Origin of the sequence: Kitasatospora sp. NPDC002551 (assembly GCF_040296005.1) — a bacterium.
Lineage (GTDB): Bacteria > Actinomycetota > Actinomycetes > Streptomycetales > Streptomycetaceae > Kitasatospora.
This window is the reverse complement of record NZ_JBEOWI010000020.1, coordinates 1-57,671: the sequence shown is the minus strand read 5'-3', so window position 1 is coordinate 57,671 and position 57,671 is coordinate 1. Positions and strand designations below refer to the sequence as shown.

The window sequence follows — 57,671 nt, the reverse complement described above, 5'->3', positions numbered from 1 at the left end:
CCTGCTGCACAACGTGACGGCCAACCGGCGGGTCTACGACGCGGCGGGGCCGTACCAGACGCTGCTCGCCTCCGACAAGGACTTCCTGGCCACCCGGGTCGCCTACAAGCTCGGCCTGACCGGCCCGGCGCTGACCGTGCAGACCGCCTGCTCGACCTCGCTGGCCGCCGTCCACCTGGCCTGCCAGAGCCTGCTCGACGGCGAGTGCGACCTCGCGCTGGCCGGCGGGGTGTCGATCGGCTCGCCCCTCGCGCAGGGCTACGCCTACGAGCCGGGCGGCATCCTCTCCCCCGACGGACACTGCCGGCCGTTCGACGCGGCGGCGGCCGGGACGGTGCCCGGCAACGGCGCCGGCGTCGTGGTGCTGCGCCGGCTGGCCGACGCCCGCCGCGACGGCGACACCGTGGACGCCGTGGTGCTCGGCTCGGCGGTCAACAACGACGGCTCGCTGAAGGCCGGGTACACCGCGCCGAGCGTCGACGGCCAGGCCGCGGTGGTCGCCGAGGCGCTGGCGGTGGCCGGGGTGGACGCCGGCTCCATCGGCTACCTGGAGGCCCACGGCACCGGCACCGCGCTCGGCGACCCGATCGAACTCGCCGCGCTCACCCGCGCCTTCCGGGAGACCACCGGGGCCACCGGCTTCTGCGCGATCGGCTCGGTGAAGGGCAACATCGGCCATCTGGACGCCGCCGCCGGGGTCGCGGCGCTGATCAAGACGGTGCTGGCGCTGCGCCGCGAGGCGATCCCGCCGACGCCGCACTTCACCAAGCCCCACCCCGAACTCGACCTGGAGACGGGCCCGTTCTTCGTCAACGACCGGCTGCGGCCGTGGCCCCGGGGCGGCTCGCCGCGCCGGGCGGGGGTCAGCTCCTTCGGCATCGGCGGCACCAATGTGCACCTGGTGCTGGAGGAGGGACCGCCGCCCGAGCCGCTGCCACCGGCGGCGACCGACGGGGACACCCCGGTCCTGCTGCCGCTGTCCGGGCGGACGGGCGAGGCCGTCGCCGAGAGCGCCCGGCGGCTGGCCGACCACCTGGAGGCCCACCCCGCAACGGAGTTGGCCGACCTCGCGCACACCCTGGCGCACCGCCGGCGCGCCTTCGCCCGGCGCCGCGCGGTGGTCGGCCGCGACCGCGCCGAGGTGCTCGCCGCGCTGCGCGCCGTGAGCGCCGCCGGCACCGCCGAGGCCGCCGAGCGGGCCCGGACCGCCTTCCTGTTCCCCGGCCAGGGCACCCAGTACACCGGCATGGCCCGCGGCCTGTACCGCCGCGAGCCGGTGTTCACCGCCGAACTCGACCGCGGCGCCGAGCTGTTCGCCGCCGAGCTGGGCGAGGACCTGCGCGCCCTGCTGTTCCCCGGCCCGGCCGGCGCCGAGGCCGCCGAGGAGCGGCTGACCCGCACCGAGTTCGCCCAGCCGGCCCTGTTCCTGGTCGAGTACGCGCTGGCCCGGCAGTGGGAGGCGCTCGGCGTGCGGCCCGGCGCCATGGCCGGGCACAGCGTCGGCGAGTACGTCGCGGCCTGCCTGGCGGGCGTGTTCCCCCTGGAGGACGCTGTGCGCCTGGTGGCGGCCCGGGGCCGACTGGTCCAGGCGATGCCCGCCGGGTCGATGCTCACCGTCTTCCTGGCCGAGCGGGACCTCGCGCCCTGGCTCGGCGAGGCCCCGGAGCTCGCCGTGGCGGCGGTCAACTCCAGCGAGCTGAGCGTGGTCTCCGGCCCGACCGGGGCGGTGGACGGCCTGGAGCGGCGGCTCAAGGCGGCGGGCCTCCCCTGCCGCCGGCTGCACACCTCGCACGCCTTCCACTCCGCCGCCGTGGACGGCGCCGTCGGCCCGCTGGTGGAGGCGGTCCGCGGGGTGCGGCTGAGCCCGCCGCGGATCCCGTTCTGCTCCGGCGTCACCGGCAGCTGGATCACCGACGAGGAGGCGACCGACCCGGAGTACTGGGGCCGCCACCTGCGCGCGCCCGTCCGGTTCGCCGACGCGGCCGCCCTGCTGCTGGCCGACCCGTCCTGGGTGCTGCTGGAGGTCGGCCCCGGGCACACCCTCGGCGACTTCGTCCGCCGCCACCACGCCTGGCGGGAGGGCCGCACGGTGGTCGGCTCGCTGCGCCACCCGCACGAGCGGGCGGACGACCGGGTCCGGCTGGCGCAGGCCGTGGGGGCGCTGTGGAGCGCCGGGGCGCCCGTCGACCCGGCCGCCCTCGGGCCCGCCGCCGGGCGGGTGCTGCGGCTGCCCGGCCACGCCTTCCAGCGCGAGCGCTTCTGGGTCGACCCCGACCCGGGCGCCACCGCCGCCGGGCCCGGGCGCCCGGCCGGCCCGGTGCCGGTCGAGGACTGGTTCCGCACGCCCGGCTGGCGGCGCCTGGCACCGGCCGCCGGCCGGCCGGGCCCCGACGGCGCGGCGCTGTGGGTGGTGCTCGGCGCGGACACCGGCCTCGGCGCCGCCCTCGCCGACCGGCTCGCCGGGCAGGGCGCCTCCGTCGTGCGGGTCGCCGCCGACGACGGCCCCGCGCGCACCGACGGGCTGCGCGTCCCCGGCCCGCGCGCCCTCGGCGAGCGCTCCTGGGCGCTGGAGCCGGCCGACCGCGCCCAGCTCGCCGGCCTGCTCGGCGCCCTGGACCTCCAGGACGCGGCCGCCCTGCGGCTGGTGCACGCGTTCACCCTGGCCGAGGAGCCGTCCGGCGCCCCCGCGCCGGACGAAGCCCGGCTGGCGGCGGCCCGCCGGCTCGGCCTGGACAGCCTGAGCGCCCTCGCCCAGGCCCTCGGGGACACCCGCCCCGCCGTCCCGGTCACCGTCGACGTGCTGTGCCGGGGCGTGCACGCCGTCACCGGCGACGAGCCGCTGCGCCCCGAGCAGGCCCTGCTGGCCGGCCCCTGCACCGTGCTTCCGCAGGAGCTGCCGGACGTCACCTGCCGCCTGCTGGACGTCACCGGCACCGACCCGCAGGCCCCGGCCGGGGAGTCGGTGCGCTCCGTGCACGCGCTGCTGCTGCGCGGGCCCGGCGAGCGCGACCTCGCGCTGCGCGGCCGGCACTGGTGGGTCCGCGACTTCGACGCCCTGCCGCTGCCCGCCGAGGACGCGCCGACGGACGGCCCGGTGGGCCCGCGCGACGGCGGCGTCTACCTGGTCACCGGCGGTCTCGGCGGCGTCGGCCTGGCCCTCGCCGAGCAGCTGGCGCAGGGAGCCGAGGCCCCCGCCCTCGGCCTGCTCGCCCGCTCCGACTTCCCCGCCGAGGAGGACTGGCCCGGCTGGCTCGCCGCGCACGGCGAGCACGACCCGACCGGCGTCCGGATCCGCCGGCTGATCCGGCTGCGCGAGCGCGGCGCCCGGATCGCGGTGCTGCGCGCCGACGTCACCGACGAGCCGCGACTGGCCGCCCGGATCGCCGAACTGCGCGCGCGGTTCGGCCCGTTGAACGGCGTCGTGCACGCCGCCGGGGCGCCGTCGGCCGGGATGCTGGCGCGCCGCACCCCGGCGGAGGCGGACGGCGTGCTGGCGGCGAAGACCCTGGGCACCCTGCTGCTGGAGCGGCTCACCGCGCACGATCCGCTGGACTTCCTCCTGCTCTGCTCCTCGGTCAGCGCCGTGCTCGGCGGGCCCGGCCAGAGCGACTACGCCGCCGCCAACGCCTTCCTGGACGCCTTCGCCCAGGAGCGGCGCCGGCGGGGCCGGCCGGTCACCTCGCTCGGCTGGGGCACCTGGGAGGGCGTCGGCATGGCCGCCGGGCTCACCGCCCGGCCCGGCGCCGCCGAGGGGGGCGGGCACCCGCTGCTGCGGCCGGTCCGCTCCGAGGGCACCACCCGCGTCTGGGCGACCGAGCTGTCCACCGCGGACAGCTGGATCGTCGACGACCACCGGCTGATGGGCCACGGCCTGGTGCCGGGCACCGCCTATCTGGAACTCGTCCGCGCCGCGCTGGCCGGGCAGGCGGGCGAGCGCGAGATCGAGCTGCACGACGTGCTGTTCATGACGCCGGTGATCGTCCCGGACGGGCAGCGCCGCACGGTGTACACCACGATCGAGGAACGCGACGGCCGGCCGCACTTCACGGTCCGCAGCCGCCCCGCCGAGGACGCGCCGTGGCGCGAGCACGCCGTCGGCTCGGCCTCGTTCCACGAGCGCGGCCCGGACACCGTGCGCGACCTCGCCGAGGTGGAGGCCCGCTGCGAGGTGACCGAGGTCCTGGAGACCGAGGAGGAGATCCGCCGCCGGCTCGGGGTGGAGCGCTTCGAGGAGGGCGGCGGGCCGCTGCGGTTCTGGTTCGGCCCGCGCTGGCAGGTGCTCAGGACCATCCGCACCGGCGGCCGGCGGATGCTCGCCACCCTCCGGCTGGACGACGCCTTCCTCGCCGACCTGGACGCCTACCCGCTGCACCCGGCGCTGCTCGACATGGCCAGCGGGGTCTTCCGGCTGCACGCCGAGGACCCGTACTACCTGCCGCTCACCTACCGGAGCCTGCGGATCCACCACCCGCTGACCGGCACCGTGCACGTGGCGGTGGAGATCGGGCACCCCGCCGGGTCGAGCGGCGAGACGCTCAGCTGCGACCTCGAACTCCTCGGCCCCGACGGCCGGCTGCTGGTCCGGGTGAGCGACTTCACGGTCAAGCGGATCAACGACGTCGACGCGCTGCTGGAACAGATCGGGCGGACCGTCGCGGAGGCCGAGTCGGCGGGCGGCGGCACCGGTGCGGGCGCGGCGCCCGCCGCCACCGGCGCCCTGGCGGCGCTCGGCCGGGGCTTCGGCGAGGCGGACGGCCGGGCCGCCTTCGCCCGGGTGCTGGCGCAGCCCGAACTTCCCGCCCATCTGGTGGTCACCCCGCAGGACTTCGGTGCGCAGCGCCGGCTGGCCCGCTCGATCACCCCCGCCCTGCTGGCCCGGGAGCTGGACCGGCCGGCGCCGGCCGGCGGCAGCCACCCGCGCCCCGCGCTGGCGACCCCGTTCGTGGCACCGGCCACCGAGCAGGAGGAGGCCGTCGCGGCGCTGTGGCGGGAGGTGCTGGGCGTCGAGGAGGTGGGCGTCGACGACGACTTCTTCGCGCTGGGCGGTCACTCGCTGGCCGCCGTGCGGCTCAACACCCGGATCCAGGGCCGTTTCGGCACCGAACTCGACCTGCGCGACTTCTTCCACTCCCCGACCGTCGCGCACACCGTCCGGCTGCTGGCCGGGGCCGGCGGCGGCGACACCGGGGAGGCCATCGAGGCGCTGAGCCGGGACGCGTCCGCCGAACTCCACGGCCCCGACGACCTCGGCGCCCTGTCCGATCTCGTCGGCCCGGACGACCTCGACGGCCTGTCCGACGCCGAGGTGGAGGCCCGGCTCCGGGCCCTGCTCGCCGAGGAGTCCACCGACCGGGGTGACCAGGAATGAGCGCCCGCGACACAGCCGAGGACGGACCCGCGATGACCACCCCCGACCCCGCCGCCCTGTCCGCCGCCGAGAGGCGCGCCCTGCTCGCCGAACGGCTGCGCCGCAGGCAGGCCGCCGGCCGGCCCCGCCGGCACCGGTTCCCGGCCTCCTTCCCGCAGCAGCGGATGTGGTTCCTGGACCAGTTGACGCCCGGTGACACCGCCTACAACGTCTGCGGCGCCACCCGGATCCACGGCCCGTTCGACCTGGAGCTGTGGCGCCGCGCCGTCTCCGCCATCGCCCGGCGCCACGAGGCGCTGCGCACCACCTTCCGCGAGGTGGACGGCGAACCGGTGCAGGTGGTCACCGAGGGCACCGAGCCGGAGTTCGCCGTCACCGCCTGCGAGCACCTGGCCGGCCCGGACGGCGAGGCGGGCGTACGGGCGCTGGCCCGCGAGGAGTTCGCCCGCCCCTTCGACCTGGCCACCGGCCCGCTGGTGCGGATGCGCTTCCTGCGGCTGGCCGCCGACGAGCACGTCCTGCTGCTGACCATCCACCACATCGCGGGCGACCTCTGGTCCACCTCGGTCTTCCTGGACGAGCTGGTGGCGCTCTACGGCGGCTACGCCACCGGCACCGACGCCGTGCTGCCCGAGCTGCCGATCCAGTACGCCGACTACGCGGTCTGGCAGCGCAAACGGCTGGAGGGCGACGGCGCGGCGGCCGACCTCGCGTACTGGACGCGGACGCTCGCCGGGGCCCCGGCCGCCCTGGAGCTGCCCGCCGACCGGCCCCGGCCCGCCGTACGGACCACCCGGGGCGGTTCGCGCCCCTTCGCACTCCCCACCGAACTGATGGAGCACGTCCGGGAGTTCAGCCGCGCCGAGGGCGTCACCCCGTTCATGACGCTGCTCGCGGCCTTCCAGGTGCTGCTGCACCGCTACACCCGGGAGGAGGACGTGGTGGTCGGCGTGCCGGTCGCCAACCGGGGCCGCCCCGAGGTCGAGCGGCTGATCGGCTACTTCGCCAACATGCTGGCGCTGCGCACCGACCTGTCCGGCGCGCCGTCCTTCCGGGAGCTGCTGGCCCGGGTGCGGCCGGTCTGCCTGGGCGCCTTCGCCCACCAGGAGCTGCCGTTCGAGCGGCTGGTGGAGGAGCTGCACCCGCGGCGCGACCTCTCCCGCACCCCGGTGTTCCAGGTCTCCTTCGTCTTCCAGAACATCGCGATGCCCTCCTTCGACGTGGCGGGGCTGCGGCTGGAGCCGATGGAGGTGGAGAGCGGCACCGCCCGCTTCGACCTGGAACTCCAGGTCTTCGACCGTCCCGAGGGCCTGAGCGGCCGCTTCGAGTACAACACCGACCTGTTCGACGCGGCCACCGTCGACCAGCTCGCCGGCCATCTGCGGCTGCTGGTGGAGCGGCTGCTCGCCGAGCCGGACCGCCCGGTCGGCGAGCTGCCGCTGCTCTCGGCCGAGGAGCAGCGGCGGCTGCGCGGGCAGGGGAACGACACCCGCCGCCCGTGGCCCGACCCGGGACTGGTCCACCACCGCTTCGCCGAGCAGGCCGCCCGCACCCCCGGCGCGGAGGCGGTGCGCTACGGCGCCGAGGCGCTGACCTACGCCGAACTGGACGGCCGCGCCGAACGGTTGGCCCGCCGGCTGCGGCGCCGCGGCGTCGGCCGGGACGTCCTGGTCGGCGTCTGCACCGAGCGCTCGGTCGACCTGGTGGTGGCGCTGCTGGCGGTGCTGAAGGCGGGCGGCGCGTTCGTCCCGCTGGACCCGCACTTCCCGCCGGAGCGGATCGCCTTCATGCTGGCCGACTCCGGGCTGCCGGTGCTGCTCACCCAGCGGGCGGTGGCCGGGCGGCTGCCGGCGTCCGGCGCGGAGGTGATCTGCCTGGACGAGCCGGACGCGGAGCCCGCCGCCGGACCGGCCGAGCCCGGACCGGCCGGCGGCCCCGGCGCGCCGGTGGACCCGGCGGACCTCGCGTACGTCATCTACACCTCGGGCTCGACCGGACGGCCGAAGGGCGTGCAGGTCCCGCACCGGGCGCTGGCCAACTTCCTGCGGGCGATGGGCGAGCGGCCGGGCCTGCGGGCGGACGACACCCTGCTGGCGGTCACCACGCACTCCTTCGACATCTCGCTGCTGGAGCTGCTGCTGCCGCTGGTGACGGGCGCCCGGGTGGTGGTCGCCGAGCGCGCCGCGGCGGCCGACGGCGAGCGGCTGGCACGGCTGCTGACCGCCTGCGGGGCGAGCGTCATGCAGGCCACCCCGTCCACCTGGCGGATGCTGCTGGACGCGGGCTGGCGCGGCGCGCCGGGCCTGCGGGCGCTGGCCGGCGGCGAGGCGCTGCCCGCCGGGCTGGCGCGGCGGCTGCGGGCGGGCGGCGTGGAGCTGTGGAACATGTACGGGCCGACCGAGACCACCATCTGGTCGGCGGTGGCCGAGGTGGGCGACGGCCCGATCTCGATCGGCGCGCCGATCGCCAACACCGAGCTGCACGTGCTCGACGAGCGGGGCCGGCTGGTACCGGCCGGGGTGCCCGGGGAGCTGGTGATCGGCGGCGCCGGGCTGGCCCGCGGCTACCTGGGCCGGCCGGAGCTGACGGCCGAGCGGTTCGTCCCGCACCCGTTCGACCCGGACCCGGCGGCCCGCCTCTACCGCACCGGGGACCTGGTGCGCCGGCGCCGGGACGGCGGCATCGAGTTCCTGGGGCGCCTGGACCACCAGGTGAAGCTGCGCGGCTTCCGGATCGAGCCGGGCGAGATCGAGAGCGAGCTGGCCGCCCGCCCGGAGGTCGGCCACGCGGTGGTGACGGTCCGCGAGGACGTCCCCGGTGACCAGCGGCTGGTGGCCTACGTGGTGCCGGCGGCCGAGGGCGGCGCGGGCCCGGCGCAGGAGTGGCCGGACCAGGTCGACGAGTGGCGCCGGATCTGGGACAGCGCCTACGACGGGCCGGACGACGGGCCCGGCGCTCCGGGGGCGGCGCCGGTCCCCGGCGAGGACCTGCGCGGCTGGAACAGCAGCTACACCGGGGAGCCGATCCCGGCCGCCGAGATGCGCGCCTGGGCCGACCGCACCGCCGAGCGGATCCTGGAGCTGCGCCCGCGCTCGGTCCTGGAGATCGGCTGCGGCACCGGCCTGATCCTCCGGCGGGTCGCCCCGCACACGAAGCGGTACTGGGGCACCGACATCTCCGAGGTCGCCCTCGACGGCCTGCGCACGGTGGTCGACGCCGCCGCCGGCGCCCTCGGCGAGGTCGCCCTGCACGCCTGCCCGGCCGACCGGCCGGAGCTCCTGCCCGAGCAGCTGTTCGACGTCGTCGTGCTCAACTCGGTGGTCCAGTACTTCCCCGACGAGCGCTACCTGCTGCGGGTCGTCGAGGGCGCGCTGGCCCGGCTGGCCCCGGGCGGCTCGCTGTTCCTCGGCGACATCCGCAGCCTGCCGCTGCTGACGGCGTTCCACCTCTCGGTCCAGCAGGCGCACGCCGAACCGGGGCTGCCCGCCGCCCAGCTGCTCGCCCGGGCGCGCCGCCGGGCGGAGGAGGACGAGGAACTGGTCCTCGACCCCGCCCTGTTCACCGCCCTGCCACGGCGCTTCCCGGCGATCGGCGAGGTCCGGGTGCTGCCCAAACGGGCCTCCGGCGCCGACGAGCTGACCCGCTTCCGCTACGACGTCCTGCTCACCACCGGCCGCCCCGCCGCCGCACCGGCCGGGGCCGCGTGGCTGGACTGGACGGCCGAGGGCCTGACCGTGGACGCCCTGCGCGAGCGGCTGACCACCGGGCGGCCCGACCTGCTGGCCGTCCGCGCGGTGCCCAACGCCCGGGTCCGGGAACTCGCCGACGCGCTCGGGCGGCCGGAGGAGAGCGGCCCGCCGCCCGCCGCCCGCCCCGGGGCGGTGGACCCCGAGGAGCTGTGGGCCCTCGCCGCCGCCACCGGCTACCGGATCGACCTCGACTGGTCCGGCCACGGCCCCGACGGCGCGCTCACCCTGGTGGCCCGCCGCCGCGGCGCCGACGGCACGCCCGTCCTCGGCCTGCCGCGCCCCGCCGAGCCGCCGCGACAGGAGCCGGACTGGGGCCGCCTGGTCAGCGGCACCCGCCGCCGGCTGGCCCGCCGCCTCGTCCCGGTGCTGCGCGCCGCGCTGGCCGAACGCCTGCCCGGCTACATGGTGCCCTCCGCCTACGTGCTGCTCGACGCCCTGCCGCTGACCCCCAACGGCAAGACCGACCGCGCCGCGCTGCCCGCCCCCGACGGCGGGCGCCGCGACCTCGCCTCGGCCTACCTCGCCCCGCGCGACGAGCGCGAGGAGGCGCTCTGCGCGCTGTTCGCCAAGGTGCTCGGGGTGCCCGCGGTCGGCGTCCACGACAGCTTCTTCGACCTGGGCGGCCACTCCCTGCTCGCCACCCGGCTGGTGTCCCGGATCCGGGCGGCGCTGGGCGCCGAGGTGCAGGTCCGGGCGCTGTTCGAGACCCCGACGGTGGCCGGCCTCGCCGAGCGGCTGGCCGGCCGGGGGCCCGACGGCGCCGGGGCCGCGCCGCCGCGCCCCGCCCTCGGGCCGGAGCCACGGCCCGCCGAACTGCCGCTCTCCTTCGCCCAGCGCCGGCTCTGGTTCCTGGACCGGCTGCACGGCCCCTCCGCCACCGACAACATCCCGATGGCCGTGCGCCTGGACGGCCCGCTGGACGCCGAGGCGCTGCGCGCCGCGCTCGCCGACGTCGTGCGGCGGCACGAGGCGCTGCGCACCGTCTTCCCCGACACCGCCGGCGTCCCGCGCCAGCACGTGCTGCGCCCCGACGCCGGGCGCACCGCGCTGACCGTCACCGAGGTGCCCGAGGCCGACGCCGCGCCCGCCGTCGAGGCCGCCGCCCGCCACCGCTTCGACCTGGCCGGCGAACCGCCGGTGCGCGCCGAGCTGCTGGTGCACGGCCCGCGGCGGCACACCCTGATCCTGGTGGTGCACCACATCGCCGCCGACGGCTGGTCCGTCGCCCTGCTCGGGCGCGACCTGGCCACCGCCTACACCGCCCGCGCGCAGGGCCGCCCGCCGCGCTGGGCACCGCTGCCGGTCCAGTACGCCGACTACACCCTGTGGCAGCGGCGGCTGCTCGGCGACCAGGACGACCCGGACAGCTCCTGGACCCGCGAACTCGCCCACTGGCGCCAGGCGCTGGACGGCCTGCCGGAACGGATCGCGCTGCCCACCGACCGGCCGCACCCGGCCGCGGCGTCCCGGCGCGGCGGCACCGTCGCCCTGCGGTGGGACGCCGGGCTGCACGCCGCCGTCGCCGGCCTCGCCCGGCGGCACGACGCCAGCGAGTTCATGGTCGTCCAGGCCGCGCTGGCCGCGCTGCTGCACCGGCTGGGCGCCGGGGACGACATCCCGGTCGGGGCGACCGTCGCCGGGCGCACCGACACCGCCACCGAGGAGCTGGTCGGCTTCTTCGTCAACACCCTGGTGCTGCGGGTCTCCACCGCCGGCCGGCCGACCTTCCGGCAGCTGCTGGCGCGGGTCCGCGAGCGCGCCCTGGACGCGTACGCCCACCAGGAGGTCCCGTTCGAGTTCCTGGTGGACGCGCTGCGCCCGGCCCGCTCCACCGCCCACCACCCGCTGTTCCAGGTGATGCTCGCCTGGCAGAACGTCCCGGACGCGGTGCTCGGCCTGCCGGGCCTGACCGAGGAGGTCGTGCCGGCGCACACCGGCGGCGCCCGGATGGACCTGGTGTTCTCGCTGACCGGCCGGCGCACCCCCGGTGACGGCGCGCCGGCCGGGGTGGACGGCGTCGTCGAGTACAACGCCGACGTCTTCGACGCGGCCACCGTGGAGCAGCTGGCCGCGCGGCTGGGCCGGCTGCTGGAGGCCGGCTGCGCCGCGCCGGACCGCCCCGTCGGCGAGGTCGACCTGCTGGCGCCCGAGGAGCGGCACCGGCTGCTGACCGTCTGGAACGCCGCGGCCCCGGCACCGCCGGCCGCCACCCTGCCGCAGCTGTTCGAGGCCCAGGCGGCCCGCACCCCCGACCGGCCCGCCGTGCTGGACGCCGCGCGGGAGCTGACGTACGCGCGGCTGGAGGAGGAGGCGAACCGGCTGGCCCGGCTGCTGATCGACCGAGGGGCGGGCCCCGAACGCCCGGTGGCGGTGGCGCTGGCCCGCACCGCCGCCTCGGTGGTGGCGATGCTGGCCGTGCTGAAGGCGGGCGCCGTCCACCTGCCCGTCGACCCGGACTACCCGGCGCAGCGGATCGGCCTGCTGCTCCGGGACGCCCGGCCGGTGCTGCTGCTGACCGACGCGGAGTCGGCCGGCGCGCTGCCGCCGACCGGCGTGCCGGTGCTGCGCCTGGACGACCCCGGCGTCGCGGCCGAGCTCGCCGCCCGCCCCGCCACCGCGCCGACGGACGCCGACCGCACCGGGCCGCTGACCCCGGCGAACGCGGCGTACGTCATCTACACCTCGGGGTCCACCGGTACGCCCAAGGGCGTGGTGGTCACCCACCGCGGCATCCCCGGCCTGGTCGCCGCGCAGGCCGGGGCCTTCGGCCTGGACGGCGACAGCCGGGTGCTGCAGTTCGCCTCGCCGGGCTTCGACGCCTCGGTGGCCGAGCGCTGCGACGCGCTGCTGACCGGGGCCGCGCTGGTCGTCGTCCCCAAGGAGGAGCTGCTCCCGGGCGAGCCGCTGGCCCGCACCTGCGAGCGGTTCGGGGTGACCAATGTGACGCTGCCGCCCAGCGTGCTGGCCGCCGTGCCGGAGGGCGGGCTGCCCGCCGGCCTGTCCCTGGTGGTCGCGGGCGAGGCCTGCCCGGCGGCGCTGGTCGACCGCTGGTCGGCCGGACGGCGGATGGTCAACGCCTACGGGCCGACCGAGACCACGGTGTGCGCCACCCTGACCGGGCCGCTGTCGCCCGGCGGCGGCGCCCCGCCGATCGGCCGGCCGGTCCCGGGCGCGCGGGTGTACGTGCTGGACGAGGGCCTGCGGCCGGTGCCGCCCGGGGTGCCGGGCGAGCTGTACGTGGCGGGAGCCGGGCTGGCCCGGGGCTACCTGGGACGCCCGGGCCTGACGGCGCGCCGCTTCCCGGCGGACCCGTTCGGCCCGCCCGGTGCGCGCATGTACCGCACCGGGGACCGGGTGCGGTGGCGCCCGGACGGGCAGCTGGAGTTCCTCGGCCGCACCGACCACCAGGTGAAGGTCCGGGGCTTCCGGATCGAGCTGGGCGAGGTCGAGTCGGCGCTGGCCGCGCTGCCGGAGGTGGCGCAGGCGGTGGCGGCGGTCCGGGAGGACCGGCCGGGCCGGCGGGCGCTGGCCGGCTACGTGGTCCCCCGGCCGGGGGCGGCGCCGGACCCGGCGGCGCTGCGGGCCGCGCTGGCCGCGCAGCTGCCGCCGTACCTGGTCCCGGCCGCGGTGGTGGTGCTGGGCGAGCTGCCGCTCACCGCCCACGGCAAGGTGGACCGGGAGCGGCTGCCCGCGCCCGAGTTCGCCGCCGCGGTGGGCTCCGGGCGCCCGCGCACCCCGGCCGAGGAGGCGCTGTGCGCGATCTACGCCGAGGTGCTGGGGCTGGCGGAGGTCGGCACCGGGGACGGCTTCTTCGACCTGGGCGGCGACAGCATCCAGGCGATCCAGGTGGTCTCCCAGGCCCGGGCGGCCGGGCTGGTGATCGGCGCGCGCGACGTCCTCGCCCACCAGTCGGTGGCCGCGCTCGCGGCCGTCGCCGTGCGCGCCGGGTCCGCGGCGGGCACCGGGTCCCCGGGAACCGGCGAGATCGCGCCCACCCCGATCACCGAGTGGCTGCGCGAACTGGACCTTCCGGACGGCGAGTTCGGTCGGTTCGCCCAGGAGGCGGCGGTCGCCGTCCCGCCGGCCGGGGAGCTGGACCTGCCGCGGCTGGCCGCCGTGCTGCAGGCCCTGGTCGACCACCACGACGTGCTGCGCTCCCGGCCGGCCGTCCGGGCGGACGGGCGCTGGGTGCTGCACGCCGCTCCGGCCGGCGCGGTGCGGGCCGCCGACCACCTGCGGCGGGTGGACGCCGCCGGCCTGGACGCGGACGGGCTGCGGGCGCTGACCGCCGCCGAGGCCGCCGCCGCCCGGCGCCGCCTGGACCCGTGGGCCGGGGTGGTGCTCCAGGCGGTCTGGCTGGACGCCGGGCCGCGCGCGGCCGGACGGCTGCTGCTGGTGCTGCACCACCTGGTGGTGGACGGGGTGTCCTGGCGGATCCTGCTGCCCGACCTGCGGGCCGCCGGTGAGGCGGTGCTCGCGGACCGGCCGGTGCCGCTCGCCCCGGTGGGCACCTCCGTGCGGCACTGGGCCGAGCTGCTGACCGAGGAGGCCACCGACCCCCGCCGGCTCGCCGAACTCCCCGCCTGGCAGCAACTGTTGAACGGCACACCACCGCTGCTCCCGCACGGCCCCGAGCCCGACCCGGCCGGGGGAACCGGCCGGCTGCTCCTCACCCTGCCGCCCGGGGCCACCGCCCCGCTGCTCGCCACCGCCCCCGCCGCCTTCCACACCGGCGTGCAGGACGTGCTGCTCGCCGCCTTCGGCATCGCCCTGGAGGAGTGGCGCCGCCGCCGCGCCCCGCACCGGCCGCCGGCCGGCGGGGTGCTGGTCGCCGTGGAGAACCACGGCCGCCAGGAGGAACTCGCCGAGGGGATCGACCTGTCCCGCACCGTGGGCTGGTTCACCGCCGTCCAGCCGGTGCGTCTGGCGGCCGGCCCGCTGGACTGGCCGCAGGTCGAGGCCGCCGGACCGGAGCTGGCCGCCGCCGTGGTCCGGATCAGGGAGCAGCTGGCCGCCCTGCCCGGGGACGGCCTGGGCCACGGCCTGCTGCGCCGGCTCAACCCGCGGACCGCCCCGGCGCTGGCCGAACTGCCCGCCCCGCAGGTGGCGTTCAACTACCTGGGACGCTTCGCCGACGCCGGCCCGGACACCCCCTGGGCGCCGGTCGCGGCCGACGCGGCGCTCGCCCTCGGCGACGCCGACGCCCCGGCCGGACCGCGCACCCACCCGGTGGAGCTCGACGCCGTCACCTACGACGGCCCCGACGGCCCGCGACTGGCGGCCGGCTGGACGTGGGCGCGCGGGCAACTGGACGAGGCCGCGGTGCGCGAGCTGGCCGAGACGTGGTTCGCCGCCCTGCGGGCCGTCGCCGTCTGCGCCGCCCTGCCCGGCGCCGGCGGTCCCCCGCCCGTCCGCCACCCGGCCCGCCCCGCTCGCCGTGCCCGCCCCGCGCGTCCCGGCGGCGCCGTGCCGCGGGCCGACCGCAGCGCGGGCGTGCCGCTCTCCTTCTCCCAGCTGGACATCATGCACCAGCCGGTCGACCCGGAGGCCGCCCACCACAACGTCATCACCGCGACGGTGCTGACCGGCCCGCTCGACCCCGAGGCGCTGCGGGAGAGCCTGGACGCGGTCGTGCGCCGCCACGAGGCCCTGCGGACCCGGATCGTCGAGGACGGCCCCGGCTCCTGGCGCCAGCTGGCCGACCCGGCCGGCCGCTGGCCGCTGGCCACCGTGGACGTGCGCGGCGAGCCCGCGGCCACCCGGCAGCAGGCGCTGCGCCGGCTGGTCGAGGCCGAGGTGGACCGCCCGTTCCGGCTCGCCGAGGGCCCGCTGGTGCGGGGCACCCTGGTCGCCACCGGCCCGGACGCCTGGGTGCTGGTGCTGGTGCTGCACCACATCGTGGTCGACCTGTGGTCCTACGCGCTGCTCGGCCGCGAGCTGCGCGAGCTGTACGCCGCCCGGGTGCTGGGCCGCGAGCCCCGGCTGCCCGAACCGGCGGTCCAGTACCAGGACTGGGCGGCCTGGCAGCGGCGCCGGCTGGCCGACGGCGAGCTCGCCCCGCACATCGCCCACTGGGAGCGGCTGCTGGCGGACCTCCCGGCACTGCCCCGGTTCGAGGCGCCCGAGCACCAGAAGACCGGCACCGTCGAGGGCTTCACCAGCGGCTTCGTCCTGGCACCGGAGGTCACCGCCGCACTGAAGGAGGCCGCGCACCGCGAGGGCGTGACCCTGTTCATGCTGCTGCTGTCCGCCTTCCACCTGCTGCTGCAGAGCTACGCCGACGGCGGCGCCGACCTCGCGGTGGGCTTCCCGCTGGCCGGGCGGGAGCACCCGCAGACCGAGCAGCTGATCGGCTTCTTCATCAACCCGGTGGTGGTCCGCCCCCGCCCCGCCGACGGCGCCACCGTCCGCGAGCTGCTCGCCGCCGTGCGCGCGGGCGTCCTGGACGCCCATCTGCACCAGGAGGTCCCGCTGCGGTGGCTGCGCCGCGACGCCGGGGAGGACCGCAACCCGCTGCGGCTGCTGTTCAACCTGCTCAACGTCGCCGGCGAGCCGCTGGACCTGCACGGCGTGAGCGCGGCGCCGCTGAACCTGAACGTCGGCGACGCCGAGGTGATCCCGGAGCTGATCACCGGGATGCGCCCGCACAACGCCGACCTCTACCTGATGATGCACGAGTCCGGCGCCGGGCTGCGCGGCCTGTGGCTCCACTCCCCGGAGCGGATCGACCCGCACTCGATGGCCGCCATGATGCGCCGGTGGCCGTTCGTGCTGGAGCAGCTGACCCGCCACCCGGACCTGCCGCTCGCCGAGCTGCGCCGCCGCGTGCGCCAGCACCCGGCGTCCTGACCCCTCCCCCTCCCGGAAGGCACGCCATGAACCGCACGACCACCCCCGTCGCGCTGATCACCGGCGGCACCCGCGGCATCGGCCGCGCCACCGCCCTGCGGCTGGCCGAGGACGGCTACGACGTCGCCCTGTGCTACAGCAACGACGCCGAGTCCGCCCGCACCCTGGAGAAGGAACTGCGCGACCTCGGCCGCGCCGCCTACGTGCGCCGCACCGACGTCGCCGACCCCGCCGCCGTCCGCGAGCTGGTCGACGGCGCCGAGGACGCCCTCGGCCCGGTCACCGCCCTGGTCGCCTCCGCGGCGATCCTGCGCGACACCCCGCTGCTGCTGATGGAGGACCAGGACTGGCAGGACGTCGTGCAGGTCAACCTGAGCGGCGTCTACCACGCCTGCCGGGCCGTCATCGACGGCATGGCGCTGCGCCGCCACGGCGCCATCGTCACCCTGTCCTCCGTCGCCGGGATCTGCGGCAACCCCGGCCAGACCAACTACGCGGCGACCAAGGCCGGCATCATCGGCTTCACCCGCTCGCTCGCCCAGGAGGTCGGCCGCCACGGCATCCGCGCCAACGTGGTCGCGCCCGGCTACATCGACACCGGCCTGGTCGCCGAGCTGCCGGAGGAGGCCGTCGAACGCTCCCTCGACCAGGTCGCCCTGCGCCGCCTCGGCCGCCCCGAGGAGGTCGCCGACCTGGTCGCCTTCCTGCTCTCCGACCGGGCCTCCTACCTCACCGGCGAGGTCGTCCGCATCGACGGCGGCTTCCGCTGACCCGCCCTCGCGACACCCGCCGGATGTCAAGCGGGCGCTCGCCGTCTCCGAGGGGTTCGGCGCGCGACCCGCTCGCTCGGCCGACGAGTGAGCGGTGATCGGCGGTAGAGTCCGGCTTCGAGGCCGGGGAGGAACGCATGACAGCCGAGGACGGGGACGGCAGCTCGGAGCAGGAGTCCCAGGACTTCCTCGCCGACCGGCGGGGGCGGTTCCTTCCCCGGCACCTCATCGCCAACTCCGACAGCTCCGACAACTCCGCGACGTGGGCGACGTACCCACGGCCCCTACCAGGACACGCTCCGGCGGTGCGCGAACCTCCGCCCGGACCGGGCGCGGACGCTCCCGGGCGCGAAGACCGCGTCCGGGACTCGGTGACCCTCTGGGACAGGCCGCTGGTCGACCCCCGGCACGTCTGGTGGAACCACAGGCTCGTGCTGGAGTGCCGACCGGACCTGCCGTCGCCGTCCCCGCTCGAACTCGTCTCCAGACGGTTCGAGCCCGGCCTGTGGAGGCTGGCGCGCCGCTACTGGGGGCTCTACTTCCTGCCCCGCACTCTCCCCGGGAAGTACCAGGAGCTCCTACGCCGCGCCCGGGCCGCGGCCCGGGCCGTCGAGGACGCACCCGCCGAGATCCGGGACGAACTCCTCTACCGACCGGAGCCGCTCTCCAGCAGCGAACTGCTCCTCAGGGAACGCCTGCTGCTGCTCGCCCACACGCTGGCCTCCGGGGACGAGGACCCGGAGTTCGACGCGGAGGAGCATTCCCGGTCGCTCATCACCCCCCTCGAAGCACGCGCCGGGGAGGCCTTCGCCCTGGCACTGCGTCAGGCCCGGGCGGTCGACGTGATGATCACGGAGGGCTTGCACCTCCAAGGGGAGATGTACACCGTCGGGCGCCGGAACACCCGGGTCGTCTCGTGCGTGCCGACGGTGGAACGCGTCGTCTGCGACTGCGGCAAGGGCCGCTGGCTGCTGATCCTCATCGACCGGTACGGGGCGATCGGCTGTTCCTGCGGCCGGTTGCGCTGGGAGAGGCGCCTCACGCACGAGGTGATCGAGCGCATGGCCCCCGGCAAGCCGACGCGGTTCCGGCCACCCTTCGACCTCGACAGGATCGCCGCCGAGGCCGGGTTCGGGCCTTTCCGCCGCAGGTGGTGACCATCCCGTGGCCGGCCCGTTCCTCTCCACGACCCGTAGCGACCCGTAGGGACCCGTAACGGCCCGTAACGGCCCGTAGCGGGCGGCAACCGCGCCGACCGCCCGGAGTCAGGCAGGAAGCCGTCCGTCCCCGAACCCGAGCGGTCCTCCCCGGAACCTCCCGGTGTCCCGGTGCCGGCGCCGCACCGCCTCTGCCGCGATCAGCGCCGTCGGGACGGCTGCGGCCGGTACCGTCCACCACGACAGGTCGGCCCAGAACGCGAGCACCGCGGGCGCGCCGCACGCGAGCAGCGTCCGGACGAAGAGCGTCCGGGCCAGGGCGACGGTGCTGGGCCGGCCGGTGAGCCGCAGCACGCCCAGGACGACGGCGAGCACCGCGAGCAGCGCGGCGAAGGTGCCCATCCCCGCGGTCAACTGTTCATCGTCGCTGGGCTCGTCGTAGGAGGCCTGCGCGTGGCCGGCGCGCTCCAGGCGCGTCACCCGGCCGCGCCACACCGTGCCTTCCACCCGGTCGCCGGGCTTCAGGCTCCTCAGCACCGGCCCGGCGTCGGCGAACCGCACCTCACCGCTCCAGAACGGCGCGCCGTCCAGTGTCGCCCGGAACTCGGAGCTCTTGCCCGCTTCCCGGACGACCGTGCCGGCGACGGTGAACGCGACGGTGCGCACGCACTCCTCGCTCCCCGCGCCCGGGCCGCCGGGCGGGCAGGCGGTGGCGGCCGTGTAGGAGCGGTGCTGTTCGGCGCGGTCCGGCAGCGCGACGCCGAACAGGTACCAGGCGCCCGCCGCCGGGACGAGTGCCGCCGCGGCGAGCAGCGCGCCGCCGGCGCGGGTCAGGGGTGTTGGTGCGGGACGGTGGGTCATGACGGTACTCCCCCCGGTCCGGTGTGCGGCCGGGTGCCGTCGCCGGGGCGTGCCGCCCCGTCCCTTCCGGGGTCGGACGGCACAGGGCGGCCGGAGCACCGGTCGGTGTCGTGGTTCTCGGAATTCCGTCCGGCGTGGGCCGAGGCCCTGCGGACGGTGTGCGGAGCCCGGGCGGGCCGGCGTGAAGGGTCGGCGGATCCGCGGTCGCGGCCGGGCCGGGGGCGTGCCGGCGGGCCTTGTGTCGAGTGCACGTACACCACCCCCGGACCGGCCCGCGGACACAGCTGTCCCTTGTTCGCCGACCAGGCTTCCCGGCACTCCTTCGTACACGGTACCGAACTCCCGCCCGGTTCCGCACGCGAATTTTCGAGGGCCCGTCGTGCGGCCGGACAGGTCACGCTTGACGCCGCGTCACCGCCGCACGGAGGACCTGACGCGTGCTCGCCGAACTCCGCGGAGGAGCTACGTGGCGGTCCGCCCCGGGCCGGGTCCGTCGAGGGGCCAGGCGTCGCGGTCGCGGAGGTGGTCGTAGACCGGCAACTCGGCGGCGAGGACGTCGAAGTGCGGCAGCGGCGCCCACAGCGCGCGGTCGCCGATGACGTACAGCCGCCGCTTCGCCCGGCTGGCGGCCACGTTGAGGAGGTGCGGGCTGCCGGCCGCCCAGGCGCGGGCACCGGGGCGGTTGCTGCCGAGGAGGAGGAGCACGACGTCGGCCTCCTTGCCCTGGGCCCGGTGGACGGTGGCGCAGCGTTCGTCCAGCTGCTCGGCGGTCCATCCGGCCTCGGCGCAGGTCTCGCGGGCCTCGCGGACGAGGGCGCGGAAGGGGGCGATGATGCGCAGGCGTTCGGGCGCGACGCCGTGACGGTCGAGCAGGCGCAGGACGAACTCCAGGGCGCGGCGGTCGCGTTCGCCCCAGGGGGCATCGCCGTCGCGGGCGGGGTCGGGGGTGTCGAGCCAGCGGCTGGGGAGGAGGCCGTCGCAGTCTTGGCCGGGGAAGGGCTGCGGATGGGTGCCGTACACCATCAGCCCGCCGTAGGCGACGTCGTTGCTGACGGTGAACATGGGTTCCTCGCAGCGGCGGTGGACGCGCAGGGGCGAGCCGACCCAGACCGTGGACCCGTCGGCGCCGGTGGGGTCGGGCAGGTAGGTGCCGTGGCGGTTGACGCGGTCGGCGACGGCCTGGGCGGAGGTGGCGGAGGGCAGCCACTCCTCGTCGACGCCGTGGGCGAGCAGCAGGCGGCGCTGGAGGGCGCCGGGCATGGTGACGACGGGTTCGAGTTGCAGGGGGTCGCCGACGAGGACGGCCCGGCGGGCGCGCCACAGGGCGCCGACGGCGGCCTGGGGGGTGGCCTGTCCGGCCTCGTCGACGAGGACCCATCCGATGGCGCCCCTGCCGAGGCGGGCGAACATGCTGCCGATGGAGGAGAAGGTCGTGGAGATGACGGGGACGAGGAGGAAGAGGGTCTGCCAGGCGCGCAGGACCTCCTCGTCGGGGACGGGGCCGTTGGTGCCCGTCATGAGTTCCGTCAGGACGAGGAGGTTGCCGCGGACCCGCTTGGCGTTGGCGGCGACGAAGGCGCGGTGCAGGTCCAGGGCGCGCATGAACAGGTCGCTGCGGGCGGTGCACCAGGCCTCGTCGGACCAGGGCGAGCCGAGCTCCTGTTCCCGGTCGTCGAGATGGACCCAGTCCACGGGCAGGGAGGGAAGATCGGTGGCGGCCCGGCGCAGGGCGCGGTGGGCGGTGTCCAGGGCGGCGGTCTCGGCGTCCAGGTCGCTCCGGGCGGCCGCGGCGTCGTGCCGGGCCTGCCGCACGGCCTCCAGCGCGGCGGCCTCTGCCCTCCGGGCGGCGGCCTCGTCCGCACGGGCCCGGTCGGCGGCCGCGGCGGCCGCGTCGAGTGCGGCGGTGGAGCGGGTGTGCAGGTCGGTGGCCGCGAGATCCTCGGCACGGACGCAGCGGGCGAGGTGCTCCTGGGCGTCCTCCAGGGCGGAGCGCTGCCGCACCAGCAGGTCGAGGATCTCGGCCTGGGTGCGTTCGCGCTGCGCCTCGTCGGCCTGGCGTTCGGCGGCGGTCCGGAGCAGGCGGCGCAGCCCGGAGCGCAGGCCCGGTTCGGCGGCGGACGGCGCTTCGTGCCGGGCCGTCAGGGCCTCGACGTACTCGCGGTGGTGGGACGCCCGTTCGCGGGCGGCGGCCAGGTCCGCGCGGGCCTCGGCGAGGGTGGCTCGGGCCCGGGGGACGTCACGGGCCGCGGCGTCGTGCGCGGCTTCGGCGGCGAGGGAGGCGGTGCGGGCGCCGGCGGCGGCCGTGGTGGCGGCGGCGTGCCGGGCAGCGGCCTCCGCCGCACGCCGGTCTGCGTCGGCGAGGCCGGCGTGCAGGGCGTCGAGGCGCCGCGGGCCCCGGTCCTGCGCGGTGTCCGCCAGGGTGGCGGCGAGGCGGATCCGTTCGGCGCGCAGGCGTTCGACCTCGGCCCGGGCGGCCTCGAAGGCGGCGACGGCCTGCGGCCAGGAGGGCACCGGCTGGGCGGTGCCGGTGCCGGCGCCGGTGGTCGCGTCCGCGGTGCGCGCGGTTCGGGTCTTCGGGGTGCTCGGCGCCACCCAGTCCCCCAGGACGGCGTTCATGCCGCGCAGCGGGGGCAGCCCCCGGGCGGTGCGCGCGTCGGCTTCCCGCTCGGGGAGGCGGCCCCACCAGAAGCGCTGGGCGAACTTCGTCCGGTTCGACTTGTTGCCGAGCACGGCGGCCACCAGGCCCCAGGCGGGCGCACCGTCGAGCAGGGCGGATGCCAGGTCGGAGAAGTGGTCGGGGCCGTCGTGCCAGTACTCGTCGAGGGCGGCGGCGCCGGGCAGTTCGGCCGTCACGTTCTCCACGGCGCCGTTGTTGGAGGAGGTGACCACGATCTCGTGGCCGGTGAGCCTGGGGTCGAGCGCCGCGACGAAGCGGGCGTGGCGCCCCTGTCGGTCCTTGCCGCGCCAGGCCCGGCCGACGAAGGCGTCCTCGGGCCGCTCGAAGGAGGCCATCACGGTGGCCCGTTCGACGACGAGGGCGGCGACCAGGTCGCGCAGCATGGTGGTCTTGCCCGTGCCGGGCGGGCCGTTGACGGAGAAGAGGCCTCCGTCGGTCCCCTCCCGGTCGGCCAGCATCCGGTTGACGGCGAACTGCTGGCTGAGCGCGAGCGGGTACTTCGCCTTGGCCGGCCAGCGTCCTGCGGGGACGAGGGCCGGGTCGAGGACGTCCAGGACGGCCCGGCGGTCCTCCCGCAGGTCGGTGCGGGCGTGGACGGCGATGTCGGCGCGGGAGGTCAGGTACGCGTCCAGGGCGGGGCCGAGGCCTCCCCCGCTGTCCGCGCCGTCCTCCAGCGCGGCGCGGACCCGGGTGAGGTCGGGCGGCAGGAGGCTGTTGAGGAACGGCTGCGCGGCGGTGGGCTTCGCGTCGGGATCGCGCGGCAGGCGGACGAGCCGGCTGCAGACGCGGACCGTGCGCGGGTCCAGGCGCTCCTGGACCCCGCAGAGGTGGGCGATCTGGGCGGTCAGGGCGACGAGGTCGGCGAACGCGACGGTCCGCAGGTCGGGGCGGGGCCCGTCGGCGGGTGAGGTTCCGTCGGCGGGTGCGCTTCCTTCGGGCTCCCCCGGTCCCGTCGGCACGGCCGGTCCCGCGGTCCCGACGACGGTCCCGGCGGTCCCGGCGGTCCCGGCGGCTCCGGCCGGCACGGGACGGCGCGCCGCCACCCAGTCCGACACCCTGCGCACCAAGGGATCGGCCGCCCCCTGGATCACGGCCCCGGCCACTTCGCCCAGCAGCATCCCCACCGCCGCCACCGCGGCGCCGCCCAGCACCTCGGCCAGCGCCTGCCGCCAGCCCCGGACCGCCGCGTCGTCCGTGGCCGGTCCCGGCTGGAGTCCGCGCGGACCCTCCGGCAGGGTCCCGCCGGCGGCGTACACGATCGGCGCGGCGGCCAACCGACCCACCGCCACCTCGAACGCCTCGCCCAGTTCCTCGAAGCCGTCCAGCCACCCGGGCGCCGACGGCCCCGGATCGAACAGCCGGCCCGTCGCCCAGGCGCACGCCGACACCACCGACGTCCCGTCGACCGGCCGCCCGTGCTCGTCCAGGACCAGCGCGAACATCGCGCTCCGCCCCGACAGCACCAGTTCCTCCTGCGGCACCCCCGGATCCGGCTCGGTCCCCGCCGGCAGTGCCGCGATCATCGCCTGACGCAGCAGTTCCAGGTCGAACAGCCCGCCGTACACCTCGTGCCGCCACACCATCCCGCGCGGTGCCCGCCACGGCGCCGTGTCCGGATGCTCCGCCGACCACGGCAGCACCGGCGCGGCCTGCCCCGCCCCCGGCACGAGGTCCACGACGAACGTGTCGGAAGCCCGCGGCCTGCCCGCACGCCGCTTGCGCGGCAGGTCCGGAATGCCCGGCGGGCTGAACAGCTCGATCGCCCGCCAGCACTCCAGCAGGTCGGCCGCCCGCCGCCCCCGCTCCCGCCGCCGCCCCGTCCGCATGCCGCTCCCCCGTGTCGAACCCGCAGCTCACAGCCGCTTCGCGTGCCGATCAACCGTCCGCAGAATCTACCCGACACCGGTCGGCCGGGCCGAGGTCCCCCCGGGGTCGTCCCGAGGAGCACCGGTCCGGGAGCGTGCGTCAGGACAGCAGGCCGCGCCAGCGTTCGGCCGAATCGAGCATGTCCTGGATGACCCGCTCCAGAAACGCGCCCCCCTTGGCCAGCCGCAGCGCCACCGGGCTGTCCGCGCCCCAGGCCTCCACGAGGTCCGTCGCGGCGTGCGCCGTCTCCAGCGTCTGCCGGGAGCTGATCACGATGGACCGGTACCAGGCATCGTCGTCGACCACGTAGACGTCACGGCGCCGTTGAGGATCGCGCTCACGGCGGATGTAGCCGCTCTCGACGAGGGAGTTGACGGCCACCGAGACGGAGGCAGGGCTGACCCGCAGCCTGCGGGCCAGCTCGGCGGCGGTGCGCCTGCCGTCCTCGGACAGCAGCAGGTCGACGTGCACGCGCGCCGTCATCCTCGGCATCCCCGATCTGACCGCCCCCGCCACGATCAGCTCCGCCACCGCGTCGACCACCGGTCCGGGCGCGGGCGGAGCCGGCGGCGTGCCGCGCCGCGCCCGGCGGGCCGCCGCCTGCTGCGCCGCCTGGGGCCGGTAGCCGCTGGCTCCGCCGTTGCGTGCGACCTCCCGGCTGATCGTCGAGGTCGGCCGGTCGAGCCGTCTGGCGATCTCGGCGTAGGAAAGCCCGCCGGCGAGTCCGGCCGAGATGCGCTGGCGCTCCTGCGGGGTCAAGCGTCCTCCTGGCATGCCGGAAGTATTGCCTTCGACGGCATTCATTGCAACGGCGCATTGCATTCGACCGCAGCCTCATTGCATCAATTTATGGGCTTTCACCTGGGAAAACGAGATTTCGACAATTGACGACAGCTTGAACGCAACGTAGCTTTCGAGATATTCCGAACATACTTCGGAAACACCTCCGCACGAGCCGAGGAACGACCATGGGTGAATCCCCGCACACCGTCACGACGTCGCCGACGACCCGCGAATCCGGATGTCCCTTCGCCCCGTCCGCCGAGCTGCTCGAAGCCCGCCGGCACGGCCCCATCAGCCGGTTCACCCACGCCGGCGGACAGCCCGGCTGGCTGATCACCGGCTACGACCTCGTCCGGTCGGTCCTGGCCGACCCGCGCTTCAGCTCCCGCAAGGACCTCATGAACGTCGTCGACTACGCCCTTCCGCCCGCCCCGCCCGGCGAGTTCCTGCTCACCGACGACCCGGAGCACGGGCGCTACCGCAAGCCACTGGTGGGCAAGTTCACCGCCCGGCGGATGCGGCAGCTCACCGAGCGCATCGAGCAGGTCACCGCCGACTGCCTGGACGCCATGGAACAGGCCGGCCCCTCGGCCGACCTGGTGACCGCCTTCGCCAAGCCCGTCCCCGCCATCATCATCTGCGAGCTGCTGGGCGTCCCCTACGAGGACCGGGATTCCTTCCAGAGCCAGATCGAGACCTTCCTCAACGGGGAGAGCGACCCGGACCAACTGATCGCGGCCTACACCTCCACCCAGCGGTACCTCGCCCAGCTGGTCGCCGCCAAACGCGCCCACCCCACCGACGACGTGCTCAGCGACCTCACCGACAGTGACCTCACCGACGAGGAACTGCAGGGCATCGCGCTCATCCTGCTCTCCGCGGGATTCGACACCACCGCCAACACCCTGGCCCTCGGCACCTTCGCCCTCCTCCGCAACCCCGCCCAACTGGCCGCCCTGCGCGCCGACCCCGCCCTCACCGACCAGGCCGTGGAAGAACTGCTGCGCTACCTGACCGTCGCCAAGTCCTTCATGCGCACGGCCCTGGAGGACGTCGAACTCGCCGGCGTGACCGTCGAGGCCGGCACCACCGTCCTCCTGTCCTACAACACCGCCAACCGCGACCCCGACCGTTTCCCCGACCCCCACACCCTCGACCTCCGCCGACAGGACGGCAGCCACCTCGCCTTCGGCCACGGCGTCCACCAGTGCCTGGGCCAGCAACTCGCCCGCGTCGAACTGCGCGTCGCCCTGCGCGCCCTCCTCGACCGCTTCCCCGCCCTCCGCCTCGCCGTCCCCGCCGAGGACGTCCCCCTGCGCCCCGAAGCCGCCGACGTCCACGGCGTCTCGGCCCTCCCCGTCACCTGGACCCCTCTGACGGCCGGCAGCCGGTAGTCTCGGCTGCCGTCACGTCAATTCCGAACCACCACCGGCCATGACCACCGTTCCCCGCGGGAGGACACCGTGCAGCGCATCGGCATCATCGGCGTGGGCGAGATCGGCCGGGCGATCGTCGAAGGCCTGCGCTCCGGCGGCGGCGGTGCGTCGCCGGAGGTCTTCCTCTCCCCCCGAGGTGCCCGCACCGCCGCCGAACTGGCCGGGCGCTTCGAGGGCATCCGGGTCTGCGCCGACAACCAGGAGGTGGTGGACCGCTCCGAGGTGGTGGTCATCGCGGTACGCCGCCAGGACCACCACGAGGCGCTCGCCGGCCTGACGGTCGACGACGACAGGACCGTGGTCAACGTGATGGCCGGCGTCTCCACCCACGACCTGCGCCGGGCCCTGGCCACCGGCGCCCCGATCGTCCGCGCCATCCCGCTGCCCGCCGTGCGCGAGCGCGGCGCCGTCACCGTGACCCATCCCTCGCACCCGGTGGTGGACGCGCTCTTCGAGCGCCTGGGCGGAGCACTGCCCGTCGCGGACGAGGAGGCCTTCAACGTGTTCTCCGCCCTGACCTCGACCCTCACCACCCACTACGCCTACCTCACCACGCTCACCTCCTGGGCCGCCGGCCACGGCATCGCCCCCGACGCCGCCGACGCCTACGTGCGCGGCCTCTTCCAGGCCGCCGGCCGCTCCCTCTCCGACCGGACCCGCCCCCTCCACCGGCTCGCCGCCGACCACGAGACACCCGGCGGAAGCAACGAACGCCTCCGCACCACCTGGTTCGACCCGGCCAACACCGCCGCCCTCACGAAGGCCCTGGAAGGCCTCCTCGCCGACCTGAACCAGGAGCCGGAGTCCGGCTCTCCGTCACGGTGACGAAGAACCGAACGCCTTTCCCGCCCCGGCCTCGCCGGGCCCTGCCGGATCGGACCGGCAGCAGCGGACGTCCACGGCGTCGGTCCGCTTGCCGACGTTGGTGTCGTAGGCCTTGGCGTAGTCGCCGCTGTTGACCGCGCGGCGCTCGACGGGGTCCCAGTCGATGAAGCAGGCGCGGGCGTTGGCGTAGAAGGAGTACACGTGGTCGTGCAGGTTGGCCGGCAGGTCTCGGTAGCCGTTCGGCGGCGACCACCGCCACGGGGTTCCCGAGTGGTTCCGGTCGCGCCGGAAGCAGATCTGTCCTGCGCCGCACTGCTCGGCCGCGCGCTGCGGGGCCGCGGCCTCCGCCTGCCCCGTCGAGGCGGTGACGGCCCGGGAGGGGCTCGCCGCGCCGGTCGAGGCGAGGCAGGCGGCAGCCGCGACGGCGGCCAGGCCCAGACGAACGCGCATGTGCACCCGGCACGCTGACGAGCTGCGTGCACCCCTCTGCCCACCGCCTCGCCGACCGGGCCGACCGGGCCGACCACCCCACCGGCGAGGTCGACCGCATCGAGGCTTCCACCGACCCCCGCACCCGAGGTGAGCACTTCACCACGGCCGGTGAGCGTGCTAGCTTCCTGCGATGTCGAGGATTCTGGTCACCGATCTGGACGGCACCCTGCTCGGCGGCAGCCCGGAACAGCGGCGGCGGCTACGGGACGCACTGCACCGCCACCCCGAGGTGACCCCGGTCTTCGCCACCGGCCGGGGCCTGGCCTCGGTCCGCCAGGTGCTGCGCGACCCGCTCGTCCCGCGGCCCCGGTGGATCATCTCCGACGTCGGCGCCGGTGTCGCCGACGGCACGGACTTCACCCCCGTGGAGTGCCTCCAGGACCAGCTGCGGGCCGGCTGGCCGGGCACGGAGCACGTGCGCGCCGCACTGGGCCGCTTCCCGGCCCTCGCCTACCAGCACGACACCGTCCAGGACGGCCGCTGCTCCTACCACCTGACACCGGGCCACCTCACCGGCGAGCTCACCGCCGCCGTCGAGGCGCTCGGCTGCGCCTGGGTGTACTCCGGGGAGCGCTACTTCGACGTCCTGCCGCCGCGCGCCTCCAAGGGCAACGCCGTACGCGCCCTGGCCGGGAAGCACGGCTGGCGGCCGGAGGAGGTCCTGGTCGCCGGCGACTCCCTGAACGACCTCTCGCTGTACCACCTGGACGCCCACGCGGTGGTGGTCGGCGGCGCCGAACCCGCTCTGCTCGCCGCCCTCGCCGGCGACCGGCGGGTGCACCGCCCCGGCCTGCCCGGCGCGGCCGCCATCCACGCGGCACTGGAGACGCTCGGCTGGCTCGCCCCGGACCCCGCCCCCGAGCAGCCGCCCTCCCCCGCGGGCGCGGCGTCCGGGTGAAGCCCGCGCAGCGGCCGCTCGGCGGAGCGTCAGGTCGTACGCGATCTGCCACCCTGAGGGCCCCCCGGCCCTTCGAGCCGGCCGGTTCCCGTTCCCGAGGAGACCCCGCATGACCACCCCCGACGTGCACGCCAAGCCCGACGAGGCCGGCGCCGAACCACGGCACGGCCACCGCTTCCTCCTCATCGGCACGACGACGGTCTTCGCCTACCACCTTCCGCTCTACTTCGTCGCCGTCCACGCCTTCCAGATGATCAACAGGTTCGCCCGACCTCGACCACGCCGCCGCCGTCACCGTCCCGGCCGTCAAGGACCCCAAGGGCGTCGTCGCCAAGAGCCCCCTGACGAAGGGCCGGTCGTACGAGGGCACCCTCGGCAGCCGCACGGTCACCTTCACGGCCGGCCGCCAGGGCTGGTGGAACGACACCAGCCTCAACAGCCACTGAGCTACGCCAGGATGCCGGCCTGGCGGGCGGCGGTGACCCAGCGGGGGAACTGGGACAGCAGCCGGTCGTACAGGTCGGCGTCGGGCAGGCTGCCGATGTCGTCCACCGCGAAGAAGCCGACGTTGTCGACGCGCCGTCCGGGCAGTTCGTCGAACCGCTGCAGCACGCCGTAGTCGGAGCGCCCGAGCCCCACGAACTGCCAGAAGAGCGGCTCCTCCACGGCCGCGCGCAGCTCGCGCTCGATGTCGGTGTTGCGGTAGACACCGCCGTCGGAGAAGAACAGCACCAGCGTCGGCACCGCCGCCGGGTTCCGGCGCACGTACTCCCGGACCTCGGCGATGACCTTCTGCTCCTCGTTGCCGATCCCGACCGCCTTCATGTCCACCTCGCCGCCGGGCAGCGGCTCCCGGCGCCTGCGGCGTCCGAACAGGCCGCCCAGCTGCCCGACCCGCACGTGCCGCAGCCACTGCGGCAGCTCCCCCACCCGCAGGTCGGGCAGCCGCGCCGGGTTCGAGGCGAACGTCCAGGCCTGCATGGCCCCGTCGTCGTCCAGCTGGGTCGCCACCGCGACCATCCGCTCGACCACGTCGGCCACCACGCCCCGGGCGTAGAGTCCCGTCATCGAGCCGGAGGCGTCCAGCACCAGGACGACCCGCGCGACGAGCCCCGCGGCGCCGTGCTTCTCCAGACTGACCGCCACCTGCCGCTTGCGCAGCGACAGCCGCTCCCGCATCTCGGGCGGCAGCCGCTCCTCCTCCTTCTCCATGCTCGGCACCGGCACCGGCACCGGCCGCGGCGGCGCCTCCTCCTCCACGGTGACCCCGAAGTCCGCGGCCAGCCCGGCCAGCCCCGAGGCGTACCCCTGCCCGACGGCCCGGAACTTCCACTGCCCGCCCCGCCGGTACAACTCCCCGCCTATCAGCACCGTCTCCGGCCCGGCCACCACGTCGAACCGCGCCAGCCCCGCCTGCGTCCCGGCGTCCACCAGCCGCAGCGACAACCCCCGCACCTGCCCGAAGACCCCGCCGTCCACCGACGCGGCGAGCACGATCCGCTCCACCCCGGGCTCCACCGCCCGGAGGTCCACCTCGATCCGCTCCGTCACCACCCCGGCCCCGTCACCCGTCCTCCCCCGGTGCGTCACCGCCCCCGAGGCGTGCCGCGGCTGGTTGTAGAACACGAAGTCCCCGTCGCCCCGGACCTTCCCGTCCCCCGCCACCAGCACCGCCGACACGTCGACGTCCGGCCCCTCCGCCCAGGACACGTCCACCCGGACGCCACCGGCCTCGACCGGAACGTTGCCACCCGCGCTCAGCACTCGCTCGTTCATCCCCCCAGTCTGCCCGGGCACCGGGGCGGAGCAGGCCGGCTCAGTACGCGTTCTTGATGACGAAGAACGATCCGCGGATGGTCCCGGCGAGCTTCGACCTCTGCCGCGCGAACCTGAACCGCGAGGCGAGCTCCTCCGGGACCTCCATCCCCTCCGCGAGCTTGAACCCGACGGCCCGCTTCCCGGCGTCGTCGAGGGAGTACATCACGTTGACCGACAGGCCGCTCCGGTAGAAGACGTACGCCATCCGGATGCCCTCGACCTGGAAGGCCGTCGCCTCCAGCGGCCTGGAGGCGATGACGATCCCGCGCTCCTCCCGGAGGATCCGGTGCACCCAGTCGACGACCTCCGGGGCGTCCGCCGCGGCCTCCACCGTGAAGACGTGGTCGTACTTGTTCCTGAAGTACCGCGCCTCGTTCGCCCGCAGGCCCGCGAGCGCGTCCGCGACGGGTGACGACTCCAGACCGACGGTCGACACGGCGTCGAAGGCCACGGTGTAGGTCATGGCGGATTCCTTCTCGTGCGCCCCCGGCCCCCCGGCTCCCAGGGGCGTCAACCGTAGCAATCCGGGCTCCCCCCGCCCCGGCAACGATCGGCCGGCGTGTCGACCGCGGGTCCGCGGCCCGCCGCCCGGGCTGCCACGCGACCGCCCCTGACAGCCCGTGACGGCCCTCGGTCCGCGCCCTCCTCCCCGGTTCCCCCTCCGGGCCGGGGTCCTCGGATCAGGCGGACTCGGCGGACTCGGCGGACTTGGCGGCGCGCAGGAAGGCGGCGATGAGGGCCGGGTCCTTGACGCCGCGGCGGACCTCGACGCCGCTGGAGACGTCGACGCCCCAGGGGGCGGCGGCCGCGATGGCGGCGGCGACGTTCGCGGGGTTCAGGCCGCCGGCGAGCACCCACTTGCCGGCCGGGGGCTTGCTGCCCAGCTCGGACCAGTCCCACGGCTCGCCGGCGCCCGCGACCGGGGCGTCGAGCAGCAGCAGGTCCTCGCCGAAGTCCCCGGAGTCGGCGCCGGCCGCCGCCGCGGCCGAGGTGGCCCGGATCAGCGGCACGTTCAGGTCGGACAGCTCCGCGAAGGCGGACGCCGGGTGGTTGCCGTGCAGCTGCACCGCCCGCAGGCCGGTGGCACGCACCGCCTCCCGCACGTACGCGGCGGGCTCCTCGCGGAAGACGGCGACCGTCAGCACCTCCTCGGGCACCGCGGCGGCCAGTTCCCGTGCCAGCTCGGGCTCCACCCGGCGCGGACTCTCCGTGAGTACGAACCCCACCGCGTCGGCACCGGCTTCGACCGCGGCGGCGACGTCCGCGGCGGTGCTCAGACCACAGATCTTCACGAACACGTTCCGGGATCTCCCTACTGGACGGCGGCTGCCAGGTTACAGGCGAAGGGCCCCGCCGGTCTCAGGGACAGACCGGCCGGTTCCAGTCCCCGTGCAGGTAGACCGACCGCTCCTGCGGGGTCAGGTCCCGGCCGACCGCGCGGCAGACCATGGCGACGGCCTCGTCGGGGGCGGGGTAGGACATGCTCCACACGCGGACCGTGCGGTCGTCGCTGCCGGTGGCCAGGCTCCGCCCGTCGGGGCGGAAGGCCAGACCCATCACGTACCCGGTGTGACCGTTCAGGGTGGTGAGGCCGGTGCCGGTGGCCACGTTCCACAGCCGCACCGTGCGGTCGAAGCTGCCGGTGGCCAGGGTCCGCCCGTCGGGGCTGAACGCCAGCGTGCGCACACCGCCGATGTGGCCGGTGAGCCGGGTCCGGACGGCGCCGGCGGCGACGTCCCACAGCACCACCGTGCCGTTCAGGCTGCCGACGGCCAGGGTCCGCCCGTCGGGGCTGAACTCCACCCCGACCACGTGTCCGGGATAGCCGTGCTGGTTGGCGAGGACCGTGCGGCTGACGCCGGTGACCCAGTCCCACACCCGCGCCGTGCCGTCGCGGCTCCCGGTGGCGAGGATCCGCCCGTCGGGGCTGAACGCCACCGCGTACACCTCATCGGTGCGGCGGTCGAACAGGGTGCGGTTGGCGCCGTCGGGCAGGTCCCACAGCCGCAGTGTACCGTCGCCGCCGCCGCTGGCCAGCATCCGCCCGCCCGGGCCGAACGCGACCGACCAGACGGGGCCGGTATGGCCGGGAAGGGCGCGCTTGGTCCCGGTGGGCACGTCCCAGAGCAGCACCGTGCCGTCGTCGCTTCCGCCGGCGATCGTCCTGCCGTCCGGGCTGAAGGCGACCGACCAGACGGCCCTGGGGTGGCCTTCGAGGGCGCGGCTGGTGCCGGTGGCCACGTCCCACAGCAGCAGCGTGGTGCCTTCGGGGTCGAGGATGGCGGTGGCGAGGGTGCTCCCGTCGCCGCTGAAGGCCAGCGTGGTCATCAGGCCGCTGCGGCCGGTGAGGGTGAGGCGGCCGGTCGCGACGGCCTCGTCCCACAGCCGGACCGTGCCGTCCTGGCTGCCCGTGGCGATGGTCCGCCCGTCGGGGCTGAACAGCGCGGCCGTCACGGTGTCGGTGTGGCCGCTGAGCACCGTGCGGCTGCCGCCGGTCACCACGTCCCACAGCCGCACCCTGCGGTCGAAGCCGCCGGTGGCGAGCGTCCGCCCGTCGGGGCTGAACGCCAGGGTGCGCACGCCGCCGATGTGGCCGGTGAGCGTGGCCCGGGCCGCGCCGGTGTCCGCGTCCCACAGCCGCACCGTGCCGTCGTCGCCGCCCGTGGCCAGGATCCGCCCGTCCGGGCTGAACGCCGCCGCGGCGGCGGTCTCGGGGAGGGTGGCGCGGCTGCCGCCGGTGGGCACGTCCCACAACGTCACCGGGTTCTCGGGGCCACCGGTGGCCAGGGTCCGCCCGTCGGGGCTGAACACCTTGGTGCTCACGACTCCGCGGTGCTCGGGGCCGATCGTACGGCTGTCGCCGCTGACGACGTCCCGCACCTGCGCCGTACTCCGGAGGCCGCCTCCGGCCAGGAAGCGTCCGCCGGGCGCCAGGGCCACCTCCTCGGTGCCGGTGTTCTCCCACACGAGCACGATCTGGTCGGCGCCGGTGGCCGGGTCCCACGCCTGGACCGTGCCCGAAGCGCCGGCCGTCATCAGGGTCCGTCCGTCGGCGCCGAACGCCAGCGACCCCACGGTGGTGGCAGCGTTGAGGACCCTTCCGGTCGCGGCCGTCTCCGTGTCCCACAGGCGTACCGTCCGGCCGTTCTCGCCGACGGCCAGGGTCCGCCCGTCGGGGCTGAACGCCAGCGTCCGCACGCCCTCGGTGTGGCCGGTGAGGCGGCGGCGCAGGGGAAGGCCCGCAGCGGCGTCGAGGCCGGCGGTGGCCTCGTCGGTGCCGCGGATCCGGTACGCGGCGACCGCCAGGAGCGAGGCAAGGTCGGGGTCGATGCCGAGGAGGATGTTCGATTCGGCGGTCAGTTCCCGGGAGGAGGCCGTGCGCTGCGCGTCGGCCGCCTTCCGCTGTTGCTGCCAGGCCGAGACACCGGCGGCCGCCGCGATGACCAGGGCGATGGAGAGGGTGATCGTGGCGATCACCATGCGCCGGCGCCGTCCCTGGTGGTGGCGGTGGCTGGTCCGCAGGAACGCCGCGACGTCGGGCGGCAGGGTGCGGTGGGCCGACCAGCGCACCCCTTCGGCCACCAGGGCCTCGTCCAGGACGTCCGCCCGGGAGCGGCTCTCCCGCCAGTGGGCGTACTTGGCGCGGGCGCGCCGGAGCCAGTCGAAGAACCGCGCGCCCTCCTCGACCCACCCGCGCAGCGTGGCCCAGTCGCGGATGAGCGCGTCGTGGATCAGTTCGGCCACCGCGGCCCCGGGGGTGCCGTCGTCCGCGGCGGCGCCGCCGGCGCGCCCCGTGTCGGGCAGCAGGGCGGTGGAGACGATGCGGTGGCGGGTGAGCGCGGCCAGGACGTCGTCGACGGCCCGCGGCAGGTCCGGCGTGCGCGGCTCGGCGACCAGCTCGCGCAGTTCGTCGAGGGCCAGTTGCTGGCGCACGGCCGGGATGTTGAGGGTCTCGTCGGCCGGGTGGACGAGTGCCGTCAGATCCGCTGGGCGATGGGCCGCTGGTGCTCGTCGAGCTCCGCGAGCGCGGCGTCGCACCAGTCGGTGAGGGCGCCGGTGACGCCGCCGATGCGGCGGTAGGCCTGGTGGGTGAGGTGGCCGCCCTGCTCGGTCCGGCGTTCCCACAGGCGGCTGAGGGTGACCTCCAGCAGGGGCAGCACCGTCACCGGGGCCCGGAGGTCGGCGGCGGTGCGGAAGTTGGTGTTCATGACGTCGGCGATGATCTGGTCGGCGAGTCCCGGCTGGAAGCGCACGCCCAGGTCGTGGGCGGGACCGGTGACGATCGCCTCCAGCTCGGCGCGGCTCAGCGTGGCGGGGACGTTGAGCAGCCCGGGCAGCGCCGCGTCCAGCAGCCGGGGGGCGGCCGCGGACAGCCGGGAGTAGAAGTCGTCCCGCATCACCAGGAGCACGCTGAGCGCGGCGTCGGAGCCGATCGCCGCGGTGATCCGCTCCAGGGCGTCCAGGGAGCCGTCCTCCGGTTCGGCCCCGGCTCCCCGCTGGGTGAGCAGTTCCTCGAACTGGTCGACGACCAGCACGACGCGGTCGTGGGCGGGGTCGCCGGCGAGCAGCCGGGCGACGGCCGCCGCGATCCCCGCCGTGCCGGTGTCGGCGAGTCCGGCCCGGTCGAGCGCGGCCGCGAGGTCGCGGCCCGGCCGTACCACGACGGGGCGCCAGCGGTCGCTGCCCGGCAGCCGGCCGGCCGCGAGCGCCGACAGGACGCCCGCCTGGACCAGGGACGACTTGCCCGCCCCGGACGGGCCGAGCAGCAGCACCGCCCGTCGCCCGCCGGCCAGGCCCGCCAGCACCTGGTCCACCGCCTCCTCCCGGCCGCGGAACCAGCGGGCGTGCTCGGCGGTGAACGGCTCCAGCGCCCGGTAGGGCGAGACGTCGTCCTGGTCCAGCGCGGGCCAGACCTCGCGCAGCACCGTGCTGGGGGTGGCGTAGGCGATGCCCTGCCCGCGGGCGTGGGCGTCGAGCCCGGTGATGGCGGTGACCATGCCGACCACCAGTCCGGTGACCTCGTCCAGGACCGGTCCGCCGCTGAAGCCGGTGGTCAGGTCGTTGGCGCCGGTGAGCTGCAGCAGGTCGCCGCTGTCGTCGGCGGCGGGCAGCAGGTCGCCCGCCGTGGCGAAGCCGTAGTGCCCGCCCGGCGGGGCCTGCCGGGGGAAGCCGAGCGAGCGCACCCGGTGCCCGCGGATGCCGGCCACCGGTCCGAGCGCCAGCGGGGCGGTACCCGGCACGGCGCGCTCCAGGCGCACCAGGGCGACGTCCCGTTCCCGCGGCCCGCACCAGGCCTCGGCCAGCACCCGGCCGGTGACAGTCGGGGCGCCGGGCGCGCGGGGGAAGTCCGGTGCCACCTGGTCACCGGGTCCGTAGCCGCCGTCCACCAGGACGTGGGCGCAGGTGACGAGCAGGTCGTCGGCGACCAGGAAGGCCGATCCCGCCGGATCGCCGTCCCTGCCGACGATCCGGGCGACCGCCGTGGGCAGGGCCGGGGCGGGCAGGCTAGGTGCGGTTCCGCTGCCGGGGGCGGTGTGCCGGCCGTCCACGGCTCACTCCTCCGGGGCGCCGGCCGCCGCGGGGTCGTGGTCGCCCTTGCGCCACACCAGGCGTACGGTGAGGTGGCAGGCCGTCTCCGTTCTGGAGACCACGACTCCGGCCTCGGCGGCGAGATCGACGCCGAACTCGACCTCCACCTCCGCCGGTCCCGCCTCGCGCAGGTGGGACAGCACGGTGCGCGCCATGGAGGTGACCGGGGCCAGCGCGGCGGACAGCGCCACCGGAAGGTCACGGACCGCGTCACCGATCCGGCCGGCCTTCACCGGGCCCGCGGCCTCGTCCGAGGCCTCGAAGAGTATCGAGCCGCCGCCTTCCAGAGCGACCCGGGCAAGCTGCCGACCCATGATCTCCCCTCCCAGCCGTTGCGCCCTCGGCGACGGCCGGGCCACCCTATCGACGCACCCCTGCGAATATCTGACGAATTGTCAAATCCCTTCGGCGGTCCACAGGATTCACACACGGCGGGCACCGCCCGGGCGCAGCGACCGGGCCGCGGCAGCCGGGAGCGGTCGGCGCCCCGGTCGGCTTGCCGGCCTCCGCGCCCGGGCCGGATCGGGACGGCGGGCACCGGCCCGGGCCCGGCCTTTTGGACCGGAGGTTTCTGGGCAGGCGCGGGGCGCGGGGCGTCCCCCGGGGGTGCCGTCGCGACGGCTGCCCGCCCCGCGCCCCACCGCACCCGACCGAACCGGGGAGATCCCCGGAGAACCGGAGAGACCGATGGACGACGCTCCGTATCCGCTGCCCGGCCCGGCGGCCGCCACCGTGTCCGGCCCCGTCCTGCCGGCGTCCGACTCCCGGCCCCGGGACGGGAGCGTGCGGCGCGACGGCTACGCCCGGCTGAGCGCCGCCGACCTGGGCGTCGACGCCGGGGCGATGGCCGAGGACTTCGCCCGGCTCGCCGACGCCTACGGCGACCTGCCCGCGGACCCGTACGCGCGGCACACCAACCGGTTCCGCCGCTACTCGCACGCCGTCCACCTGCCGTGGACCGGTCTGCTGTCCTACACTCCGGGCGCCCCGGACGAGGAGTTCGGCACCGTCACGGAGTACTGGCAGGACGAGCACAACCCCGAGTACCCCCGGGTGCGCCGCCGGCTGCCCGATCTTCCGCCCGCCCTGCGCGAGAACCGGCTGCTCGACGCGCTGATCCGGGCCGATCTCGGCCACGCCCTGTGGCTGGAGGAACTGCAGCGCGTCCCCGTCTACGTCGGCGTCCACCTGATCGCGCTCGGTGTGCGGGACCGGGCGCAGGTGGCGGTGTCCTCGCCGAACTGCCTGCACCAGGACGGTGGTTCACCGGCCACCTTCACCTTCGCGCACCTGGTCGGGCGGCGGAACATCGAGGGCGGCGAGAACGTCATCGCCACGGCCGGGAGCGCCGGCCGGCAGCCCGAGGAACTGCCTCCCGGCGCCCTGCACGCCCGTTTCGTGCTGACCGAACCGCTGGACGGCTACGGCGTGCACGACCACCGCGTCAGCCACTACGTCGGCCCGGTCCGCCTCGGGGCCGACGGGGCCGGGGAGACCGACGGGGACGGCCCGGGCGGCACGCTCCGCGGCCGTCGCGACATCCTCATCATCGGCATCGCCCCCTACGCCCCCGGTCTGTAGCCTCCGGCGCCGCCGGAGCGTCCGCGAGAGCCGCCTCGGGGACCCGGTCGGCCGACGGCGCCGCCCGCCCGGACCGGGGGCGGTCACCGCCGTCCCGGGCCTCCGCCCGGTCGCCGAACGTCACATGGTCGAGGCCCGGGCACTGCGGCACCCTTCCCGCCGTGACCGGAAGTTGCGCCGGCCCGCCGCGTCCCCAGATCATCCCGCCGCCACCGCCCGGCCGGTCCACCGCTGATCGTTGGTCATGACGACGATCCTGCCCGGATCGGGCGCCGTCCGCCTGAGTAGCGGTACTCAACTCCGCGTCACCGTACGGCGACAACGACGCGGGCCCGCCTCAGGAGGTTCCTGAGGCGGGCCCGGGCCGCTCTGTCCGATGGTCTTCCGCCGGTACGCGGGGCCGGAGGGGCGGACAGGTCCCCGCCGGATGCTGGCGTCCTACCGGTGGAGCGAGCAGGCGGTCAGCACCAGCCGAGCTGGGCGAACGCCTTCCAGGCGGCCTTGGTCTTCGACCCGGCGATGCCGTCGATGCCGCCGGTGTCGTAGCCGAGTTCGGTGAGGAAGCGCTGGAGGGCGCGGATGGTGTTGGGGCCGACCGCGCCGTCGACGGTCCCGGCGTCGTAGCCCTGGTCGTTGAGGTAACTCTGCCAGGCCCTCCAGCTGTTGGCGCCGAGCTGGCCGTCGATCGTGCCCGGGTCGTAGCCGGAGTCACGGACGAAGCACTGGACGCTCTTGCCCTCGGCGGTGTTGAGGCCGAGGTTGTTGACGGCCCGGACGCCGGCGGTGTGGGCGGGGGCCTGCCGGACGGGCGCGGCGGTGGCCGCGGTGGCGCCGGCGAGGGTGCCGACGCCGAGGGTGGCCGCGGTGAGAAGGCCCACCAGCGCCTTCATGAGGCTGTTCGATGCCATGGGTTTCCACTCCCTGGTGCGGAAATCGGGGCGAGAGGGACGCTAGCACCGGTCGCGTGCGAAGAACCATGCCCATTCCGCATTCCCCGAACGATCCCCGGAAAGATCCACGCGGCAGGGAAGCGCACCGGGAAATCCCCCGTCGCAGCAGGTCGGAACCGGTGGAGCCACTTCCATGGAAAAGCCCCGGTCCGATCCGCGAACGGAGCGGTGATTCGATATCCGACCCCCGACAATCCCCCGACCGGCCGAGCGTGCGGGCCGGTGAATGCGCGCCTGTTGTCCGCCGCTCGCCGGTGCGCCTACCCTGCTGCCGTGTCCTCGTCAGCGCGCGGTACCGCCACCACGACCTACGCCCACGGGAGGCCGCCCGGGGCGGTGCCGCTGCTCGGGCACCTGCCCGCGCTGGCCCGGGACCCGGCCCGGTTCCTCGGACGACTGCACCGCCACGGCGACCTGGTGGAGATCCGGCTCGGGACGCACCGGATGGTCGTCCCCTGCCACCCGGAGCTGCTGCGGCAGGTGTACGCCGACGACCGCACCTTCGACAAGGGCGGGCCGATCTACCGGCGCTTCCGCGAAGTCCTCGGCAACGGGCTGCCGACCTGCGCCCACGCCGACCACCGGCGCCAACGCCGGATGCTGCAAACGGAGTTCCGCCCCGACCGGCTGGCCGCGTACGCCGCCGTGATGAGCCGCGAGGCGGAGCTGCTGGCCGGCTCCTGGCGGCACGGCGAGGTGGTGGACGTCTTCCCCGCCTGCTACCGCTTCACCCTGCGGGTGGTGACGCGCACCCTGCTCGGCACCGAGGTGCCGGACGCGCTGGCCGAGCGCCTCCAGCACGCCTTCGAGACCGCCTTCGCCGGTGCGCTGCGGCGGCTCTGGATGCTGCCGGCCGGCCCCGGCTACCGGACGGCGGTCCGCACCCTGCGGCAGACCGTCACCGACCTGGTGCGCGACCACCGGGCGCACGGCCCGGGCCGCACCGACCTGCTGGCCGGTCTGGTCGCCGCCCGCGACGAGGACGGCTCGACGCTCTCCGACGCCGAACTGCACGACCAGGTCGTGGCCATGCTGCTGGCCGGCACCGAGACCACCGCCTCCCAGCTCTCCTGGACGCTGCGCCTGCTGACGGCCCACCCCGAGACGCTGGCCGCCGTGCGGGCGGAGGCCGACACGGTGCTGCCGGACGGCCGGCCCGCCGGGTGGGGCGATCTGCCGCGGCTCTCCCTCACCGGCCGGGTGCTGACCGAGGCCCTGCGGCTCCACCCGCCCGGCTGGGTGCTGCTGCGCACCTGCTCCCGCGCGACCGAGCTCGGCGGCCGCCCGCTGCCGCGCGGCGGCCAGGTGCTGCTCAGCCCGTACGTCGCCCACCACAACCCGCGGATCTTCGCCGACCCGGCCCGTTTCGACCCCGACCGCTGGCTGCCCGAGCGGGCCGCCGCCCTGCCGCGCTGGGGCTTCGCCGGGTTCGCCAACGGCCCCCGGCAGTGCCTCGGCGCCGACTACGCCCGCGCCGAGGCGGTGATCGCGCTGGCCACCGTCCTGGCCCGCTGGCACCCCGCCCGGGTACCGGGCCGCCGCGCCGACGACCGCCCGGTCCGGCTGACCACGGTCCTGCGGCCGCGGCGCCTGGAGCTGCGGATGCTCGACCGGAAGCGGCCCCGGGCGGCGGCCGACAGCTGACAGGCCCGGCCCCTTTCGCCGTCAGTACGTGATGGTCACACAGCCGTTGCCGCCGGGCTCCCCACCGGCGCCCGGAACACCCAGGGGGACCGTGCCACCGCGGCCACCGGCTCCGTCGCGAGGTCCCCCGCCGCCACCGCCCGTTGCCGGCGCCGACGAGGGTGATCGTCACGGTCGTGACGCCCTCGGGCACGGTGAAGGTGTACTGCCCCGGGGTGGCGTAGGTCTTCGTGGTGGTGACGGCCTGCGCCGGGTCCGCCCCGGTCAGCGGGCTCGCCAGGGCCCCGAAGCACAGCGCCGCGGCGGCGGCGACCCGGGCCGGCCGCGAGGCCGTCCCCCTCCGCGCCGGCGACCCGACGCCCGGTCCGTCCGACATGCCGGCCGCTCCTTCCGTCCCGTGACCCGGGCGTCCACCCGGACACCGGCCCCAACGACGGCCCGCCCCGGCGGGCTCGCACCCTTCGCCCTTTCGGACCGCACGGGACCGCAACTGACGCGGCACCAGGCCATTGTCGGAGGTCTCCCCTAGCGTCCCTGGGCATGACTCCAGTGAGCGCAACACCGCCGGCCGCGACCACCCTGCTCCCCCACCGGGACGGCAGCGGGCACCCGGCCCTCGACGGGGCGCCCGTCGCCCGTCTCACCCTGCCCCTGCGCGAGGCGCTGCTCGGGCTGGCCACCCGGCTCGATCCGGCCGGTGCGGCGGCCGACGCCGACTGGGCGGTGTGCACGGCGCTGCGCCTGGTGGTGGCCGGGGCGTACGACACCGCCGAGCCGGACGAGGCGCCCGGTCTGCTCTACGTCACCCCGCCGGTCTCGGAGCTGGCCGGCCGGCCGGTGTGGCTGGAGCGCCCGTACCGGGGCGGGCCGATCACGGCCAGGTTCCCGGCCGACCGCTGCTGACCGGCCGTCACCGCCGGTGCCGGGGCGCGCCGCCCGCCGGAACCGCGCGAGGGCGGCCCATCCGGAGGTGGACCGCCCTCCTACGGCCGGGTCAGGCCTTCTTCACCACGGAGGACTTGAGCTGCATGGCGCCGAAGCCCTCGATGCGGCAGTCGATGTCGTGGCCGTCGACGCCGTCGACCAGCCGGATGTTGCGGACCTTGGTGCCCGCCTTGATGCCGGAGGCGCTGCCCTTGACCTTGAGCGCCTTGACGACGGTCACGGTGTCGCCGTCGCTCAGGACGTTGCCGACGGCGTCCTTGACCACCCGCTCGCCGGACGCGGCCTCACCGGCGGCGGGCTGCCACTCGTGGCCGCACTCCGGGCAGACCATGAGGGCGTCCATCTCGTAGGTGTACTCGCCGGAGCACTTCGGGCAGGCGGGGAGGTTGTCGCTCATGTGATCAGACTATCCAGTCGTTCGAAGGGTGATGACCGAGGTCAAGGCCGGGGTCGGGGGAGGCGGGCGGGGGCGGAGGAGGGCTCTCCGGGGGCGGCGCCGCGGGCCCGCAGGTGGGTGCGGGCGTGGGCGATGGCCTCGGGCGTGGTGGTGAAGACGTGGCCCTCGGCGCGCAGGGCGTCCAGGGTGCCGAGGGCGTCGAGCGGGCGGTGGTGCTCGTCGCGGACGCCGGAGACCAGGACGAGCGTGCCGCGGCGCCGCAGCCGGCCTATCGCGTCGCCGAGCACGACGGCGCCGCTGGCGTCGATCGCGCTGACCCGGGACATCCGCAGGACGACCACGTCGACCTCGGCGGTCTCGGTGAGCTCCAGCAGGAAGCGGTGGGCGGCGGCGAACAGCAGCGGACCGTCGATCCGGTAGGCGACGATGTGCTCGGCGAGCAGCGCCTGCTCCTCGGCGTGGTGATCGGCCGGGGGCAGGTCCGCGTGCAGCGGGACCTGCTCCACCCTGGCCGCCCGCGCGACCGCGGCCAGGGCCAGCGCGCCGGAGACCAGCAGGCCGACCACCACGGCGGTGACCAGGTCGAAGGCCAGCGTGGCGGCGGCGGTGAGCAGCAGGACGGCGGCCTCGCCGCGTCCGCTCCGGGCGAGCGCCCGCAGCGAGCCGACCTCGACCATCCGCACGGCGGTGGCCAGCAGCACGCCGGCGAGCGCGGCGAGCGGGATGCCCGCGACCAGCGGCGCGGCGGCGAAGACGATCACCGCCAGCACGGCGGCGTGCACCAGGGCGGCGAGGCGCGAGACGGCGCCGGAGCGCACGTTGACGGCGGTCCGGGCGATCGCCCCGGTCGCGGCGACGCCCCCGAACAGCGGCGCGGCCAGGTTGGCCAGGCCCTGGCCGAGGAGTTCGCGGTCGCTGTCGTGCCGTTCCGAGACGCTCATGGCGTCCGCGGCGGTCGCGGACATCAGCGACTCCAGCGCGGCGAGCGCGGCCACGGCGAGGGCGGAGGGCAGCAGGGCGGGGACGGCCGAGAGGTCGAGGAAGGCGAGCGAGGGGGCGGGCAGCCCGGCGGGCAGGTGGCCGATGGTGGCGACCGGCAGGCCGACGGCCGCCACGGTCACCGTCGCACCGACGACGGCGAGCAGCGAGAACGGCAGGCCGGGCCGCAGCCGGGCGCCGACCAGCATCACCGCCGCCACGGCGAGGGCCACGCCGAGCGCGGCCCAGTGCGGCGTGGCGGCGAACGCCCGCACCGCCTCGGCGGCGACGACGGCGGGCTTGTCGCCGTCCGGCTTGGGCACCCCGAGCGCCCCGGGCACCTGCTGGAGGGCGATGACGCCGGCGATCCCGAGGGTGAAGCCCTCCACCACCGGGACGGGGACGTAGGCCATCCACCGGCCGGCCCGGCCGAGCGCGAGTGCGACGAGGATCACTCCGGCGAGCAGCCCGACGGTCAGCACCCCGCCGGCCCCGTAGCGGGCGACGATCGGTACCAGGACGACGGTCATCGCGCCGGTCGGTCCGGAGACCTGGAGGTTGGAGCCTCCGAAGAGCGCGGCGACGGCCCCGGCGACGACGGCGGTGGCGAGGCCCGCCTGCGCGCCGGCGCCCGAGGAGATCCCGAATCCGAGGGCGAGCGGCAGGGCGACGATCGCCACCGTGAGGCCGGCGAGCAGGTCCTTGCGGGGCGAGCGGCCCATGGTGGCGAGGATGTCGCGGGTGGGCAGGATCGCGCGCACGCGGTCGAGAACTGCGGCCATGGGCTCGGCTCTCTCCTGGTTCTCCCCCGGCGGCGTACGGGGCGCGGGCCCCGATCCAACGGCACGCCAGCATGTATGAACATGAAGAATTTTTCAAGTCGCTGATTGCGGGGGCTCCGGATCCGGACAGTAGCGGCCACGGCGGACCGGCGCGCCGCTCAGCGGCGGTGGCGCCCGCGCCGGCCCCGGCGGCGCGGTGGCGGGGTCGGGGTCGGCAGGAAGAGCCGGGCGGCCTCCCGCCCGAGATTGACGCCGATGGCGAGCGCCATCGCCATGACGCAGGCGTGCGCCACACCGCGCAGGCCGGCCTCGGCGTCGCCGCGCACGAAGGCGAGCAGGGCGAAGTAGAGCACCGAGCCGGGCAGCAGCGGCCCGAGCGCCGCGGTCACGTGCGGCAGCGCGGAGGTGCCGCGGTGGCGGGCCATCACCTGGCCGGACAGGCCGACCAGGCCGGCGGCCAGGGCGGTGGCCGCGACCGGCTGCTGTCCGGCGCCGACCAGCACGCCGTACGTCGTCCAGCCGGCCGTGCTGTTCAGCATGACCGCGGGCAGCGCGCCCGGCTCGGTGTTCAGCATCACCGCGAAGGCCAGGGTGACCAGGACGGCCGCCACGAGCTGGAGCGGCGGGTTCGACACGCCGACCGGGAGCTCCCGGGCCGCGAGGTCCGCGCCGTTGTTGATGCCGACGTAGAGCACCGCCGTCACCCCGATCACCACGCCGCTCACCAGGTACAGCGCCTCGAGCATCCGGGCGGCGGCGGTGAGGTAGCAGCCCGCGAGCCCCTCCTGGGCGGCGGCGACCAGCCGCCAGCCCGGCAGCAGCGCGTACAGCCCGCCGGTGATCACCGCCGAGCCGCGCAGCTGCAGACCGTTGAAGGACAGCAGGATGCCGATCAGCGCGGCCGGTGTCGCGGCCACCGCGAACTGGTAGAACTCCGGGAGGTCGTGGCGCGCCACCAGCACGGCGAGCCGGTCGCCCACCAGGGCGGCGACGAAGGCGCTGGCGAACACCAGCCCGGCCCGGACGTCGGTGCGCCCGCCGACCAGCACCGTCGCCGCCCCGGCGAGCAGCCCGCAGGAGAGCGCGACCAGCCAGCCCGGGTAGCGGTGGCCGTTGCGGAGCGCGGCCGCCAGCCGGCGGTGGGCCTGCTCGACGTCGATCCCGCCCGCCGAGACCGCGGTGACCAGCCGGAAGAGCACGGCGAGGCGCGCGTAGTCACCGGACGGGCGCCGCACCGAGCGCTCGGCCGTCATCGGCGGCTCGGCCGGGCCCGACCGGTAGGACACGGCGACCCGGGTGAAGGTGACCTGCGGGTCGCACGGGTGGACGCCGTAGGCGCGCGCCACGGCGAGCATCGCCGCCTCGACGTCCTCCGCCGCCTCGCCGCTGGCCAGCAGCAACTCCCCCACCAGCAGGGCGAGGTCCAGCACGGCCGCCACCTCGGCCGGTTCCGGCCAGTCGGCGGCGGGGGGCTCGGAGAGCAGCGGGCGGTCGGCGGTGGGGGTGCGGAGCAGCGGCAGCATCCGGTCGGGCCAGGAGGTCGCGGCGGGGCGGCCCAGGGACCCGCGGGTCTGCAGCGGGACTTTGTCGGGTCGCGCCGAGGGCGCGGCGGGTGCGGAAGCCCCGGCGGGTCCGGCGGGCTCGGGCGGTGCCGCGGGCCCGGGCAGCGCGGGCGGCCCCGATGCCCCGGGCGGTCCGGACGGTCCGGCAGGTCGCGAAGGTCCGACAGATCCGCCGGGCTCGGCGCGTGGGCCCAGCTGTTCGTGTTCCGGCATCGCCGCTCCCTGGCCAGCGCCCCCCTTTCGAGTCGCCCAGTGTATGCGAACGACTACCCGCTGCGACCGCCCGGTGAACGCGCCACGCGCACGCAGGCGCACCGGGGTGGAGTGAGGGCGAACCGTTCACGCCGGTCGCGTCCGGACGCGCCGTGAACCCCGGGCCCGCCCCGTTCCGCATCCGACGCCGCTCCCCAGGCCGGGAGCACGCCGCGAAGGAGCCGGGTGCGCGCCGGGAGCCGGCGGGCCGTCAGCCGAGGAGGCGGCCGTCCCGGGCGACCACCCGGCCGGCCCGGACCACCAGGTCGCGCGGCGGCAGATCGACGACGACCTGCGGGAGGCACTCCCCGGCCAGCAGCATGAAGTCGGCCGGGGAGCCGGGCCGCAGGGTGACCCGCGGCAGGTCGAGCAGGTCGGCGCCGCCGTCGGCGGCGAGCGCGAAGCAGTCCGCCAGCTCCTGGTCGGTGCGGGCGTCGGTGGTCCAGCCGAGCAGATGGGCCCGGTGCAGCATGTCGGCGTTGCCGAAGGGGCTCCAGGAGTCGCGCACGCCGTCCGAGCCGAGCCCGACCCGAACGCCGCGCGCCCGCAGTTCACGGAACGGCAGCACCTGGTGCGCCGAGGGGGCGACGGTGGTGAGGCCGACGCCGGCCCCGGCCAGCAGGTCGGCGAGTTCGGCCAGCCGCCCGCCGGGCAGCTCCGGGACGCAGAAGGCGTGGCTGACCACGACCCGGCCGGCCAGGCCCGCCGCCCTGGTCCGCGCGGCGATGTCGCGCAGCGGGTCCAGGCCGCGTTCGCCCCGGTCGTGCAGGTGGACGTCGAGCCGCAGGCCGTGGCGCTCGGCCAGCTCGAAGACCAGGTCCAGCTGGGCGGGGCCCTCGCCGTCGGGCCCGCCGTCGAAGCCGGCCGGGTCGATGCCGCCGACGGCGTCGATCAGCCCGCTCGCCGCGGCCTCGGCCAGCAGGCCGCCCGCGCCGGGCGTCCGGCGGACCCCGTGCTGGGGGAAGGCGACCAGCTGGACGTCCAGCACCCCGGCCAGCCGCTCGCGGGCCTCGGCCAGTCCGGCCACCCCGGCCAGGCCGTAGGCGGGGGCGACGTCGACGTGCGCCCGCACGGCCCGGGTGCCGCTCGCGACGGCGTGGGCCAGCAGCCGGTGGGCGCGCTCGGCGAGCGGGGTGCGCTGGTGGCGGAAGAGGTCGACGTCGCCCCGCACGTACTCGGGCAGCGAGCCGGCCGGGCGCCGGCTGTACCAGGGCTCGCCCCAGGCGGTCTTGTCCGGGTGGATGTGCGCGTCCACCAGCGTGGGCAGCGCGATCCGGCCCCCGCCCTCCACGACGAGCGGCTCGGCGCCGTCCGGCAGGCCCTCGGCCAGCACGCCGTCGACGGCGACCAGGTCGACGGGCCGCTCGGCGCCGTACGGGCGGACGTTGCGGAAGACGGTGGCGGCGGGTGCGGCCATGGTGGGGTCAACCCTTCCTGCGGGCACGGGCGGTGGGGCGGTTCGGCCGCCGCCGCGGACACCGGTCCGTCCACGGAGTGTCCGACGACTGTCCAACTGATGAAACATCCCACCTTTTCTTGCAACAGTCTGTTTATCATCCCCGGGTCCCCCGTTTCCCACCCGGAGCCGTCCGCGCATGCCCACGCCGCCCACCACCAAGCCCTCCCGGCCTCATCCGCTGCACGCCCTGCGGGCGTCCGCCTTCGCCATCGGGGCGCTGCTCCTGCTGGCCGGCATCGGCGTGGTGGTCCACCAACCGCTGCTGATACCGCCGGTCGCCGCCAGCGCGGCCCTGGTGCACGGCGCGCCCGGGCTGCCGATCTCCCAGCCGCGCAACGTGATCGGCGGTCAGCTGCTCTCCGCCCTCATCGGCTACGCCACCCTCGCCGTCACCGGCAGCACCGCCTGGGGCGCGGCGATCGCCGCCGGACTCGCGCTCGGCGCGATGATGCTCTGCCACCTCTCTCACTCCCCGGCCGTCGCCAGCGCCGTGGTCGTGGTCCTCCAGGCACCGCACGCCTGGCCGTTCCTGCCCCTGCTCGCGCTCTCCACCGTCCTGCTCGTGGCGATCGGCCTGCTCCCGGGCCGGATCGGCGGCCACCCGGTGCGCTACCCGCTCTCCTGGTGAGAACGGGCCCCGGTGGACCCCGGGGTCGTCCGATCGGATGACCCCCGGGTCCACCGGACGGCTGCGCCGGACGGGCCGAGCCACCGATTCCGCGGCGCGGTCCGATGGCGCAGGCTGGGAGCCGGCCGAGGCGCCCCCGCCCGGCCGCCGGACCGCCGCCCAGTGGAGGAGCCCCTGATGACCGATCGCGCCCCGTCCCCGGCCGACCACGCCCTGACGGCCGCCGCGCGCGAGGGCGACCCCGACGCCGCCCGCGCGGCGCTGGCGGCGGGCGCCGACGTGGGGGCGCGCGACGCCGACGGCCGCACCGCGCTGCTGCACGCCGCCCTCGCCGACGAGGTCGCCGTCGCCCGGCTGCTGGTCGCCGCCGGGGCCGACGTCAACGCCCAGGACGCCCGGCTGGACAGCCCGTGGCCGGTCACCGGGGTCACCGGCAGCGTGGCGATGATGCGGGCCCTGCTCCCCGGCGGTCCGGACCTCGCCCGCCGCAACCGCTACGGCGGGGTGGCGCTCATCCCCGCCGCCGAACGCGGCCACGCCGGGTACGTGCGCGCCGTGCTCGCCGAGACCGCCATCGACGTCGACCACGTCAACGACCTCGGCTGGACCGCCCTGTTGGAGGCGGTCGTCCTCGGCGACGGCGGCGCCGCCCACCAGGAGGTGGTGGACGCCCTGCTCGCCCACGGCGCCGATCCGCTCCTGCCGGACTCCGACGGCGTCACGGCCCGCGCCCACGCCGAACGCCGCGGCTTCCGCGAACTCGCCGCCACCCTGCTCGCGGCGGAGCAGCGGTGAGCGCCCGAAGCGCCGCCGCCCGCAGCGCCCTCGGGCGGGCCGCCGCCGGCGCCGCCACGGCCCTGGTGCTGCTGGCCGCCTGCGGGGAGACCGCGCCGACGCCGCCGGCCGCGACCACGGCCGCCGTTCCCGGACCCGCCACCCCCACCACCACCGGACCCGCCACCGCGCCCACGTCGGCGCCGACCGCGCCCTCCCCCGCCCTCCTCGTCACCGACTTCGGCGCGGACACCGTCACCTTCGTCGACCCCACCGCCACCGGCCGCGCCGCCGGCCTCGGCTCCGTCCGCGTCGGCACCGCCCCGTACGGACTGGCCGTCGGCCCCGACGGCACCGCGTGGGTGGCCACCGCCGAGGGCGTCGCCGTCGTCGACACCGCCGCCCGCACCCGCACCGCGCTGATCCCCCACACCACCCGCACCGGCCCCGTGACCACCGGCGAGTACCGGGGCGGCGGCATGGGCCTCGCCCTCTCCCCGGACGGCAGCCGGATCTACGTCGGCGTCAACGTGCCCGGCGGCAACGGCACCCTGGAGGTCGTCGACACCGCCACCCGCACGGTCACCCAGGTCGTGCCGGTCGGCCGCCGCCCCTTCGACGTGGACGTCTCCGCCGACGGCCGCTCCGTCTACGTCACCGACCACGACTCCTTCGACGTCACCGTGGTCGCCACCGACACCTGGCGGGCCCGCCGCGTCGAGGTCGCCCCGTACGGCACCGAGGGCGGCCTGGGCTCCTGGCTCAAGCCCCACTACACCGCCGTGCGCCCGTCCGACGGCGCGCTGCTGCTGCCCTTCGAGGGCGAGCGCCTGGCCGTCGTCGACCCGGCCACCGGCCGGGTCACCGTCGAGCCGATGACCGCCAACACCCACCAGCACGGCGTCACCGCCGCCCCCGACGGCACCCTCCACGTGGTGGGCACCGGGCCGATCGATCCCGCGACCGACGCCGGCCCCTCCCTCACCATCCGCTCCCCCGACGGCACCGAGCGCCTCGTCCCGCTCGACGGCCCGCACGAGACCGTCACCCTCTCCCCCGACGCCCGCACGGCCTACGTCTCCGGCGGCTTCACCCGCGAGGGCGGCTGGGACGGCCTCACCGTCGTCGACACCGCCACCGGCCGCACCACCCGCCTGCCCGTCGGCCACCTCCCGCTGGCCGTCGCCGTCCTCCCGGCCCCTCCCGGCGGCTGAGGCCACTGGCACCCACCGGACCGGTGGGCTTGGATGTCGCCAACGGCAACAGGGGGGCGGCACAGGCATGGAGTCCGAGCGCGAACTGGTGCGGCGGGCGCGGGAGGTGGCCGCCGCGAACGGGGGATCCCCCCTGGAGACCGCACGGTGGCTGGGGGCCGAGCTGGGACTGCCCCGGGGCGCCGGGGAGGAGCCCCACGCCCTGCGCGCGGCCCTGAGATCCATCGTCTGGCAGGCGTTCCGGATCACCTACGGCCAGGCGCAGCTCGTCCTCGCCTGGTCCGGCCTGGACCGGGGCGGACGGGTCGACGAGGCCGGGCTGGACCTGCAGGTCGGGCGGCTGCTGCCGCGCACCGAGGAACTGGACGCCGGTGTCGTCGACCGGGCGCGGTCCTCGGCCCGCCGACCCCGGCGCATGGTGCTGAAGGCCACCCAGGACGACCTGCCCGTCCGCCTGCCCGGGGAGTTCCGGCTCCTGCGGTACGGGCTCCACCGGCTCCTCGTCCTGCGCGGCCGGCCGGCGGGCCCGGGCGGTGACGGTTCGTTCCTGGACGTCGAGTTCGAGTCGATCCTCGGGATGCGGGTCCGCCCGGAGTACCGGGACCTCGTCGTCGATCACGCCCCCGCCGCGGGGACCGCCGACGGGGCGGACGCCGAGGCGGTGGCCGCGATGGACGCGCTCGTGCCCCCGACACCCGGCGGATCGTCCCGGCGGCTGCTGCTCAGGGACGGGGACGTGCGCGACTTCGTGGTCTGCCGCTCCGTCGGGGTGTACCGCTTCGACCCCCGGGAGGCCGCGGCATGACGCGGGACGGGAACACCCCGCTGCCGCCCGCCCGCCAGCGCAGGCCGACCCGCGACGAGCTCGCCGAGGAGGACAGGCGGAGGGAGCACGCCGAGACCCTGGCGCTGCGGGAGTACGCCGCGCGGCACGGTGGTTCGGTCCACGAGACGCTGCGGTGGCTGGCCGCCCGGCACGACTGCGCGTGCGGCCCGGTGGAGCGGGCGCACGAGATCGCGGTCCGGCTGGGCATCGCCTTCGACCTGGACCCGGTCGCCGCCGTCCGCGCCGCCGAGTGGAGCGGCCTCGGACCGGGCGGCACCGTCTCGGACGCGCTCCTGGCCGAGGCGGTCGGCCCCCGGTTCGTCGCACGGCCGGAGAACGTCGGGTTCGGCCCCTCGGACTTCGCCAGGATGGCCTTCCGGCAGGCCCGGAGCAGGACGCCGCTCGGCGGCGCGGAGGGCCTGACCGGAGCGGTGGGCGAACCGCTCATCGTGCTGGAGCACACCGCCGTCCTGCACACCTACGCGCCCGAGGACGGCCGGCTGGTCCTGCGGAGCCGGGACGGCCGGCCCGGGTTCGGCATGCTGGAGGTCGAGTTCCGGGGCGTGCGGGAGATGACGGTCGTGCCGCACTACGACGACGCCCTCACGATCACCGAGGCGCCGGAGCCCGGACCGCTCCGGCGGCTGCTCCTCGCGGACGGCCGGGGAGCGCGGGGCAGCGTCCGCTGCTCCTCCGTGCACCTCTACCGCTCCGAGCCCGCCGGCGCGGGCCGCGACGGGGACGAGCCGCCGGACCCCTGCGGGACCTGAGCGCCGCACCCGCGGGCGGGCCGGGGCCGTTGCTCCCGGCCCGCCCGCGGGGCCGGTCAGCTGTGCGGCAGGGCGAAGTTGTAGCCCTGCGCGCTGTGGGCGCCGCCCGCCGGACAGACGCCGTCGGTCGGGTAGCCCCAGAAGTACATCGAGTAGCACTTCTGGCAGAAACGCCAGTTCCGCTGCTGGGTCGGGGTCTCCGGGACGTCGTGCGGCAGGACGAAGTTGAATCCCTGCGCGCTGTGGGCGCCACCGGCCGGACAGACGCCGTCGGACGGATAACCCCAGAAGAACATCGAGTAGCACTTCTGGCAGAAACGCCAGTTGCGCTGTGCGGTGGCGGTTTCCGGGACGTCGTAGGGCAGGATGAAGTTGTAGCCCTGGGCGCTGTGGGCGCCGCCCGCCGGACAGACGCCGTCGGACGGATAACCCCAGAAGAACATGACGAAACACTTCTGACAGAAGCGCCAGTTGTTCTGCGTGGCGTTCAGCCGCGCCTGGCCGGGCGCCGGGGCGGCCTCGGCCCGGACGGCCCCTGCGGCCCCCACCAGGCCCAGCGCGGTGACGCCGACGGCGCCGCGCAGGAAGGTCCGCCGGCCGGAACCGGTGGCCGAGCGCATCGCGGACGTGTCCGACTGCTCCATTGTTCGTCCTCCGTTGAACGTGCCGTGGGAGGTGCACCGCGACTCGGGCGCGGCCCGGGAAATAATCCCGTCGGGGATTGGGGGCGTCAAGGAGGATTTCCACGGGTTTACGGTGGGGGGAATTCCGCTGACCGCCGCACGACGGGCTGCGGTGGCGTACGTGGCGGATGGGGAAGGAGTTTCCGCTGAGCCGCGTGAAATCCGCGCGGAAAAGGCCCGATCACACCTTCCTTCCCGTCACGCGCGGGCGCGGAAAACCAATTCCGGGCGCACGGAAAAGGGTTCGCCTTCATCGCTTCACCGACTCGCGCCCGCGCTCCCTCCTGCCCCAGGGTCCGCCGCCCGTCCGGGAGTCGGACGGGCGGCGGCGCGGGCCAGGAGCGTTCACTCCTGCCCCGGTCCGGACAGGTCCAGGCGGGGCCAGCCGGCCAGGTCGGCGAGCATCCGCCGGTCGTGGGTGGCGACCACGACCGCACAGGCGGTGGTGGTCAGAGCCCGGGTCAGCTCGTCGACCAGGGAGGCGGACAGGTGGTTGGCGGGCTCGTCGAGCATGAGCAGGTCGGGCTGCTCGGCCAGGCACATCGCCAGGTGCAGGCGCCGCTGCTGGCCCTGGGACATGCGCCCCACCGGGGTGCGCAGCGCGATCGCGTCCAGCAGGCCCAGCCCGCTGAGCGAGGGCGCCCGCCCCGCCAGGCCGCGCGAGCGGAGCCGGTCCACGTGCGCCTCGTAGGTGCGGTGGGCGGTGTGCTCCGGGTTCCAGGCGGGCACCTCCTGGGACAGCAGGGCCACCCGCGCGCCGGGGTGCACGTGCAGGCTGCCGCCGGTGGGGCGCACCTGCCCGGCCAGCACGCCCAGGAGGGTGGACTTGCCCGCGCCGTTCGGGCCGGTCAGCAGCAGCCGGTCGCCACCACCGACCGTCACCCCGACCGGCCGGCGCAGCCGTCCGGCGACCGTGAGGTCCCGCCCGTGCAGCACCTCGCGTCCGGCCGGGGTGCGCAGGTCGGGCCAGGACAGGCTCCGGGGCGGCTCGGGCACGGTGATGCGGTGCCGCTCCAGGTCGTCCACCCGCCGGTTGAAGGCCTGCACGACCCCGGCGGCACGGGTGGCGCGCTGGTGCTTCCCGGTGCCCTTGCCCGGGCGCCACCCGGTCTGCAGGCGCCCGCGGGCCTCCTCCGCGGCCCGGGTCAGCTGGGCGTGCTCGGCCTGCTGGGCGGCGTGCTCCTGCTCCCACCGCTCCCGCTCACGGCGGCGGCCCTCGACCCAGCCGTCGTAGCCGCCGGCGTACAGGCGGGGCAGACCGTCCCGGCTCGGGTCCAGGTCCAGGAAGCCCGTGGCGACCTCGCGCAGCAGCGCCCGGTCGTGGCTGACCACGGCCACGCCCCCGGGGCGCTCGCGGAGCCGGCGTGCCAGGAAATCCAGCGCGGCGGCGTCCAGGTGGTTGGTGGGCTCGTCCAGCAGCAGCAGATCGGTGGCCGAACCCAGCACGACCGCCAGGCGCACCCGGTAGCGCTGCCCGACCGACAGGGTCGCCAGGCGCCGGTCGCGGTCGGTGCAGGCGCCCAGGCCCTCCAGGGCGACGTCGACGCGCCGTTCGGCGTCCCAGGCGTCCAGGGCGGTGGCGGCCTCCAGAGCCTGGGCGTAGGCGTCCTCCGCGCCGGGCTCGCCCTGCGCGAGGGCCCCGGTCGCGCGCTCCAGCAGGTCCAGGGCGGTCAGGGAGTCCCCGACCGCCTCCCCGACCAGGTCGCCGACGGTGCGCCCGTCCTCGGCGGGCAGGGTCTGCTCGACCAGCGCCAGGGTCCCGGTACGCGAAAGCGTGCCCTCGTCGGGCGTCAGAGCGCCGGCCAGCACGTGCAGCAGGGTGGTCTTGCCCCGCCCGTTCTCGCCGACGACGGCCAGACGGGAACCGGCCGAGACCGTCACGTCGACGCCGGACAGCACCGTGCGCTCCCCGAGCCGGACCACGATCCCCTCGGCGCGCACGTGCGCGGCGGCGCCGGCCGGAAGGGCCCGGAGCAGGGCGGGAAGAGGGGAAGAGGAAGAAGTCGTGCGAAGCATGCGTGTTCTCTCAGCTCGTCATGGAGCCGGGCAGCACGCGGGGCCGCCCGGCACAGGGCCAGGACGGCGGGCGAGAAATCCGTCGGGTTCCGCCGCCGTCAGCGGCAGAACCAGGGCTTCATGCAGAAAGAGGACACGCCCCGCAGTCTACGGCCCGCCCCCGAGCGGGAGCGAGCGATCGAGCGGGCGGACCGGAGGGCCCGACTCCGTTGCGTTTAATAATGGGCAGTATTAATCTTGCGGGCATGGCAAGGACGTCGGCGGGCCACGAGACCCGCGAGAGGCTGCTGCGGGCGGCGGAGGAGCTCTTCGCCACCCGGGGCGTGGAGGCCTCGCTGACCAAGGACATCGTCCGGCTGGCCGGGCAGAGCAACCCGTCCGCCGTGCAGTACCACTTCGGCTCCCGCGAGGGCCTGCTCGACGCGATCATGGCCGCCCGGCAGGAGCGCACCGAGCGGGCGCTCGCGCCGCGCCTGGCCGGGCTCGCGGACGCGGACCCGGCGGGGCTGCTCCACGCGCTCGTCGCCGCCGAGGCCACCGAGCTGCGCACCGAGCAGGGTCGGCGCTGCCTGCGGATCTCCGCGCAGGTCAGCCACCGCAGCGGCGTCCGCACCCGCACGCCCCACCCCACCCTGGCCGGCGGCGGCTACTGGCGGCTGATCGAGCTGACCGAGGAGCGGATCTCCGCCCTGCCGGAGCCGATCCGGCTGGAGCGGCTCGACCTGGTCCTCACCCTGATCGGCGCGGCGCTCGCCGACCGCGCGCAGCAGTACCTCACCGGGGCCGAACCGCTGACGGACGAGGAGACCTTCCTCGCCGACCTGGTGGCGGTCTCCACCGCCATGCTCTTGGCCCCCGCACCCCGAAGGAGCACGTCATGAACGACCTGACCGGCAAGACCGTCATCATCACCGGAGGCGCCCGCGGCCTGGGCGCCGAGGCCGCCCGGCTGGCCGTCGCGGCCGGCGGCAACGTGGTGATCACCGACGTCCTGGAGGACGACGGCAAGGCCACCGCCGCCGAACTCGGCGAGCGGGCGCGGTTCGTGCGGCACGACGTGACCTCCGAGGAGGACTGGCAGCGCGTGGTGGACTTCGCGGTGGCGGAGTTCGGCGCCGTGCACGGCCTGGTCAACAACGCGGGCATCTCCACCGGCACCCCGCTGGTGGAGGAGAGCGTCGAGCACTTCCGCAAGGTGCTGGACGTCAATCTGACCGGTGTGTTCATCGGCATCAAGACGGTCGTCCCGGCGCTGCGCGCGGCCGGCGGCGGCTCGATCGTCAACATCTCCTCGGCGGCCGGCCTGATGGGCCTGGCGCTGACGGCCGGGTACGGCGCCTCCAAGTGGGGCGTGCGCGGCCTCAGCAAGGTCGGCGCGGTCGAGCTGGGCACCGAGCGGATCCGGGTCAACTCGGTGCACCCGGGCATGACCTACACCCCGATGACGGCCTCGGTCGGCATCCGGCGCGGCGAGGGCAACTACCCCAACACTCCGATGGGCCGCGTCGGCGAGGCCCCCGAGATCGCCACCGCGGTGGTCTTCCTGCTCTCCGACGACGCCTCCTACGTCACCGGCGCCGAGCTGGCGGTGGACGGCGGCTGGACCACCGGACCGACCGTCAAGTACGTCATGGGCCAGTGAGCCCCGCGCGCCCGCGCCGTCCCGGAGCCGTTCCGGGGCGGCGCGGGCGCGTTCCGGCCGTCAGGGGCGCGGTCCGTGCAGCAGCACGGGGAGCGTGCGGTGGCCGTTGGAGATCAGCGACTCGACGGGCCGCAGGTCGGCGCCCGGCGCGAGGACGAGGTCGGGGAAGCGCTCGAAGAGCCTGCTCAGCGCGGTGCGGCCCTCCAGGCGGGCGAGCGGGGCACCGAGGCAGAAGTGCACGCCGTGGCCGAAGGCCAGGTGGTCCTTGTCCACCCGGGTCACGTCGAAGGCGTCGCCGTCCTGGTGCCGGGAGGGGTGGCGGCCGGCCGCGGCGTAGGAGGCGAGGATCGCCTCGCCGCGGCGCACGGTCACCCCGCCCGGCAGCGCGATGTCCTCCACCGCGTAGCGCAGCGGCAGGTGGGCGACGGGCGCGTCGCGGCGCAGCGCCTCCTCGACCACGTCGTCCCAGCCGGCCTTGCCCCCGCGCACCAGGGCGAGCTGGTCGGGGTGGGTGAGCAGGTCGGCGATGCCGTTGTCGATCAGGTTCACGGTCGTCTCGTAGCCGGCCGAGACCACCAGCAGCAGGGTGTCGAGCAGTTCCTGTTCGCTCAGCCCGGCCTCGCCGCTGCCGGCCTCAGCGCTGCCGGCGTCGTCCCTCCCGGCCTCGCTCCCGGCCGCACCGTCGCAGGCGTCGATCAGCGCGGAGGTCAGGTCGTCGCCGGGCTCACGGCGCTTGGCCGCGATCAGCTCGCCGAGCATCCCGTAGAAGGCCACCGCATTGGCCTCCGACTCCTCGGTGGTGAGCGTGGTGTCGAACGCGCCGTCCACATGGGCCCGGAAGCGGTCCACCAACTCACCGGGAAGGCCGAGGAGTTGGGCGATGACCCGGATCGGCAGCGGGTAGGCCAGGCGCTCGCGCAGGTCCACCGGCGCGCCGGGCGGCGTGGCGGCGAGCTCGTCCAGCAGGGCGTCCGTCAGCTCCTCGACGCGCCCGGCGAGCGCGTTGATGCGGCGGGCGGTGAACGCGGTGCCGACCAGCCGGCGCAGCCGCCGGTGGTCCGCGCCGTAGGCGGTGAACATGCTGCGCACGTTCACCCACAGGGCCAGCGGCCAGGCGGAGACGACCTCGGGGAACCCCGCCCAGTGCCGATGGGGGTCCTTCGACACCCGGGGGTCCTTGAGCAGTTCCTCCAGCAGGTCCGGGTCGGCCACCGCCCAGGCCTTCACCCCCAGGATGTCCACGGGCGTCGCCGGTCCGCGGGCGTGCAGTTCGGCGGTCTCGGCGTCACGGTCACGGCCGGTCGGGTCCAGCACGAGACGGTCCACGGGGCTCCTTCGGTCGGACGGCGGAGGCGTGCGGCGGCCACCGGCCGCGCACGGGAACCGAGCATGCCGCGCACGGCCCACCGCGTCGAGAGGGCCTCCCCGGCGGCGGAAAACCAACGGCGCCCGGCGGGCCGTGCTGTTATGCTGGCAAGAACGTTGATCTTCAGTCGAGGAGACCGGACATGGTGGTGGACGACGACATCTCCGGGTGATACCCGGACCGACAGGCCGCTCGCCGGTGCGTGGAAGCACCGTTGCCGCGGCCCGGTTGTCGTCCCCTCCTCCCCCTTGTCCGCCCAGGGGACAGGTGTGTCCTTCCCTGCCCCTGGAAGCCTTCACTCCGCGAGGTCGTTCCCATGTCCGGCGCTTCCGTCGTCTGCTCCAGCCTGTCCTTCTCCTGGCCCGACGACACCCCCGTCTTCCAGGACCTCTCCTTCGCCGTCGGCTCCGGCCGCACCGGCCTGGTCGCCCCCAACGGCAGCGGCAAGAGCACGCTGCTGCGGCTGATCGCCCGCGACCTCAAGCCCACCGCCGGGTCGATCACCGTGGACGGCACCCTCGGGTACCTGCCGCAGACCCTTCCGCTGACCGCCGAGCTGACCGTCGCCGAGGTGCTGGGCGTCGCCGGGATCATCCGGGCCATCGACGCGGTGGAGTCCGGGGACGTCGACGAACGGCACTTCACCACCATCGGCGACGACTGGGACATCGAGGAGCGCACCCGCGCCCAGCTGGACCGCCTGGGCCTGGCCGACCTCACCCTCGACCGCACGCTGCGCACCCTCAGCGGCGGCCAGGTCGTCTCGCTGGGCCTGGCGGGCCAGCTGCTGAAGCGGCCCGACGTGCTGCTGCTCGACGAACCCACCAACAACCTCGACCTGGACGCCCGGCACCGGCTGTACGACACCCTGGAGGACTTCCACGGCTGTCTGCTGCTGGTCAGCCACGACCGCGCGCTGCTCGACCGGATGGAGCGCATCGCCGAACTCGACCGGGGCGAACTGCGCCTGTTCGGCGGCGACTTCACCGCCTACGAGGAGGCCGTGCGGGCCGAGCAGGAGGTCGCCGAGAAGAACGTCCGCAACGCCGAGCAGGAACTCAAGCGGGAGAAGCGGGAGATGCAGCTGGCCCGCGAGCGCGCCGACCGCCGGCAGAGCAACGCCGCCCGCAACCTGAAGAACGCGGGCCTGCCGAAGATCTTCGCCGGGAACATGAAGCGCGGCGCGCAGGAGGCCGCCGGACGGGCCGGCCAGGTGCACGCCGGCCGGGTCGGCGACGCCAAGGCCCGGCTCGACGAGGCCGGGCGCGCGCTGCGCGAGGAGCAGCGGATCGTGCTGGACCTGCCGGACACCCAGGTGCCCGCCGGGCGCACCCTGTTCGTCGGCGAGGGGCTGCGGGTGCGGCTCGGCGAGAAGGAGGTCTTCGCCGGTCCCGGCGTCGACCTGACCGTCCGGGGCCCCGAGCGGATCGCGCTGACCGGCCCCAACGGCAGCGGCAAGAGCACGCTGCTGCGGCTGCTCACCGGGGACCTCGTCCCCGAGTGCGGCGAGCTGCGGCGGGCCGACGGGCGCATCGCCCACCTGTCGCAGCGCCTCGACCTGCTCGACCCGCAGCGCACCGTCGCCGAGAACTTCGCCGCCTACGCGCCGGAGCGCCCGGAGGCCGAGCGGATGAACCTGCTCGCCCGCTTCCTGTTCCGCGGCGCCCGCGCCCACCTGCCGGTCGGGGTGCTGTCGGGCGGCGAGCGACTGCGCGCCACGCTGGCCTGCGTGCTGTGCGCGGAGCCGGCCCCGCACCTGCTGCTCCTGGACGAGCCGACCAACAACCTCGACCTGGTCAGCGCCGGGCAGCTGGAGAACGCCCTGAACGCCTACCGCGGCGCCTTCGTGGTGGTCAGCCACGACGAGCGCTTCCTGGACGGGATCGGCATCACCCGCCGGCTGCGGCTCGCCGAGGGCGAGCTGCGGGAGACGGCGGCCCCGGCGCACTGACGGTCCGTCCGCCGGGGAGGGTACCGCCCCTCCCCCCCCGGCCCCCCCCACCCGCGGCGCCCGGGAACCCGGGCACCCCCCCCCCCCCCCGCGGCGACGACCCCCCCGAACCG

At 76.0% G+C, this 57,671-nt stretch carries 35 protein-coding genes and 1 pseudogene (1 of these 36 running past the window's edge); 18 read left to right on the top strand and 18 right to left on the bottom strand.

Annotation, left to right across the window (positions count from 1 at the left end):
• From ABT093_RS18780 to ABT093_RS18765, 4 genes are all read left to right on the top strand, one after another.
• Nucleotides 1-5,368 carry the 3' portion of a type I polyketide synthase gene (locus ABT093_RS18780; RefSeq protein ID WP_350565562.1) on the top strand. 392 nt of this gene lie to the left of the window's left edge, so the window shows 5,368 of its 5,760 coding nt (coding positions 393-5,760); the start codon falls outside the window, past its left edge; the stop codon is at nucleotides 5,366-5,368.
• A 32-nt stretch (nucleotides 5,369-5,400) separates the two neighbouring features.
• Nucleotides 5,401-15,966, top strand: a complete 10,566-nt coding sequence (locus ABT093_RS18775; protein WP_350565560.1) for a non-ribosomal peptide synthetase — start codon at nucleotides 5,401-5,403, stop codon at nucleotides 15,964-15,966.
• A gap of 26 nt (nucleotides 15,967-15,992) precedes the next feature.
• Nucleotides 15,993-16,736 (top strand): 3-oxoacyl-ACP reductase FabG, encoded by a 744-nt coding sequence (gene fabG, locus ABT093_RS18770; protein WP_350565558.1) that lies wholly within the window; start codon nucleotides 15,993-15,995, stop codon nucleotides 16,734-16,736.
• Between the two features lie 137 nt (nucleotides 16,737-16,873).
• Complete coding sequence (locus ABT093_RS18765; protein ID WP_350565556.1) at nucleotides 16,874-17,893, top strand: hypothetical protein; 1,020 nt, start codon at nucleotides 16,874-16,876, stop codon at nucleotides 17,891-17,893.
• Nucleotides 17,894-18,001: 108 nt separating this feature from the next.
• Here the strand turns inward: ABT093_RS18765 and ABT093_RS18760 are convergent, their stop codons facing one another.
• From ABT093_RS18760 to ABT093_RS18750, 3 genes are all read right to left on the bottom strand, one after another.
• Nucleotides 18,002-18,754, bottom strand: coding sequence for a hypothetical protein (locus ABT093_RS18760; protein ID WP_350565554.1), 753 nt, complete (start codon nucleotides 18,752-18,754; stop codon nucleotides 18,002-18,004).
• Between the two features lie 462 nt (nucleotides 18,755-19,216).
• Complete coding sequence (locus ABT093_RS18755) at nucleotides 19,217-23,257, bottom strand: DEAD/DEAH box helicase (RefSeq protein ID WP_350565552.1); 4,041 nt, start codon at nucleotides 23,255-23,257, stop codon at nucleotides 19,217-19,219.
• 139 nt (nucleotides 23,258-23,396) lie between these two features.
• Nucleotides 23,397-24,071, bottom strand: a complete 675-nt coding sequence (locus ABT093_RS18750) for a GbsR/MarR family transcriptional regulator (protein WP_502884256.1) — start codon at nucleotides 24,069-24,071, stop codon at nucleotides 23,397-23,399.
• A 194-nt stretch (nucleotides 24,072-24,265) separates the two neighbouring features.
• On the opposite strand from ABT093_RS18750, the gene ABT093_RS18745 reads away from it, so the two are divergent.
• On the top strand, nucleotides 24,266-25,474 hold the full coding sequence (locus ABT093_RS18745; RefSeq protein ID WP_350565548.1) for a cytochrome P450: 1,209 nt from the start codon (nucleotides 24,266-24,268) through the stop codon (nucleotides 25,472-25,474).
• Nucleotides 25,475-25,543: 69 nt separating this feature from the next.
• Nucleotides 25,544-26,341, top strand: a complete 798-nt coding sequence (locus ABT093_RS18740; RefSeq protein WP_350565546.1) for an NAD(P)-binding domain-containing protein — start codon at nucleotides 25,544-25,546, stop codon at nucleotides 26,339-26,341.
• Here ABT093_RS18740 and ABT093_RS18735 read toward each other — a convergent pair.
• Complete coding sequence (locus tag ABT093_RS18735; RefSeq protein WP_350565544.1) at nucleotides 26,333-26,791, bottom strand: peptidase inhibitor family I36 protein; 459 nt, start codon at nucleotides 26,789-26,791, stop codon at nucleotides 26,333-26,335. The two genes, ABT093_RS18740 and ABT093_RS18735, sit on opposite strands and share 9 nt — an antisense overlap.
• Before the next feature lie 172 nt (nucleotides 26,792-26,963).
• Here ABT093_RS18735 and ABT093_RS18730 point away from each other — a divergent pair, with 172 nt between their 5' ends.
• A complete protein-coding gene (locus ABT093_RS18730; protein WP_350565543.1) occupies nucleotides 26,964-27,731 on the top strand; it encodes an HAD-IIB family hydrolase in 768 nt (255 codons plus the stop codon).
• Between the two features lie 447 nt (nucleotides 27,732-28,178).
• Here ABT093_RS18730 and ABT093_RS18725 read toward each other — a convergent pair whose 3' ends face one another.
• From ABT093_RS18725 to ABT093_RS18700, 6 genes and pseudogenes are all read right to left on the bottom strand, one after another.
• Nucleotides 28,179-29,507 (bottom strand): VWA domain-containing protein, encoded by a 1,329-nt coding sequence (locus ABT093_RS18725; RefSeq protein WP_350565541.1) that lies wholly within the window; start codon nucleotides 29,505-29,507, stop codon nucleotides 28,179-28,181.
• 40 nt (nucleotides 29,508-29,547) lie between these two features.
• Nucleotides 29,548-30,012: a DUF8821 family protein gene (locus ABT093_RS18720; RefSeq protein ID WP_350565539.1), complete on the bottom strand. Its 465-nt coding sequence runs from the start codon at nucleotides 30,010-30,012 to the stop codon at nucleotides 29,548-29,550.
• A gap of 217 nt (nucleotides 30,013-30,229) precedes the next feature.
• Nucleotides 30,230-30,847, bottom strand: coding sequence for a phosphoribosylanthranilate isomerase (locus ABT093_RS18715; RefSeq protein WP_350565537.1), 618 nt, complete (start codon nucleotides 30,845-30,847; stop codon nucleotides 30,230-30,232).
• Between the two features lie 61 nt (nucleotides 30,848-30,908).
• Nucleotides 30,909-32,585 (bottom strand): WD40 repeat domain-containing protein, encoded by a 1,677-nt coding sequence (locus ABT093_RS18710; protein ID WP_502884258.1) that lies wholly within the window; start codon nucleotides 32,583-32,585, stop codon nucleotides 30,909-30,911.
• A 96-nt stretch (nucleotides 32,586-32,681) separates the two neighbouring features.
• Nucleotides 32,682-35,098, bottom strand: a pseudogene (locus ABT093_RS18705) (nSTAND1 domain-containing NTPase); the annotation flags it as partial.
• Nucleotides 35,099-35,101: 3 nt separating this feature from the next.
• A complete protein-coding gene (locus tag ABT093_RS18700) occupies nucleotides 35,102-35,452 on the bottom strand; it encodes a CU044_2847 family protein (RefSeq protein WP_350565532.1) in 351 nt (116 codons plus the stop codon).
• A 373-nt stretch (nucleotides 35,453-35,825) separates the two neighbouring features.
• On the opposite strand from ABT093_RS18700, the gene ABT093_RS18695 reads away from it, so the two are divergent.
• Nucleotides 35,826-36,719: a 2OG-Fe dioxygenase family protein gene (locus ABT093_RS18695; protein ID WP_350565530.1), complete on the top strand. Its 894-nt coding sequence runs from the start codon at nucleotides 35,826-35,828 to the stop codon at nucleotides 36,717-36,719.
• Between the two features lie 461 nt (nucleotides 36,720-37,180).
• On the opposite strand, the gene ABT093_RS18690 is transcribed toward ABT093_RS18695, so the two are convergent.
• Nucleotides 37,181-37,627 carry a peptidoglycan-binding domain-containing protein gene (locus tag ABT093_RS18690; protein WP_350565529.1) on the bottom strand — a complete coding sequence of 149 codons (447 nt, stop codon included), beginning with the start codon at nucleotides 37,625-37,627 and terminating at the stop codon, nucleotides 37,181-37,183.
• Between the two features lie 315 nt (nucleotides 37,628-37,942).
• On the opposite strand from ABT093_RS18690, the gene ABT093_RS18685 reads away from it, so the two are divergent.
• Together ABT093_RS18685 and ABT093_RS18680 are read left to right on the top strand one after the other, a co-directional pair.
• Nucleotides 37,943-39,313 carry a cytochrome P450 gene (locus ABT093_RS18685; protein WP_350565527.1) on the top strand — a complete coding sequence of 457 codons (1,371 nt, stop codon included), beginning with the start codon at nucleotides 37,943-37,945 and terminating at the stop codon, nucleotides 39,311-39,313.
• Nucleotides 39,314-39,853: 540 nt separating this feature from the next.
• Entirely contained in the window at nucleotides 39,854-40,216 is a 363-nt protein-coding gene (locus ABT093_RS18680) for a hypothetical protein (RefSeq protein ID WP_350565525.1), read from the top strand.
• Nucleotides 40,217-40,307: 91 nt separating this feature from the next.
• Here the strand turns inward: ABT093_RS18680 and ABT093_RS18675 are convergent, their stop codons facing one another.
• The 4 genes from ABT093_RS18675 to ABT093_RS18660 all read right to left on the bottom strand — a co-directional run bounded on the left by ABT093_RS18675 (nucleotide 40,308) and on the right by ABT093_RS18660 (nucleotide 45,754).
• Nucleotides 40,308-40,655: a zinc ribbon domain-containing protein YjdM gene (locus ABT093_RS18675; RefSeq protein WP_350565524.1), complete on the bottom strand. Its 348-nt coding sequence runs from the start codon at nucleotides 40,653-40,655 to the stop codon at nucleotides 40,308-40,310.
• A gap of 41 nt (nucleotides 40,656-40,696) precedes the next feature.
• Complete coding sequence (locus ABT093_RS18670) at nucleotides 40,697-42,415, bottom strand: SulP family inorganic anion transporter (protein WP_350565522.1); 1,719 nt, start codon at nucleotides 42,413-42,415, stop codon at nucleotides 40,697-40,699.
• Nucleotides 42,416-42,573: 158 nt separating this feature from the next.
• The gene (locus ABT093_RS18665; protein WP_350565520.1) at nucleotides 42,574-43,938 is read right to left on the bottom strand and encodes a threonine/serine exporter family protein; all 1,365 of its coding nucleotides are present in this window, start codon (nucleotides 43,936-43,938) and stop codon (nucleotides 42,574-42,576) included.
• Between the two features lie 502 nt (nucleotides 43,939-44,440).
• The gene (locus tag ABT093_RS18660; protein ID WP_502884255.1) at nucleotides 44,441-45,754 is read right to left on the bottom strand and encodes an amidohydrolase; all 1,314 of its coding nucleotides are present in this window, start codon (nucleotides 45,752-45,754) and stop codon (nucleotides 44,441-44,443) included.
• 70 nt (nucleotides 45,755-45,824) lie between these two features.
• Between ABT093_RS18660 and ABT093_RS18655 the strand changes: the two genes are divergently transcribed.
• The 5 genes from ABT093_RS18655 (at nucleotide 45,825) to ABT093_RS18635 (ending at nucleotide 49,900) form a co-directional block, all read left to right on the top strand.
• Nucleotides 45,825-46,316: an HPP family protein gene (locus ABT093_RS18655; RefSeq protein ID WP_350565517.1), complete on the top strand. Its 492-nt coding sequence runs from the start codon at nucleotides 45,825-45,827 to the stop codon at nucleotides 46,314-46,316.
• Between the two features lie 177 nt (nucleotides 46,317-46,493).
• Nucleotides 46,494-47,111, top strand: a complete 618-nt coding sequence (locus ABT093_RS18650) for an ankyrin repeat domain-containing protein (protein WP_350565515.1) — start codon at nucleotides 46,494-46,496, stop codon at nucleotides 47,109-47,111.
• Nucleotides 47,108-48,304 carry a YncE family protein gene (locus tag ABT093_RS18645; protein WP_350565514.1) on the top strand — a complete coding sequence of 399 codons (1,197 nt, stop codon included), beginning with the start codon at nucleotides 47,108-47,110 and terminating at the stop codon, nucleotides 48,302-48,304. The genes ABT093_RS18650 and ABT093_RS18645 overlap by 4 nt, the downstream gene beginning before the upstream one ends.
• A 67-nt stretch (nucleotides 48,305-48,371) precedes the next feature.
• Nucleotides 48,372-49,109 (top strand): hypothetical protein, encoded by a 738-nt coding sequence (locus tag ABT093_RS18640; protein ID WP_350565512.1) that lies wholly within the window; start codon nucleotides 48,372-48,374, stop codon nucleotides 49,107-49,109.
• Nucleotides 49,106-49,900 carry a helix-turn-helix domain-containing protein gene (locus ABT093_RS18635; RefSeq protein WP_350565510.1) on the top strand — a complete coding sequence of 265 codons (795 nt, stop codon included), beginning with the start codon at nucleotides 49,106-49,108 and terminating at the stop codon, nucleotides 49,898-49,900. Before ABT093_RS18640 ends, ABT093_RS18635 begins: the two co-directional genes overlap by 4 nt.
• A gap of 56 nt (nucleotides 49,901-49,956) precedes the next feature.
• Here the strand turns inward: ABT093_RS18635 and ABT093_RS18630 are convergent, their stop codons facing one another.
• Both ABT093_RS18630 and ABT093_RS18625 read right to left on the bottom strand, forming a co-directional pair.
• Complete coding sequence (locus ABT093_RS18630; RefSeq protein ID WP_350565508.1) at nucleotides 49,957-50,544, bottom strand: hypothetical protein; 588 nt, start codon at nucleotides 50,542-50,544, stop codon at nucleotides 49,957-49,959.
• Nucleotides 50,545-50,928: 384 nt separating this feature from the next.
• Nucleotides 50,929-52,599, bottom strand: a complete 1,671-nt coding sequence (locus tag ABT093_RS18625; RefSeq protein WP_350565506.1) for an ABC-F family ATP-binding cassette domain-containing protein — start codon at nucleotides 52,597-52,599, stop codon at nucleotides 50,929-50,931.
• Between the two features lie 245 nt (nucleotides 52,600-52,844).
• Here ABT093_RS18625 and ABT093_RS18620 point away from each other — a divergent pair, with 245 nt between their 5' ends.
• Nucleotides 52,845-53,480, top strand: a complete 636-nt coding sequence (locus ABT093_RS18620) for a TetR/AcrR family transcriptional regulator (RefSeq protein WP_350565504.1) — start codon at nucleotides 52,845-52,847, stop codon at nucleotides 53,478-53,480.
• Nucleotides 53,477-54,241: a glucose 1-dehydrogenase gene (locus ABT093_RS18615; protein WP_350565503.1), complete on the top strand. Its 765-nt coding sequence runs from the start codon at nucleotides 53,477-53,479 to the stop codon at nucleotides 54,239-54,241. Before ABT093_RS18620 ends, ABT093_RS18615 begins: the two co-directional genes overlap by 4 nt.
• A gap of 60 nt (nucleotides 54,242-54,301) precedes the next feature.
• On the opposite strand, the gene ABT093_RS18610 is transcribed toward ABT093_RS18615, so the two are convergent.
• A complete protein-coding gene (locus ABT093_RS18610; protein ID WP_350565501.1) occupies nucleotides 54,302-55,567 on the bottom strand; it encodes a cytochrome P450 family protein in 1,266 nt (421 codons plus the stop codon).
• Nucleotides 55,568-55,923: 356 nt separating this feature from the next.
• Here ABT093_RS18610 and ABT093_RS18605 point away from each other — a divergent pair, with 356 nt between their 5' ends.
• Nucleotides 55,924-57,558 carry an ABC-F family ATP-binding cassette domain-containing protein gene (locus ABT093_RS18605; RefSeq protein WP_350565499.1) on the top strand — a complete coding sequence of 545 codons (1,635 nt, stop codon included), beginning with the start codon at nucleotides 55,924-55,926 and terminating at the stop codon, nucleotides 57,556-57,558.
• Nucleotides 57,559-57,671: the final 113 nt, after the last annotated feature.

What these genes read in the sequence shown, in the direction of transcription:
- ABT093_RS18630 (WP_350565508.1), bottom strand. Translation starts at nt 50,544, where the DNA reads ATGGAGCAGTCGGACACGTCCGCGATGCGCTCGGCCACCGGTTCCGGC.
- ABT093_RS18765 (WP_350565556.1), top strand. Translation starts at nt 16,874, where the DNA reads ATGACAGCCGAGGACGGGGACGGCAGCTCGGAGCAGGAGTCCCAGGAC.
- ABT093_RS18615 (WP_350565503.1), top strand. Translation starts at nt 53,477, where the DNA reads ATGAACGACCTGACCGGCAAGACCGTCATCATCACCGGAGGCGCCCGC.
- ABT093_RS18710 (WP_502884258.1), bottom strand. Translation starts at nt 32,585, where the DNA reads ATGACGGCCGGCGCTTCGGGCACGGTCCAGGCGTGGGACCCGGCCACC.
- ABT093_RS18745 (WP_350565548.1), top strand. Translation starts at nt 24,266, where the DNA reads ATGGGTGAATCCCCGCACACCGTCACGACGTCGCCGACGACCCGCGAA.
- ABT093_RS18690 (WP_350565529.1), bottom strand. Translation starts at nt 37,627, where the DNA reads ATGGCATCGAACAGCCTCATGAAGGCGCTGGTGGGCCTTCTCACCGCG.
- ABT093_RS18605 (WP_350565499.1), top strand. Translation starts at nt 55,924, where the DNA reads ATGTCCGGCGCTTCCGTCGTCTGCTCCAGCCTGTCCTTCTCCTGGCCC.
- ABT093_RS18760 (WP_350565554.1), bottom strand. Translation starts at nt 18,754, where the DNA reads ATGACCCACCGTCCCGCACCAACACCCCTGACCCGCGCCGGCGGCGCG.
- ABT093_RS18655 (WP_350565517.1), top strand. Translation starts at nt 45,825, where the DNA reads ATGCCCACGCCGCCCACCACCAAGCCCTCCCGGCCTCATCCGCTGCAC.
- ABT093_RS18675 (WP_350565524.1), bottom strand. Translation starts at nt 40,655, where the DNA reads ATGAGCGACAACCTCCCCGCCTGCCCGAAGTGCTCCGGCGAGTACACC.
- ABT093_RS18620 (WP_350565504.1), top strand. Translation starts at nt 52,845, where the DNA reads ATGGCAAGGACGTCGGCGGGCCACGAGACCCGCGAGAGGCTGCTGCGG.
- ABT093_RS18730 (WP_350565543.1), top strand. Translation starts at nt 26,964, where the DNA reads ATGTCGAGGATTCTGGTCACCGATCTGGACGGCACCCTGCTCGGCGGC.
- ABT093_RS18720 (WP_350565539.1), bottom strand. Translation starts at nt 30,012, where the DNA reads ATGACCTACACCGTGGCCTTCGACGCCGTGTCGACCGTCGGTCTGGAG.
- ABT093_RS18755 (WP_350565552.1), bottom strand. Translation starts at nt 23,257, where the DNA reads ATGCGGACGGGGCGGCGGCGGGAGCGGGGGCGGCGGGCGGCCGACCTG.
- ABT093_RS18670 (WP_350565522.1), bottom strand. Translation starts at nt 42,415, where the DNA reads ATGGCCGCAGTTCTCGACCGCGTGCGCGCGATCCTGCCCACCCGCGAC.
- ABT093_RS18735 (WP_350565544.1), bottom strand. Translation starts at nt 26,791, where the DNA reads ATGCGCGTTCGTCTGGGCCTGGCCGCCGTCGCGGCTGCCGCCTGCCTC.
- ABT093_RS18660 (WP_502884255.1), bottom strand. Translation starts at nt 45,754, where the DNA reads ATGTTTCATCAGTTGGACAGTCGTCGGACACTCCGTGGACGGACCGGT.
- ABT093_RS18640 (WP_350565512.1), top strand. Translation starts at nt 48,372, where the DNA reads ATGGAGTCCGAGCGCGAACTGGTGCGGCGGGCGCGGGAGGTGGCCGCC.
- ABT093_RS18700 (WP_350565532.1), bottom strand. Translation starts at nt 35,452, where the DNA reads ATGGGTCGGCAGCTTGCCCGGGTCGCTCTGGAAGGCGGCGGCTCGATA.
- ABT093_RS18775 (WP_350565560.1), top strand. Translation starts at nt 5,401, where the DNA reads ATGACCACCCCCGACCCCGCCGCCCTGTCCGCCGCCGAGAGGCGCGCC.
- ABT093_RS18680 (WP_350565525.1), top strand. Translation starts at nt 39,854, where the DNA reads ATGACTCCAGTGAGCGCAACACCGCCGGCCGCGACCACCCTGCTCCCC.
- ABT093_RS18665 (WP_350565520.1), bottom strand. Translation starts at nt 43,938, where the DNA reads ATGCTGCCGCTGCTCCGCACCCCCACCGCCGACCGCCCGCTGCTCTCC.
- ABT093_RS18725 (WP_350565541.1), bottom strand. Translation starts at nt 29,507, where the DNA reads ATGAACGAGCGAGTGCTGAGCGCGGGTGGCAACGTTCCGGTCGAGGCC.
- ABT093_RS18750 (WP_502884256.1), bottom strand. Translation starts at nt 24,071, where the DNA reads ATGCCAGGAGGACGCTTGACCCCGCAGGAGCGCCAGCGCATCTCGGCC.
- ABT093_RS18695 (WP_350565530.1), top strand. Translation starts at nt 35,826, where the DNA reads ATGGACGACGCTCCGTATCCGCTGCCCGGCCCGGCGGCCGCCACCGTG.
- ABT093_RS18650 (WP_350565515.1), top strand. Translation starts at nt 46,494, where the DNA reads ATGACCGATCGCGCCCCGTCCCCGGCCGACCACGCCCTGACGGCCGCC.
- fabG (WP_350565558.1), top strand. Translation starts at nt 15,993, where the DNA reads ATGAACCGCACGACCACCCCCGTCGCGCTGATCACCGGCGGCACCCGC.
- ABT093_RS18635 (WP_350565510.1), top strand. Translation starts at nt 49,106, where the DNA reads ATGACGCGGGACGGGAACACCCCGCTGCCGCCCGCCCGCCAGCGCAGG.
- ABT093_RS18625 (WP_350565506.1), bottom strand. Translation starts at nt 52,599, where the DNA reads ATGCTTCGCACGACTTCTTCCTCTTCCCCTCTTCCCGCCCTGCTCCGG.